A 50,579-nucleotide genomic window follows, 5' to 3' on the forward strand; every position below is an offset into this window, starting at 1 on the left:
TGAGCGACATAATCTGAATCTGAGACAACATCTGGCAAGGCTGGGACGGAAGTCACTGTCGTTCTCAAAATCGGTGGAGCTGCATGACAAGGTCATCGGACATTATCTGAACATAAAACACTATCAGTAAGTTGGAGTCATTACCTGCTATTTTTATAGGGTTCTTTATCGAGATTGAAAAATAAGGTCTCAGCTATTTTAATTTTAGATTGATCGCAGCTAAAATCAATATGATTTATCACGGAGCATGCATACTTTATCTTTTCAGAATCACCAAAATATTGCATTCTTTTATTAAAACACCAATCCAGTATTCTTACATCATTAATATATGGGGATTTTAAAAAAGTCTCCAGAATCGATGACCGGTGTAAGGTTAACTTTTGCATCATCTAAGGAATCAATAAGAATATGAGACAGGTTAACTTTGATGTCATTAATTTCATTGTCAGTAGCTTTCTTATTATTAAGAAGATAATTATTTACTGCGTTAAGGTCATCTATTTCTTTCAGTATCCCTTTTTCACCAAGCAAGTATGATATCGATTCATTACATACATAAGGCATTAATAGCAGATGTTCTTTCCTTATTGCTAATAATGCATTATTCAATGGTTTTTCTAATAAATCCGTAATCGTAGAATCAACTGAATCTTTACAACTCACCTGCGAGTTATTCAAGTCCTGAGAATTATTTAACTCCTGCGAAATATTTAATAGACGAGCTATTTCCTTGTTAGCTTCGCGTTGGTAACATGCCAGAATCTTGTTAGTAATCAGGTGTAATGAACTCTCATCTTTTCTTTCAAAGGACTTTCCTTCATAACGATTAGTCGAACCATCAGGTTGTTGAAATATAATAGCCGTATGTCCTTGACGAGTCCCCATAGTAGTGAAAGTGGAAAGTGTGATTTCTATTTCCACCTTAGATAAATCCGATCGTTCCCCTTCAGGATTATTCATAACAAACTTTATTATCTCACTGCCATCATTATTTTTGATATAAGATGAGGACTCAATATGAGCCATCATATTTCTTCCCGTTTCGTTGGAGCGTTTGCTAAAATCCACATAACCTAGAGTAAATATTTTTACCAAAAATTCCAAAAATGTCTTAGGATCAAGGATATTTCTTGTGTTATCCTGCCCCTCGGCATTACGGGCAAAATTATTCATTCCAACACGCCAGGTATTTAAAACTTCACTTTTTTGTTTAAAATTGTCGGCTAATGTAATGTGTTGAGAATAATTCAAATCTGATATTTTGCTCATGACGAACTCCTTGAGTTAATAAGAACGTCTAAGCATTACAAATTTTACTCACAAAAAAATATCAAAAAACGCTCTTTTCACAAACTCGCCGTAAACCTGGAGTTATTTACGGCGAAAAGTCATCACGCCATCAGCATCTTCACTACTGCTTTGCGAACCCGGGCTGGCGCGCCCACTGCGCACAGCGGTTTATGCACTTCCCCCGGATAAAACACAACAAAATCACCTTCATTAAGGATAACTGTTTTCTCATCAACGCCTTCCGGCAAAAATGCGATGTCTTTATCAGCTAACCAGTCGGTATCCGGGGTGCCTGCAGGTTGCGTGCTGAAGGTCATGCCTTCCTGACCTTTTAACACAATCTGAATGTCGAGATAGCGGGCATGGTACTCCGCACGGCGAGCTTCGTGCGGCTCGGTCATATCTTCCGAGATAAGATAAAACAGACGATTGCCTTCGATATCGTGCTTGCCCTTTGGCGTTTCTGCCGTAACGTGTGCTTTGATATGCTCAATCGCCTGGCGTAACTCCTGGGGTAGCCACGGCTGAAGATTATGAATATTTCCGATGATCATCTTTTCCACTCCTTAATTAAAACAACGTTTCATTTCCATCGTTATACGAAAAGATGATCAATTCCGCTAGCCTTAACGCGTGAATTATTGTCTTATCACAACTTATCGGCAGGCGCGTTCCCGCCTTTCGGGTCAAGGCCCGCATCACTCCTTGAGAATAGTTTTTATCGCTTCCCCCGCCAGTGCAGCTGTTGCACAGAGTTGTTCGATGGAGTGCCCCTCCCGTGCCTTCGCAGAAAGCCCTGACATCACGGTACTCATAAAATCAGTCACACATTGTGCGCTTTGTGGATGCCGCCTGGCGATATAGTCATAAATGGTCGTTTCTGCGGCGTGATAATATTGAACGGCAATATCACGCGCTTGTGGATCATGACTATGAATGCCTTCAAGAACCATACAGCCAGCGCAGCCGCCGTTTTGGCTATATCTGCGCGCCGCTTCTTTTAATACCTCAGCCAGGCACTCCCCTACCGGACGATCATCACGAAGAATATCGGCAAGCGGAATAGCTTCCGTACCGACATATTCATTGAGTACACGGCTAAATAACCCAGCCTTATTGCCAAAAGCCGCGTAGAGGCTCGGGGGGTTAATACCAAGATAATCAGTAACTTCAGCAACACTGACAGCATCGAAACCTTTTTGGTGAAAAAGCACTTTTGCCGCAGAGACTGCCTGCTCAGGAGCGAAACGTCTGGGACGACCTGGAACGCGAGATTGTTTTTTAGTGACCATTACAAAACTTGTTGACAGAAAGTTAAAACAGTTTTGTAATGCATGTTACATAATAAATCAAGGAGTCCTTATGGGCGCTTTTACAGGTAAGACAGTTCTCATCCTCGGTGGTAGCCGTGGAATCGGTGCCGCTATCGTACGTCGTTTCGTCACCGATGGGGCCAATGTACGATTCACCTATGCGGGGTCGAAAGATGCCGCTGAACGCCTGGCACAAGAGACTGGAGCGACAGCAGTATTCACAGATAGTGCTGACAAAGACGCTGTTATTGATGTCGTTCGTAAGAGCGGCGCATTGGATATCCTGGTGGTAAATGCAGGTATTGGCGTCTTTGGCGATGCCCTGGAATTAAATGCCGACGATATTGATCGCCTTTTCAAAATCAATATTCATGCTCCTTACCATGCCTCTGTTGAAGCCGCCCGGCAGATGCCCGAAGGCGGACGCATCTTAATCATCGGCTCCGTGAATGGCGATCGTATGCCTGTTGCAGGCATGGCTGCTTATGCCGCCAGTAAATCTGCCCTGCAAGGCATGGCGCGCGGGCTGGCCCGTGATTTCGGACCGCGTGGGATCACCATCAACGTCGTCCAGCCAGGGCCAATTGATACCGACGCTAATCCCGCCAACGGGCCAATGCGCGATATGTCGCATAGTTTTATGGCCATCAAAAGACATGGGCAACCGGAAGAGGTCGCTGGTATGGTCGCATGGTTAGCAGGGCCAGAAGCCAGTTTTGTTACCGGCGCGATGCATACCATTGATGGCGCGTTTGGCGCATAACAGACTACGCTCAATTAAGCCCAGCCATTTCCCATGATGTCTGGGTTTTGTTTACTCACGTCGTCCGCTAAAAGCGGCTCCTGGTAAATATAAATCTTCTGTTCATGTCGTAAATCTTGAGGATAACCAAATCCGCTGTTTTCCCTGCTGGACGACATTCACTGTATGCTGAGCATCGTTATTCTGCGGCTATTCGTTCCGGCGATTTGCTGTTTGTTTCCGGGCAAGTAGGAAGTCGAGAGGACGGAACACCAGAACCCGATTTTCAGCAACAAGTCAGACTGGCCTTTGATAATTTGCATGCGACCCTGGCAGCTGCGGGATGCACTTTTGACGATATCATTGATGTTACGAGCTTTCATACCGATCCAGAAAAACAATTTGAAGACATCATGACGGTGAAAAATGAAATATTTAGCGCGCCACCTTATCCAACCTGGACGGCGGTGGGCGTTACATGGCTGGCAGGCTTTGATTTTGAAATTAAAGTGATAGAGCGCATCCCTGAGCTCTAAGCAATAGTGCTAGCCGTTCGTTTTCACACTCCGCCCTATAAGTCGGATGAATGGAATAAAATGCATATCTGATTGCGTGAAAGTGAAAAAGAAAAAAGCAGGAAATGTCTGCAATTATTGATACCGAACGACAGTTCCCCCCAGAATCACAGTAAATAAAAATGCATATATCTTAACTTTAAATTCAAATAAACCGTTTGCGCTGACAAAATATTGCATCAATTGCTTGCACCGCTTCTGACGATGAGTATAATGCCGGACAATTTGCCGGGAGGATGTATGGTTCAGTGTGTTCGACATTTTGTCTTACCGCGTCTGAAAAAAGACGCTGGCCTGCCGTTTTTCTTCCCGTTGATCACCCATTCCCAGCCCCTCAATCGAGGGGCTTTTTTTTGCCCAGGCGTCAGGAGATAAAAGATGGCTAATCCGCTATATCAGAAACATATCATTTCCATAAACGACCTTAGTCGCGATGACCTTAATCTGGTGCTGGCAACAGCGGCAAAACTGAAAGCAAACCCGCAACCAGAGCTGTTGAAGCACAAAGTCATTGCCAGCTGCTTCTTCGAAGCCTCTACCCGTACCCGCCTCTCTTTCGAAACTTCCATGCACCGCCTGGGTGCCAGCGTGGTGGGCTTCTCCGACAGCGCCAATACATCACTGGGTAAAAAGGGCGAAACGCTGGCCGATACCATTTCGGTTATCAGCACTTACGTCGATGCGATAGTGATGCGTCATCCGCAGGAAGGTGCGGCGCGCCTGGCCACCGAGTTTTCCGGCAATGTACCGGTACTGAATGCCGGTGATGGCTCCAACCAACATCCGACGCAAACCTTGCTGGACTTATTCACTATTCAGGAAACCCAGGGGCGTCTGGACAATCTCCACGTCGCAATGGTTGGTGACCTGAAATATGGCCGCACCGTTCACTCCCTGACTCAGGCGTTAGCGAAGTTCGACGGCAACCGTTTTTACTTCATCGCGCCGGACGCGCTGGCAATGCCGCAATACATTCTGGATATGCTCGATGAAAAAGGGATCGCATGGAGTCTGCACAGCTCTATTGAAGAAGTGATGGCGGAAGTAGACATCCTGTATATGACCCGCGTGCAAAAAGAGCGCCTGGACCCATCCGAATACGCCAACGTGAAAGCGCAGTTTGTTCTTCGCGCCAGCGATCTCCACAACGCCAAAGCCAATATGAAAGTACTGCATCCGCTGCCGCGTGTTGATGAAATTGCGACGGATGTTGATAAAACGCCACACGCCTGGTACTTCCAGCAGGCAGGCAACGGGATTTTCGCTCGCCAGGCGTTACTGGCACTGGTTCTGAATCGCGATCTGGTACTGTAAGGGGAAATAGAGATGACACACGATAATAAATTGCAGGTTGAAGCTATTAAACGCGGCACGGTAATTGACCATATCCCCGCCCAGATCGGTTTTAAGCTGTTGAGTCTGTTCAAGCTGACCGAAACGGATCAGCGCATCACCATTGGTCTGAACCTGCCTTCTGGCGAGATGGGCCGCAAAGATCTGATCAAAATCGAAAATACCTTTTTGAGTGAAGATCAGGTAGATCAACTGGCATTGTATGCGCCGCAAGCCACGGTTAACCGTATCGACAACTATGAAGTGGTGGGTAAATCGCGCCCCAGTCTGCCAGAGCGCATCGACAATGTGTTGGTCTGCCCGAACAGCAACTGTATCAGCCATGCCGAACCGGTTTCATCCAGCTTTGCCGTGCGAAAACGCGCCAATGACATCGCGCTCAAATGCAAATACTGTGAAAAAGAGTTTTCCCATAATGTGGTGCTGGCCAATTAATTGCGGTTGGTAATAAAAGTCTGGCTCCCTATAATGAGCCAGACTTTTTACCGCTGTAATAAAGGAGAAATCATGAGCAAAACTATCGCGACGGAAAATGCACCAGCAGCTATAGGTCCTTACGTACAGGGCGTTGATCTGGGAAATATGATCATCACCTCCGGTCAGATCCCGGTAAATCCGAAAACGGGCGAAGTACCGGCAGACGTCGCTGCACAGGCACGTCAGTCGCTGGATAACGTAAAAGCGATCGTCGAAGCCGCTGGTCTGAAAGTGGGCGACATCGTTAAAACTACCGTGTTTGTAAAAGATCTGAACGACTTCGCAACCGTAAACGCCACTTACGAAGCCTTCTTCACCGAACACAACGCCACCTTCCCGGCACGTTCTTGCGTTGAAGTTGCCCGTCTGCCGAAAGACGTAAAGATTGAGATCGAAGCGATCGCTATTCGTCGCTAATCTTGATGGAAATCCGGGCTATCATGCCCGGATTAAGTCTGATGACAAACGCAAAATCGCCTGATGCGCTACGCTTATCAGGCCTACGTGATTCCTGCAATTGATTGAATTTGTAGGCCGGATTAGGCGTTTACGCCGCATCCGGCATGAACAAAACTCACTTTGTCTGCAATCTGAATCCGGGCCACCATGCCCAGTTTATTCTTTACTGCCAGCCGTAACGACGGCTATAAAATCCTTTCACCAACTGGGTTAACGTCATATACCCTGCCAGAATCGCAACCAGCCACGGGAAATAGCTTAACGGCAACGCCTGTAATTGCAGATAACTGGCCAGCGGTGAAAACGGCAATGCGATCCCGACAATCATCACGATCACGGTCATGATCATTAACGGCCACGATGCACAGCTCTGAATAAACGGCACACGGCGGGTGCGGATCATATGCACAATCAGCGTTTGCGACAGTAAGCCCACCACAAACCATCCCGACTGGAACAGCGTTTGCGTTTCCGGCGTGTTGGCATGGAATACCCACCACATCAGGCAAAACGTCAGAATATCGAAGATCGAGCTGATCGGTCCGAAGAAGATCATAAAGCGCCCCAGATCCGCCGGATTCCAACGCTGCGGCTTTTGAATTTGCTCGTCGTCGACGTTATCAAACGGGATCGCCACCTGTGACACATCGTACAGCAGGTTCTGAATAAGCAAGTGTAACGGCAACATCGGCAGGAAGGGCAAGAAAGCACTCGCCACCAGCACGCTGAACACATTACCAAAGTTAGAACTCGCCGTCATTTTGATGTATTTCAGCATGTTGGCGAAAGTGCGACGTCCCTCAATAACCCCCTCTTCCAGCACCATCAGGCTTTTTTCCAGCAGGATGATATCAGCCGCTTCACGGGCAATATCTACCGCGCCGTCCACAGAAATGCCGATATCCGCCGCGCGTAAGGCGGGCGCATCATTAATACCATCGCCCATAAAGCCAACCACATGCCCTTCGCGCTTCAGTAAGGTCACAATGCGTTCTTTATGCATCGGCGTCAGGCGGGCAAACAGCGTGGTGCGCTGTGCAAGATTTGCCAGTTCGTCGTCAGATAGCGTTTCAATATCACTACCAATGACCACCTCTCCCGCGTCCAGCCCCACTTCATGGCACACTTTCGCTGCAACTAACTCACTGTCGCCAGTAAGGATTTTTACGGTAATTCCACTCGCTTTTAATGCCTTCAGTGCCGGAGCGGTTGTCTCTTTTGGCGGATCAAGAAAAGCAATATATCCTTCGAGGATCAGGTCGGATTCATCCGCCCGCTGGTAATCTCCTTCACACGCTGGCAGGTATTTCGTCGCCACCGCAACCACGCGCAGCCCCTGACGATTCAGCGTATCAGTAACCCGCTTAATCTTACGCAGCATGATGTCATCGAGCGGCACAATCTCGCCATTGTGACGCACCTGCGAACACACATTGAGGATTTCCTGCAATGCACCTTTGCAAACCAGCTGATGGTGCTCGGTATTTTCTGCCACTACCACCGACATCCGGCGACGCTCGAAATCAAACGGAATCTCATCGATTTTTTGCCAACGACTGGCCAGCGAGCGCGCTGACTCTTCATCCGTACCTTCGAGCACCGCTGTATCGAGCAGGTTTTTAAGTCCGGTCTGATAATGACTGTTCAACCACGCGCTATGCAGCACGCGTTCGCTGGTTTTACCGGAGATATCGGTATGATTCTCCAGCACAATTTTATCCTGCGTCAGGGTGCCGGTTTTATCAGTGCACAGAATATCCATTGCGCCAAAGTTCTGAATAGCATCCAGATGTTTGACGATCACTTTCTGTTTCGACAGCTTTACTGCGCCGCGCGCCAGAGTCGAGGTAACAATCATCGGCAACATTTCCGGCGTTAGGCCTACCGCGACCGAAAGCGCAAACAGCGCCGCTTCCCACCAGTCGCCTTTGGTGTAGCCATTGATTAACAGCACCACCGGTGCCATCACCAGCATAAAGCGAATCAGCAGCATACTGACGCGGCTGATCCCTTGCTGAAAGGCATTCGGCTCGCTTTCCTGCTCACTAACACGCCCCGCCAGTTGACCAAACCAGGTATTGGCACCTGTAGCAATCACCATTGCTTGTGCCGTGCCGCTCACCACGGTGGTGCCCATAAAACACAGCGTGTCGCACTCCAGCGGATTGCTGTGCTCCGGCTGGCGAGTGGTAGCGGCTTTTTCCACGGGCAGAGACTCACCGGTTAACGACGCCTGAGCGACGAACAGATCCCGCGCTTGCAAGATACGTAAATCTGCCGGGATCATATCCCCCGCCGCCAGTTTTATAATATCGCCGGGCACCAGCTGGTCGATCGGGATCTCCAGCCAGCCATTTTCGCCTTTGTCGTTAATTACGCGCAGCACCGTCGCGGTATTGCTGACCATCGCTTTCAGGGCATCTGCCGCTTTAGTGGAACGTGCTTCCTGAATAAAGTTCAGCAACGTAGAAATAGCGACCATTAGCGCGATAACGCCCGCAGCAAATAAATCTTCCGTGGCGTAAGAAATAGCGCCGAGAATGGTGAGTAAAATATTAAAGGGGTTGCGATAGCAGACCCATAAATGTACCCACCACGGCGACAGTTGTTGTGCGGGTAATTTATTTTCACCATGTTGTTCGCGGGCAGATTCCACTTCCGCCTGATTTAACCCTTCCGGATGGGTGTCGAACGTTTTCCACAATTCTTCTTCGGGCATCACCGCCATTTTCAGGCAATGCGCACTTAAGGACGGCGGGACCACCGTATTCACTGTCTGCTGCGCGCCAGGCAATGGATCACGATGAACCAGACGGGAAGGTAAATGGCGAATGAGCCGGGTAAAAATTTCTTTAAACATAAGGAGTCCCTCCGCACTGTCTGAAACAGTACAGAAATGTCTTCAGGCGTGGCGAAGCCTTACCTGAAGGTAATAAAGCTGAGCAGGGACGTTAAAACGTCACGGCCTTACGCATCCGGTAACGCCGTGAAAAGACGGGCTTACCGGAAAAGTTTTAATCTCCGTCGAGGGAGAGGCGTGGGATCAGGTTCCATATAACCTCCGGTAAGTGAAAAAAGCGCCGCAAATAATAAGGAGAATCCAATAATATTCGTAGCATCTATGGCGATATAATACCTGCTGGCAACTAAACCAACGATAAACCAGACTTTACCCATTGCTGAATGCACGGGTAAAGTTAGGCTCAAATAATTAAACAACACGTTACAGGACAACAGGATGCAAAATCGGCTGACCATCAAAGACATCGCGCGCTTAAGCGGCGTGGGGAAATCTACAGTTTCCCGGGTGCTGAATAACGAAAGCGGCGTGAGCCAGCGCACCCGCGAGCGTGTTGAAGCAGTGATGAATCAGCATGGATTTTCCCCTTCCCGCTCTGCGCGCGCTATGCGTGGGCAAAGCGATAAAGTGGTCGCCATCATTGTTACCCGCCTGGATTCGTTGTCAGAAAATCTCGCCGTTCAAACCATGCTGCCAGAGTTCTATGAACAAGGTTACGACCCAATCATGATGGAAAGTCAGTTTTCCCCGCAATTAGTTGCCGAACATTTGGGGGTGCTGAAACGGCGTAATATCGACGGCGTAGTGCTGTTCGGTTTTACCGGCATAACAGAAGAAATGTTAGCCCACTGGCAGTCATCGCTGGTTCTGCTGGCGCGTGACGCAAAAGGCTTTGCTTCGGTCTGTTATGACGACGAAGGGGCAATCAAGATCCTGATGCAACGGCTGTATGACCAGGGGCATCGTAATATCAGTTATCTCGGCGTGCCGCACAGTGACGTGACGACCGGTAAGCGACGTCACGAAGCCTACCTGGCGTTCTGCAAAGCGCATAAACTGCATCCCGTTGCCGCTCTGCCAGGCCTTGCTATGAAGCAAGGCTATGAGAACGTAGCAAAAGTGATTACGCCTGAAACTACCGCCTTACTGTGCGCAACCGACACGCTGGCACTTGGCGCAAGTAAATACCTGCAAGAGCAACGCATCGACACCTTGCAACTGGCGAGCGTCGGTAATACGCCGTTAATGAAATTCCTCCATCCGGAGATCGTCACCGTAGATCCCGGTTACGCCGAAGCTGGACGCCAGGCGGCTTGCCAGTTGATCGCACAGGTAACCGGGCGCAGCGAACCGCAACAAATCATCATCCCCGCCACCCTGTCCAGATCGTTTCCTGAACGATAAATTGTGATCTTCGCTGCGTTTCGGGAACGTTCCCGTTTTTAAATTTTTCCGCGCAATATATTCTGCAGCCAACCAAAAATGTCATCTGCCATGGGGCTTTATGATGAGCAAAATAAACCAAACGGATATCGATCGGTTGATTGAACTGGTCGGCGGGCGCGGCAATATTGCGACGGTGAGCCACTGTATTACTCGCCTACGCTTTGTCCTCAACCAACCGGCCAATGCCAGACCGAAAGAAATTGAGCAACTCCCCATGGTGAAAGGCTGTTTCACCAATGCCGGGCAATTTCAGGTGGTGATTGGCACCAACGTGGGTGACTACTATCAAGCACTGATAGCGTCAACCGGACAGGCGCAGGTTGATAAAGAGCAGGTAAAAAAAGCCGCCCGGCAGAATATGAAATGGCATGAGCAGTTGATCTCTCATTTCGCAGAGACCTTCTTCCCGTTGCTGCCCGCGTTGATTAGCGGCGGTTTGATCCTCGGTTTTCGCAATGTGATCGGCGATTTGCCCATGAGCAACGGTCAAACGCTGGCGCAAATGTACCCTTCCCTGCAAACGATCTACGATTTTCTGTGGTTGATCGGTGAAGCGATCTTCTTCTACCTGCCGGTCGGGATTTGCTGGTCAGCGGTGAAAAAAATGGGCGGCACACCGATCCTTGGTATCGTGCTTGGCGTGACACTGGTTTCCCCCCAACTGATGAACGCTTATCTGCTCGGGCAGCAGCTGCCGGAAGTGTGGGACTTTGGCATGTTCAGCATCGCCAAAGTGGGCTATCAGGCGCAGGTGATCCCGGCACTGTTAGCCGGGCTGGCGCTGGGCGTTATTGAAACTCGCCTTAAACGCATCGTGCCAGATTACCTCTATCTGGTGGTGGTGCCCGTCTGTTCGCTGATCCTCGCGGTGTTCCTCGCCCATGCGCTGATTGGTCCGTTTGGTCGCATGATTGGCGATGGCGTTGCCTTTGCGGTACGTCACCTGATGACCGGCAGCTTTGCTCCGATTGGCGCGGCATTGTTTGGCTTCCTGTACGCCCCGCTGGTGATCACCGGGGTACACCAGACCACGCTTGCTATTGATTTGCAGATGATTCAAAGCATGGGTGGTACGCCAGTGTGGCCACTGATTGCGCTGTCGAATATCGCTCAGGGCTCCGCCGTGATCGGCATTATCATTTCCAGCCGCAAGCACAATGAACGCGAGATCTCCGTGCCTGCGGCGATCTCCGCCTGGCTTGGGGTCACTGAGCCTGCAATGTACTGCATCAACCTGAAATATCGCTTCCCGATGCTGTGCGCGATGATTGGTTCTGGTCTGGCTGGATTGCTATGCGCCTGAACGGCGTTATGGCGAATGGCATCGGCGTAGGCGGCCTGCCGGGAATTCTCTCGATTCAACCGAACTACTGGCAGGTGTTTGCGCTGGCAATGGCTATCGCCATCATCATCCCGATTGTACTCACCTCGTTTATCTATCAGCGGAAATACCGCCTGGGCACGCTGGACATTGTTTAATTTTCTTCGGGGCGCAATTGCGCCCCCTCGCATTTGCAGGAATAACGTAATGACTAATCCTCCCCACTGGTGGCAAAACGGCGTTATCTACCAGATTTATCCAAAGAGTTTTCAGGACACCACGGGTAGCGGTACCGGCGATTTACGTGGCGTTATCCAACGCCTGGACTATCTGCATAAACTGGGCGTTGATGCCATCTGGCTAACCCCCTTTTATGTCTCTCCCCAGGTCGATAACGGTTACGACGTAGCGAACTATACGGCGATTGATCCCACCTACGGCACGCTGGACGATTTTGACGAACTGGTGACGCAGGCAAAATCGCGCGGGATTCGTATCATTCTCGATATGGTGTTTAACCATACCTCTACCCAACATGCCTGGTTTCGCGAGGCGCTGAACAAAGAAAGCCCTTACCGCCAGTTTTATATCTGGCGCGATGGAGAACCAGAAACGCCACCGAACAACTGGCGTTCAAAATTTGGCGGTAGTGCGTGGCGCTGGCATGCGGAAAGCGAACAGTACTATTTGCATCTCTTTGCACCAGAACAGGCGGATCTCAACTGGGAGAATCCAGCGGTACGCGCAGTGCTGAAAAAAGTCTGTGAGTTCTGGGCCGATCGTGGGGTCGACGGGTTGCGCCTGGATGTGGTGAATCTGATCTCCAAAGACCCGCGTTTCCCTGATGACCTGGATGGCGACGGGCGTCGCTTCTACACCGACGGGCCACGAGCACACGAGTTTTTGCACGAGATGAACCGCGATGTGTTTACGCCACGCGGGTTAATGACCGTAGGTGAAATGTCCTCCACCAGCCTTGAGCATTGCCAGCGATACGCGGCACTGACAGGCAGTGAATTGTCGATGACCTTTAATTTTCATCACCTGAAGGTCGATTATCCCGGTGGTGAAAAATGGACGCTGGCTAAACCTGACTTTGTGGCGTTGAAAACATTGTTCCGCCACTGGCAACAAGGAATGCACAACGTAGCATGGAATGCCTTGTTCTGGTGTAACCACGATCAGCCGCGCATTGTTTCTCGCTTTGGTGATGAAGGTGAATACCGCGTGCCTGCGGCAAAAATGCTGGCGATGGTGCTGCATGGCATGCAGGGAACGCCGTATATCTACCAGGGCGAAGAGATTGGCATGACCAACCCGCATTTCACGCGCATTACTGACTATCGCGACGTAGAGAGCCTCAATATGTTTGCCGAGCTGCGCAACGATGGTCGTGATGCCGACGAGTTATTGGCAATCCTCGCCAGTAAATCCCGTGACAACAGCCGCACGCCCATGCAATGGAGCAACGGCGATAATGCCGGATTTACGGCTGGCGAACCGTGGATTGGCCTGGGTGATAACTATCAACAAATCAACGTAGAAGCCGCGCTGGCCGATGATTCCTCGGTGTTTTACACCTACCAAAAGTTAATCGCACTGCGTAAGCAGGAAGCCATCCTGACATGGGGCAATTACCAGGATCTGCTGCCAAACAGCCCTGTATTGTGGTGCTATCGCCGTGAATGGAAGGGGCAAACCTTGCTGGTCATTGCCAACCTTAGCCGTGAGATCCAACCCTGGCAGCCAGGGCAAATGCGCGGCAACTGGCAGCTTGTGATGCATAACTACGAAGAAGCCTCACCACAACCCTGTGCCATGAATTTACGGCCTTTTGAGGCTGTCTGGTGGTTACAGAAGTAAATCTTCCCTAAGCCCCGGTAATGCCGGTCATTCCGGGGTTTTGTCTGTCAGCATGTTGTTTTTGTTTATTTTTCAACCAGCAAATTCATTAAAAAATTTACATAACGCTGTAGCGCCCGTCATCCGTACACTCTGCTTTTTACTTTGAGCTACATCAAAAAAAGTTCAAACATCCTTGATGCAAAGCACTATATATAGACTTTAAAATGCGCCCCAACCCAATATGTTGTATTAATCGACTATAATTGCTACTACAGCTCCCCACGAAAAAGGTGCGGCGTTGTGGAAAAGCGGATGGCGATTGCGGAAAGCACCGGAAAACGAAACGAAAAAACCGGAAAACGCCTTTCCCAATTTCTGTGGATAACCTGTTCTTAAAAATATGGAGCGATCATGACACCGCATGTGATGAAACGAGACGGCTGCAAAGTGCCGTTTAAATCAGAGCGCATCAAAGAAGCGATTCTGCGTGCAGCTAAAGCAGCGGAAGTCGATGATGCCGATTATTGCGCCACTGTTGCTGCAGTTGTCAGCGAGCAGATGCAGGGCCGCAACCAGGTGGATATCAATGAGATCCAGACCGCTGTTGAAAACCAGCTGATGTCAGGTCCATACAAACAACTGGCTCGTGCTTACATCGAGTACCGTCACGATCGCGACATTGAACGTGAAAAACGCGGTCGCCTGAATCAGGAGATCCGTGGTCTGGTCGAGCAGACCAACGCCTCGTTACTCAACGAAAACGCCAACAAAGACAGCAAGGTGATTCCAACCCAGCGCGACCTGCTGGCCGGGATCGTGGCTAAACACTATGCACGTCAGCACCTGCTGCCGCGTGACGTGGTGCAGGCACATGAGCGTGGCGATATTCACTATCACGATCTCGATTACTCGCCGTTCTTCCCGATGTTCAACTGCATGTTGATCGACCTGAAAGGCATGCTGACCCAGGGCTTTAAGATGGGGAACGCCGAGATTGAACCGCCGAAGTCGATCTCTACGGCAACCGCTGTAACTGCGCAGATTATTGCTCAGGTCGCCAGCCATATTTATGGCGGCACCACCATTAACCGTATCGATGAAGTGCTGGCACCGTTTGTCACCGCCAGCTACAACAAACATCGCAAGACCGCAGAAGAGTGGAACATCCCGGACGCCGAAGGCTACGCTAACTCTCGTACCATTAAAGAGTGCTACGATGCCTTCCAGTCGCTGGAGTACGAAGTAAACACCCTGCACACCGCCAACGGTCAGACGCCGTTTGTAACCTTTGGTTTTGGTCTGGGCACCAGCTGGGAGTCGCGCCTGATTCAGGAATCTATCCTGCGTAACCGTATCGCAGGCCTCGGTAAAAACCGTAAAACTGCGGTGTTCCCGAAACTGGTGTTTGCGATTCGCGATGGCCTGAACCATAAAAAAGGCGATCCGAACTACGACATCAAACAGCTGGCGCTGGAGTGCGCAAGCAAGCGCATGTATCCGGATATCCTGAACTACGATCAGGTAGTGAAAGTCACCGGTTCGTTTAAAACTCCGATGGGCTGCCGCAGCTTCCTCGGCGTGTGGGAAAATGAAAACGGCGAGCAGATCCACGATGGTCGTAACAACCTCGGCGTGATCAGCCTGAACCTGCCGCGTATTGCTCTGGAAGCAAAAGGCGATGAAGCCACCTTCTGGAAGCAGCTGGATGAACGTCTGGTGCTGGCACGTAAGGCGCTGATGACCCGTATCGCTCGTCTCGAAGGCGTGAAAGCGCGCGTGGCCCCGATCCTCTATATGGAAGGTGCTTGTGGCGTGCGTCTCAATGCTGACGATGATGTTTCTGAAATCTTCAAAAACGGTCGTGCGTCTATTTCGCTGGGTTACATCGGCATCCACGAAACCATTAACGCGCTGTTCGGCGGCGAGCATGTTTACGACAACGAGCAGCTTCGCGCGAAAGGTATCGCCATTGTTGAACGTCTGCGTCAGGCAGTGGATCAGTGGAAGGAAGAAACGGGTTATGGTTTCAGTCTCTACAGCACGCCGAGTGAAAACCTGTGCGACCGCTTCTGCCGTCTCGATACTGCTGAGTTTGGCGTGGTGCCGGGCGTGACCGATAAAGGTTACTACACCAACAGTTTCCACCTCGATGTGGAGAAGAAGGTGAACCCGTACGACAAGATCGACTTTGAAGCGCCTTACCCGCCGCTGGCGAACGGTGGTTTCATTTGCTACGGCGAGTATCCAAACATTCAGCACAACCTGAAGGCGCTGGAAGATGTCTGGGATTACAGCTATCAGCATGTACCGTATTACGGCACCAATACACCGATTGATGAGTGCTACGAGTGTGGCTTTACCGGTGAGTTCGAGTGCACCAGCAAAGGCTTCACCTGCCCGAAATGTGGTAACCATGACGCCTCCCGTGTGTCGGTAACTCGCCGCGTGTGCGGATATTTAGGTAGCCCGGATGCACGTCCGTTTAACGCCGGCAAGCAGGAAGAAGTTAAGCGCCGCGTTAAACATTTGGGAAATGGGCAGATAGGTTGAGCTGCACTAAGCAAATGCCGGATGTGATGTGAAAGCGTCGCATCCCGCGTTGATTGCCGGATGCAGTCTACACGCGGACTGATAAGCCAGGCGAAATAATGAATTATCATCAGTACTATCCTGTCGACATCGTCAACGGCCCCGGCACTCGTTGCACCCTGTTTGTCTCCGGGTGTGTTCATGAATGCCCCGGTTGCTATAACAAAAGCACATGGCGGGTAAATTCCGGTCAGCCATTTACTAAAGCAATGGAAGACCAGATCATTAACGATCTGAATGACACTCGTATCAAACGCCAGGGTATTTCCCTCTCCGGCGGCGATCCGCTGCATCCGCAAAACGTGCCGGATATTCTGAAACTGGTACAACGCATCCGCGCCGAGTGTCCGGGTAAAGACATCTGGGTGTGGACAGGCTATAAACTCGACGAACTCAACGCAGCGCAAATGCAGGTTGTTGATTTGATTAACGTGCTGGTCGACGGCAAATTTGTGCAGGATTTAAAAGACCCTTCCCTGATCTGGCGCGGCAGCAGCAATCAGGTGGTGCATCATTTGCGATGATAAGTTCCCTGTTACCTGAGTGCAGGCAACAGGGAAATGAGGAATTAACGATACTTCTGGTGATAGGCGTTGCGGGTCGTTTTCAGTTGCTCTGCGGCAGCCTGCGCTTCTTTTACTTTACCTTCATTTGCCAGCTTCAGCGCGTCGTCAATCTGACCGACCAGAATATCGAAACCGTGACGGAAGTCTTTCATCTCCGGGCTGTCCGGTGATTTGCCTTCGAGCTTCGGCGGCGTTGCTTTTTGCGCATCCAGCGCTGCGGCGCGCATCTTCGTTAACGCGTCTTTGACTTGCGCCGCGTTATCGGCTTTTTCGACCACTTTTAAATTGTCGTTGAGAGTTTCCATATTGTCTTCAAGATCAGCGGCAAACGACGCCGAACTGAATACCAACGAGGAGACTGCAAGAATAGCTAACAGGCTTTTTCGCATTGCTCACTTCCTTTTTTATTTACACTTCATCATTCACACTGCCTCATCGACGACTACGCTCATTCGACCGGGTCACGTACTGCGAGTACGCTCCCCGGCCCTCATTCACTTTCCGTCTCGATGCAGTGCGAATGATTTTGTGTAATTTTTTAGTTTATAGCGCGACAGGTCGCGCCAGTTTTTTTTACTGTCCGGCGATTTTCATCTCCGGCAACAGCACAGAACCACACTGTATATTACTGCGTGTTTCAATATCGTTACCGACGGTGACAATATTGCGCCACATATCTTTTAAATTACCTGCGATGGTGATTTCGCTAACCGGATACTGAATTTCGCCGTTTTCTACCCAGAAGCCCGCCGCACCACGGGAATAATCACCGGTAATTGCACTCACGCCCTGGCCCATCAATTCCGTCACCACCAGCCCGGTGCCCATCTCTTTGAGCATCTGCTCGAAGCTTAGACCTTGTCCGGCAATCCGCCAGTTGTGAATACCGCCCGCATGTCCGGTGCTTTTCAGCCCCAGTTTTCGCGCCGAATAGCTGGTCAGCAGCCACTGAGTCAGGATGCCATCTTTAATAATATCGCGACGCTCGGTGCGCACACCTTCGCTGTCGAATGGCGTCGACGCAGCCCTTTCAGCAGATGCGGATGCTCTTCAATGGTCAGCCAGTCCGGCAGAATTTGTTTACCCAGCGAATCCAGCAGGAAGGTAGATTTACGGTAAACCGATCCACCCGCTATCGCCCCCACCAGATGGCCAAAAAGCCCGGTTGCCACTTCATTGGCAAAAATGACCGGCGCTTTCATGGTGGAGAGTTTACGCGGTGACAGGCGCGATAAAGTACGGCGAGCACAGTCGGCCCCAACCCACTCTGGCGTTTGCAGATCGCTCATCGCACGACCAATGGTGTAGGCGTAATCACGCTCCATATCGCCATTTTCTTCGGCAATTACACAGCTGGAGAGCGAATGACGCGTTGAGCAGTAACCCTGCAACATGCCGTGGCTGTTGCCAAAAACTTTGACACCGTAGTGGCTGTTAAAGCTGCCACCTTCGGTATTGGTGATGCGTTTGTCCGCCTGCAATGCCGCCTGTTCTGCGCGGGCCGCCAGTTCAATGGCTTCATCCGGGGAAACTTCCGCAGGGTGGAACAAGTCGAGATCTGGTGCGTCAAAGGCCAGCAGCTCTTTGTCTGCCACGCCGGCACAGGGATCTGGCGAGGTATAACGGGCAATATCCAGCGCCGCCTGTACAGTACGGGCAATGGCCTGCGGGCTTAAATCGGTGGATGATGCGCTACCTTTGCGGTTCTGGTGATAAACAGTGATCCCCAGCGCGCCATCGCTATTGAATTCAACATTCTCCACTTCACCATAACGCGTGCTTACGCTAATGCCGGTGGTCTTGCTGACGGCAACTTCCGCACCGTCCGATTTGCCTGAGGCCAACTCCAGCGCAGTGGAAACTGCTTCTTCCAGAATCTTGCGCTGCGCTTCAACTTGAGAGATTACTTTCATTGCAAGTGCCATAATGTAGAGAGTTTCTCTGAAGTCTAACAGAGAACCGTTTTTCAGTGCGCATCTTAACTGGTAACATTAGCCTCTTTTTTTAAGGAGCCTGAGATGACTAAGCAGCCCGAAGACTGGCTCGACGACGTTCCCGGTGATGACATCGAAGACGAAGACGATGAAATTATCTGGGTCAGTAAAAGTGAAATTAAACGTGATGCCGAGGAGCTAAAACGCCTTGGCGCGGAAATTGTTGATCTGGGGAAAAACGCGCTGGATAAGATCCCGTTAGATGCGGATCTGCGCGCGGCTATTGAGCTCGCCCAGCGTATTAAGATGGAAGGTCGCCGCCGCCAGTTGCAGCTCATCGGTAAGATGCTGCGCCAGCGCGATGTAGAACCGATCCGTCAGGCGCTGGATAAGCTGAAAAACCGTCACAACCAGCAGGTGGTGCTGTTCCATAAACTGGAAAACCTGCGCGATCGTCTGATCGATCAAGGTGATGACGCCATCGCTGAGGTATTAAATCTGTGGCCCGATGCCGATCGTCAGCAACTGCGTACTCTGATCCGCAACGCGAAGAAAGAGAAAGAAGGGAATAAGCCGCCGAAATCCGCACGCCAGATTTTCCAGTATCTGCGCGAACTGGCGGAGAATGAAGAGTAATTTTCGTTGTTGATGTGAGTATGGTTTGCCGGATGCGGCGTAAACGCCTTATCCGGCAATGCTATCTCAGGCTGAGGCCGAATTACTGCGCAGCTTCCGCCTTCTTCGCCAGACCATCCAGCAGTTTCTGATGGATCCCACCAAAACCGCCGTTGCTCATCACCAGAATATGGTCGCCAGGCTGAGAGGTTTTCACCACCATATCTGCCAGCGTATCCACATCGCCACTCCAGTGTGCAGGCTGAACGCAGGCTTCTGCCACTTCTGCCACCTGCCACGGAATATGCGCCGGTTGCAGCAGGAAGACTTCATCGGCACGACCTAATGAAGGTGCCAAATCGTCTTTGCAGATCCCCATTTTCATGGTATTCGAGCGCGGTTCCAGCACAGCAATAATGCGCGCTGTACCACCAACTTTGCCACGCAGCGCCGCCAGCGTTGCCAGAATCGCCGTCGGGTGATGGGCAAAATCGTCATATACCGTGACGCCATTCGCTTCACCACGCAACTCCAGACGGCGACGAGCATTAATAAACGAACCCAGCGCGTTAGCGGTATCTGCCGGCGCTACGCCAACATGGCGGGCCGCCGCAATCGCCATCAGGCCATTATGCATATTATGTTCGCCTACCAGCGACCATTTCACTTCGCCCACTTTTTCGCCATCCAGCAAGACTTCCCATTCGGAAGCATCGGTGGTCAGCTTTTTCGCCTGCCAGTGCCCCTGCTCACCCACCAGCTCCTGCTCGCTCCAGCAGCCCATCGCCATGGTCTGTTTCAGGTTGATGTCATTTTCCGGCCAGATAATACGGCCCTGCCCCGGAACGATACGCACCAGATGGTGGAACTGTTTCTGGATCGCTTTCAGGTCGTCAAAGATATCGGCGTGATCGAACTCAAGGTTGTTGAGGATCAGCGTACGCGGGCAGTAATGGACAAATTTAGAGCGTTTGTCGAAGAAGGCGCAGTCGTACTCATCCGCTTCGATAACAAAGAAGTCGCTTTCGCCCAGACGCGCCGAAACCTCAAAGTTCCCCGGCACGCCGCCGATCACAAATCCCGGTTTGTAACCACACTGTTCCAGAATCCAGGTCGCCATTCCCGCGGTGGTGGTTTTGCCGTGTGTACCGGCAACGGCCAGCACCCAGCGGTCGCGCAGCACAAAATCGTGCAGCCACTGTGGACCTGACATATAAGGGATGTTTTTTTCCAGTACCGCTTCCACACACGGATTTCCACGGGTCATGGCGTTGCCAATAATCACCAGATCCGGCTGCGGATCGAGCTGGCTGGCATCGTAACCCTGAATCAGTTCAATGCCTTGCTTCTCAAGTAAGGTGCTCATCGGCGGATACACATTGGCGTCCGAACCCGTTACTTCATGGCCTAACTGGCGCGCCAGCATCGCCAGACCGCCCATAAACGTGCCACAAATTCCTAAAATATGAATGCGCATACGTCACTATCCTTTTTTAATCTGCCGCTCATTTTACGCATATGTCGGGCAAGTGAGAAACGCATTTCAGGATAATCCGTAATTTGCTGGCGCGATTCACCTGAGCGCAACATTGAGATTATTTGTTAAGATTGTTGCGGTCGCTTTACTCCATAAACATTGCAGGGAAAGTTTTATGAAAACGTTAGGTGAATTTATTGTCGAAAAGCAGCACGAGTTTTCTCATGCTACCGGTGAGCTCACTGCTTTGCTGTCGGCAATAAAACTGGGCGCCAAGATTATCCATCGCGATATCAACAAAGCAGGACTGGTTGATATCCTGGGTGCCAGCGGTGCTGAGAACGTGCAGGGCGAGGTTCAGCAAAAACTCGACTTGTTCGCTAATGAAAAACTGAAAGCCGCACTGAAAGCACGCGATATCGTTGCAGGCATTGCCTCTGAAGAAGAAGATGAGATTGTTGTCTTTGAAGGCTGTGAACATGCAAAATACGTGGTGCTGATGGACCCACTGGATGGCTCGTCCAACATCGATGTTAACGTCTCTGTCGGTACCATTTTCTCCATCTACCGCCGAGTTACGCCCGTCGGCACGCCGGTAACGGAAGAAGATTTCCTCCAGCCTGGTAACAAACAGGTTGCGGCAGGTTACGTGGTATACGGCTCCTCTACCATGCTGGTTTACACCACCGGATGCGGTGTTCACGCCTTTACTTACGATCCTTCGCTGGGCGTTTTCTGCCTGTGCCAGGAACGGATGCGCTTCCCGGAGAAAGGCAAAACCTACTCCATCAACGAAGGAAACTACATTAAGTTTCCGAACGGGGTGAAGAAGTACATTAAATTCTGCCAGGAAGAAGATAAATCCACCAACCGCCCGTATACCTCACGTTATATCGGTTCACTGGTTGCGGATTTCCACCGTAACCTGCTGAAAGGCGGTATTTATCTCTACCCAAGCACCGCCAGCCACCCGGACGGCAAACTGCGTTTGCTTTATGAGTGCAACCCGATGGCATTCCTGGCGGAACAAGCGGGCGGTAAAGCGAGCGATGGCAAAGAGCGTATTCTGGATATCATCCCGGAAACTCTGCACCAGCGCCGTTCGTTCTTTGTCGGCAACGACCATATGGTTGAAGATGTCGAACGCTTTATCCGTGAGTTCCCGGACGCGTAATCTCCTGCGCCTCTCCACACGGAGAGCATTTTTATCGCTGCGCAATGTTGACTCTTGTCACTGGCGAACTCTGACGATTCTCCCACAGCACCGTTAACCCACGCTGTAATGCTATAAAAATAAACAACAAAATACCGATGGCGATTTTCGTCCACCAGGAACTCAGCGTGCCGTCAAAGTTGATGTAAGTCTGGATCAGTCCCTGAATTGCCACGCCAAAAAGCGTCCCAAGCACCGTCCCGACGCCACCACTTAACAACGTACCGCCAATCACCACCGACGCGATGGCGTCCAGTTCCACACCTACGCCCGCCAGTGCATATCCGGCCTGGGTATAAATCGAGAAGACAATCCCCGCCAGTGTTGCCAGTCCGGTGGAGAGCATATAAATGCGAATAGTGGTGCTGCGAGTAGAAATCCCCATCAGGTTCGCCGACGTCGCGTTGCCGCCAATAGCGTACACCTGATTGCCAAAACGGGTACGATGCGCAAGGAAAATACCGATAACCACCACCGCCAGCATCAACAGCCCCATCGCACTAAGGCGACCGCCGCCGGGGATTTTCCACGCAAGGCTTGAGAGCGTGTCATAAATGGGATGGTTTATCGGAATCGACTCTTCCGAAACGAGATAGCTGACGCCGCGCAAAAAGAACATCCCCGCAAGCGTAATGATAAATGCCGGGATCTTCAGGGCGTCGATCAGAAGCCCCATAAATGCGCCGAAGGCACAGCCCATCACCAGCACTAGCGGAAACGCCAGCAGCGGCGAGAGGCCGAAATCGCCAACCACTTTTGCCAGAAACACGCCAGTAAAGGCGATCACCGAACCGACGGAGAGATCGATACCGCCAGAGAGGATCACAAAGGTCATACCAACGGCAATAATCCCCAGAAAAGCGTTATCGGTCAGGATATTGCAGATCACTCTTGTGGAAGCAAAACCGGGAAACTGCGTCAGGCAGTAGAAATAGCCCAGCACAAAGACGCCGATGGTGATCATCAGTGGCAAATTACGTTTTATCACGGCTACGTACTCCTTTAATCAGACTGATAAAGCGTTGCGACTGGACAATCAGCGCGCAAAGCACCACCACCGCTTTCACCACCTGGTTCATCTCCGGTGGAAAGCCCGAAAGCAAAATTCCGGTGTTCATCCCCTGAATAATCAGCGCCCCCACTACCGAGAGCAGCAGGTTAAAGCGCCCGCCCATCAGCGATCCGCCGCCAATCACCACCGCGAGAATGGCGTCCAGCTCCAGCCATAATCCGGCGTTGTTGGCATCGGCACCGCGAATATCCGCCGCCACGATAATGCCCGCAATCGCCGCACACAGCCCGCTCAACACATAAGTGAGCATGACGATGATCCGCGTGTTTACCCCGGCATTTTTTGCCGCCCGAATGTTGATACCAACGGCTTCGATAAACATCCCCAGTGCCGTTTTGCGGGTCAACAGCCAGAACAGGAGAAGCGTCAGTACCGCAATAATGACTGGCGTTGGCAGGAACAACAGCGATCCACTGCCAAACCATGAGAGATCCGGCGAGTTAAACGTGACGATCTGTCCGGAGGTGATCAGTTGCGCCACGCCGCGCCCGGCGACCATCAGGATCAGGGTGGCGACAAATGGCTGAATTTTGAGGATCGCTACCAGTATGCCGTTCCACAATCCCGCCAGGATGCCGGTGCCCAGGGCGCTTAACAAAACAATCGGCAGGCTGACTTCCGCGACCGTCATCACAGCCGTTGTGGCTCCGGCGATAGCCATCACCGCCCCTACGGAGAGATCAATCCCACCGGTGGCGATCACCAGCGTCATACCAATCGCCAGTAACGCAACGGGGGCTGCACGGTTAAGAATGTCTATGGGGCTACCGAACAAACGCCCATCCTGAAGCACTACCTGCCAGAAATGCGGGGCTACCAGGCTGTCGACCAGCAGCACCAGCAATAGTGCTACCAGCTGCGGCATCCCCGTCGGCCAGCGAAAGCGCCTTTTTGGCGTAGTGGTGTCCGGAAGAGATTGAGGCATCACACTGTTCTCCTTACGCCGCAATGGCGTTCATGATAGCCGGAACGGAAAGCTCTGCCAGCCGGATCTCCGCCACCTGTTTGCGATCGAGCATGATGATCACCCGGTCGGCATAGCCCACCAGTTCTTCCAGTTCGGAGGAGATCACCAGCAGCGCCAGACCATCGGCGCATAGCGTTTCAATCAGGCGGATGATCTCGGCGTGGGCACCAACATCAATGCCACGGGTTGGCTCATCGAGGATCAGAAATTGCGGTCGGGTCAGTAGCCAACGTGAAAGCAACACTTTTTGCTGATTGCCGCCGGAGAGAAATTCAATCGGTTGTTCAGTTGAAGGTGTGCGAATGCCAAGCTGGCGGATAAAGCGTTCGGCAATCTCTTGCTGCTCTTTGCGGGAAATGGGTCGTAGCCAGCCGCGCTGGGCCTGGAGAGCGAGGATGATATTTTCCCGCACCGAGGCGGCAGCGATGATGCCATCGGTTTTCCTGTCTTCCGGGCAGAAGCCGATGCCCAGTACCGAAGCCTGATGTGGCGATCGCAGGTTTTGCGGTTTGCCTTTGATCAACGCCGTGCCGCTGTCAGCAGGTTTGATACCGAAGATCACTTCGGCGGTTTCGGTACGTCCGGATCCCAGCAAGCCTGCCAGGCCGACGATCTCGCCGGGGCGCACTTCGAGATCAAACGGTGCTATCGTTCCTTTTTTGCCGTAATTTTTGAACGCGGCAACGGGTTTGTCGCTCAACAATGTTCGCCCGGCACGCTGTAGCGCGTGGGTATCCAGCTCGCGCCCCAGCATCATTTTTACCAGTTCGATCTGCGGTAGCTCGCGCGTTTCCCGACAGCCTACGAAACTGCCGTTGCGTAAAACGGTGATCCGATCGCTGACCTGATAGATCTGATCGAGAAAGTGAGTGACAAAGATCAGGCTGACGCCGCGATCGCGCAACTGACGCATCAGGCCAAATAATAGCTCCACTTCCTAGGTGTCGAGGCTGGCGGTGGGTTCATCGAGGATCAGCACTTTGGCGGAGAGATCGATAGCCCGGCAAATGGCGACGATTTGCTGCATCGCGACTGAAAAGCGGTTGAGCGGTTCGCGCACGTCGAGGGAGAAACCGTAAGATGCCATCAGTTCGGTGGCGCGCTTTTCCATCTCTTTGCGGCGTAGAAGGCCGAAGCGTTTGGGTTCGCGGCCTATAAATAGATTATCAGCGACCGACATATTGGGTAGCAGGTTGACTTCCTGATAGACGGTGCCAATGCCGAGTTGTTGCGCGTGGGCGGTATTTTTCGGTGAGATAACCTGGCCTTCCAGCCAGATGGTGCCGCGATCGGCGTGGTATACACCAGTTAATGCTTTGATTAGCGTTGATTTTCCCGCCCCGTTTTCACCGAGCAGCGCCATGATTTCGCCACGGCGCAGGCTGAAATCAACGTTGTCTAACGCTTTGACGCCGGGGAAAAATTTACTTAATCCTTCGGTGCGGAGGATTTCCTGGTGTTGGTCGGTCGTCATGGTTTCCCCCGGTGTAAAGCGTGCTCCCAGTAGGCATGATAAGACGCGGTAAGCGTCGCATCAGGCTTCAGTGCACCATCGCCGGATGCGGCGCGAGCGCCTTATCCGGCCTACGAATCGGCATCAGGCATAGCAACCCTCAATACCCCATATTTTTCTTCTTCTCTAACTCTTCTTTTGCGGTATCAGGCAGGTAAAGGGTGGATTTGGTTAACGTCAGCTTTTCAGGCATGGTGCCGTCTTTTTTGTATTTCTCCAGCGCGTCAAAAGCGGGTCCCGCCATATTCGGCGTCAGTTCAACACTGGCGTTCGCTTCGCCATCAATCATCGCTTTGTAGATATCCGGTACGCCATCGATAGAACCTGTCAGAATATCTTTGCCCGGTTTCAGGCCCGCTTCTTTAATTGCCTGAATTGCACCAATCACCATGTCGTCGTTATGGGCGTAAACCATGCAGATGTTTTTGCCGTTGTTTTCCGCTTTGATAAAGCTCTCCATGACTTCTTTGCCTTTACTGCGGGTGAAGTCACCTGACTGCGAGCGGATAATTTTGATATTTGGCGCATTCTTAATGGCTTCGGCAAAGCCTTTCTTACGGTCAATGGCGACGCTGGCCCCAACGGTGCCCTGCAGCTCCACCACGTTGCATGGTTTGCCATTCACTTCTTTTACCAGCCAGTCACCGATCAACTTACCTTCGAGGATGTTGTCGGCAGTAACGGTGGTCATATAGAGAGATTTGTCTTTCACATCGATGGAACGGTCGAGCAAGAAGACCGGGATTTCGGCATCTTTCGCCTCTTTTAATACCGGTTCCCAACCCGTCGCAACCACTGGAGCGATAAAGATCGCATCCACCCCTTGTGCAACGAAGGAACGTACCGCTTTAATCTGGTTTTCCTGCTTTTGCTGACCATCGGCAATTTTCAACGTAATTCCGCGTTTTTCGGCCTCACTTTTCGCCACATTGGTTTCTGCGGCGCGCCAGCCGGATTCCGATCCGACCTGCGAAAATCCTACGGTTAATGGAGCGGCCAACGCCATAGACGACATGGCTGCCGAGACTGCAGAGACTACAAGTAAGCGTTTCCACATAGGGTTGTCCTCGTCGGGGTAATTATTATTGGTGAAAAGATGTTCGCGAAAAAACTATAGACAATTCGTTATGTAACGGATTGCGTTACATCACACTTCAAAAAAGTAAATAAAACGTTAATCACAAGTTTGTAATCGCTTTCATCTCACTATGAAAAATGCGGCTACGGTTATGGATTTTCCTGCTCTGTATACCGTCTTAAAACTGGCGAAAAAGGAAAATGAAGACGAAAACAAGCAAAGACATTCGGCGCGAGTTGGCTATAATACTCGGCACTTGTTTGCCACATATTTTTAAAGGAAACAGACATGAGCTTACTCAACGTCCCTGCGGGTAAAGATCTGCCGGAAGACATCTACGTTGTCATTGAGATCCCGGCTAACGCAGATCCGATCAAATACGAAATCGACAAAGAGAGCGGCGCACTGTTCGTTGACCGCTTCATGTCCACCGCGATGTTCTATCCGTGCAACTACGGTTACATCAACCACACCCTGTCTCTGGACGGTGACCCAGTTGACGTACTGGTCCCGACTCCGTACCCGCTGCAGCCTGGTTCTGTGATCCGTTGCCGTCCGGTTGGCGTTCTGAAAATGACCGACGAAGCCGGTGAAGATGCGAAACTGGTTGCGGTTCCGCACAGCAAGCTGAGCAAAGAATACGATCACATTAAAGACGTAAACGATCTGCCAGAACTGCTGAAAGCGCAAATCGCTCACTTCTTCGAGCACTACAAAGACCTCGAAAAAGGCAAGTGGGTGAAAGTTGAAGGTTGGGAAAACGCAGAAGCCGCTAAAGCTGAAATCGTTGCTTCCTTCGAGCGCGCAAAGAATAAATAAGTTCTTCTAGCGCAATAACCCTGAACGCCGGGCTTCGGTTAGTAAGGGTTTTTTTATGCCCGCGATAAATAAACTCTCTATTCCACCATCATTATTCTCAGCGGTTGCAAGGCTTGAACGGTAAGAACAAGCAAACCCGACCACCATTTTGCTGTTCATAGCCACTTGCTGGAAGTTAGCCGACCTCACTCATACTCACCGTTCAAAGCGTGCCCCCGTTTTACCCCTGCACATTTGTGAACGACAGCAGAGTTTTTTATGCGATTGCAGATATGGAAAGCGGCTCGGAGAGAAAAGCAAAAGATGGAAAAGTTACAAAAAAAAATCGCGAGATACATCGCATAAAACAACGCCACCCGAAGGTGGCGTGCTTTTATTATTACTTATCCCTGTCTAACCAGTCGCCGCTTTCAATTAGCTTTAATCCCTCGACGGGTCGTTGATAAACGTACATCCATGCACTCCCGTACGGCGTCTGAATCAACTGGCGCGCGTATTCACCGCCCCTGGTGCGCAAGGCATCAAGTTCGGCCAGCGTGGCGTTGTCAATACGATAAACTTCACCGTGTACCGTTCCGTTCCCCGGAACTGCGCCTGGATAGTGGCCCAGGCTATACAACTGGTAGTTATCGATACTGAAATCGCCCAGTAACTGGGCATTGGTCATCCAGTGACTGTTGCCTTGTTTGTGGCGTAAACTGCCGTAGACAAATATTCGCATTGCTAAAACTCGAACTGATAGAGCAAATCCAGTGCCTGGTCTACACCAGACACGGCTTCCAGATATAGCTTAGGCATCAGGCGATAACGTAACGTGAGTGTTGCTATAGAGTCAAATATACCCACGCCGTATTTCACTTGCAGACCTGGCAATACATAGCCGCTGACCACTACCTGGGAGGAGTCGCCTACTCCCTGGGTGTCGAGCGCTAAATTGCTTACGCCAAACGTCTCGCCGATTTTACCCACAATCTGGCCACTTTGCGCAACCTCCAGACCAATCAGCATCGAGGTCATTGCCGCACTGTCGCTCTGATCGCTCTCCAGCCCTTGTCCACGTAGCAAATAAGACAATGCAGCTTGTTGCGACATCGCCGGGTCAGAGAAGATCTCCGCTTTCGGTTCGTCCGCCAGACCAGTGACGCGAACTCCGGCGATTACGTCGTCTTCTGTAGCATCCGGGTTACGAATAGCTTCAATATTAAGATACGGTTGATCTGGCGGACCAGAGAACAGTAGCTCACCCTTACGCACAATCAGATCCTGACCATAGGCATGGAAGCGCCCTTCAGGGATGTTGATCTGCCCGTTCAGGCCCAGCCCTTGTTTGTCCTGAACGACGTTAAGATCGCCCGTCAGCCGCGCTTTCAGGCCAAAGGCGTCAATGCGCACATTGTTGCCAACGTGGACAATCAGGTTACTGTTAATCGGAATCGACGCCGTTTTCGGCTCTTCCGGTTGCAGGTTATCGTTAAGCATCACCACATCGCTGGAGACGCCTACTGCGCTTTCCGGCAGATCGTGCACCACGATGCGCGCCCACGGGACATCCACGCGACCATCGAGGGTAAACAGGTTTGGTGTAGCCTCGAATACAACATCTGGCGATACATCCATTCGTACCATCGGCGGCACGGTGATCCGCACTTTACTGCCTTTCGCCGTTACTCGTGCCCGCCAGTTTTCAATTTGGCTCCAGTCGGCATCACCGTTCAGGTAGATTTCACCCTGCTGGGTCCGTACTGTACCGGCAAGCGTCGAGCGCATACCGTTAAAGTTGACCGCAAGCTGGCTCGGCTGCATATCAAACGGCATAAAGTTGCCGTCGATATCCACACCCGTAACCTGAAGCTGACCAAACAACTGCGGGCTTTGCACATCACCACCCAGACGCAAGTTGGCACTCACCATCCCCGCTGCTTTTTCCCCACGAGTAAAGATGGGGTTTATCATCGCAAGGTTGAAGTTACGGATATTGACGTTGCCACCAAGATTACGGCGGCCTTGCGGATCGGTCACCAGCACCTGTCCATCAAACTGGCCGTTATTGGTCAGGCGGATGGTCCAGCCCAATTCGGCACGGTTGTTACGCAATTCCGCCGTCAGATTCAGTGTCTGAAACGCCACCGGCAGCGCCGCATCGTTGACGGTTTGCGTTACCTGCACGTTACGCCCCGAAAGGGTGATACTGCCCTGCGGCAGCCCCTCTTTCGTGGTGTCCCAGGCAACATCCGCTTTACCCGTGAAGATACCGCTGGCCTGAGTGGTTTCTGGCATAAACGGTTTCAGCATGGCGAAGTCGAAGCGGTTGAGATTCACCACCGCACGCCCTTCGGCCCCCGCATCGATAGTTTGCGGCACGCACAGTTCCGCATTCGGGTTAAGCCAGCAGTGTGGCCCGATGCTGATTTTTTGCTCCTTATTGCGGTAATCCAGCGCAATATCGCGGGTCAGCGACCACGGGCCGACCAGCGTCTGGAAGCGGGTATTGCTAAGAGTTCCCTTCCAACGTTCTTCTTTGCGATCAAAACTTCCTGCCAGATTAAGCTGCCCGGAGACAGGCTCGCCCTGAATCCGCAACTGTAGCTCGTGCTGCTTTTCGCTGCCTTTGGCATTCAGGGTGACGAGGTTGATATTTACATCCGGCTGCGAAATTTGCTCAACGCGTACGTCGAGTTTCCCGGCGATCTGATCGGTGGATTTAATGTCGCCTTCCACGCGAACCTGCGTCACGGAAAGTTCCTGCCAGCGCAGGCCGCGCGCGGTGATATCTGCCAGTAGTTGTGGCGCTTCCACCGTGCCGCGTACTTTCACCAGCCCTTTCGCTGTACCGCCAAGCCCCGGCAGCGCGTTATCCAGCCCCGGCGCGTTGATGGTGGCATCAAGATTGAGATCTTTTACCCCCAGCTCGCCTTTCACTTCGGCACTGTTTGGCCCCAGTTCCAGATGAAGCCCAGGGATCATCCACTGCATATAACTGTTGCCTTTCAGCGTGCCGTCAACGTTCACTTTGTTCTGTTTGACGTTACCGGTCAGCTTCAGTTCTGGCACCTCCATCTGCCAGGTGCCGCCGTACAGGCTACCGCGGGTTTTAATCAAGCCATTGAGTTTCGACGGCCACTCCGGGAACTCTTTGGCGGTGTTAATGCCATTAAGCGTTAGCTCACCGCGCCAACTAATGGCCTGCTGCCAGTCGAGCAACGCCTTGAGTTCAGTTTTCCCTTCCAGCGCCGCGACGGTGAGTTTGTCGAGATTGACCTGCTGTTCATTACCTTTGGCATCAAGGGTAATGGTGGCTGGCGGGATCTCCTGTCCCTTCACTGCCGTACGCATAGAGAGCGTGTAATCGGTCATTTTGCCGGTAAGTTTCAGTTTCAGATCATCCGCCTGATACTGCTTCTCACCAGTGAACGGCCAGTAAAGCTGTTTGCTGTTCACTTCCACGTTGAGCGGCAATCCGGCTTCCGCCAGTCGCGTCTGGGCGCGTAAATCCATATCCACCGGACCGGAAAGATTAACGCCAATCTCCAGCTGTTCGCGCAGCGCGCCGCCCACTTTTAGCTTCACTTTTTCACCTTTCAACGGCTCCACGTTCAGTGTGCTGTTGAGGGTGATATCCACCGGCCAGTTGTCTGACAGCTGCGCCGTGCCGCTGGCGTTGACGATCCCCTGGTTGGAATCGATATCCAGGGCGTCCAGTTTAGTATTGCCGTCAATGCTGCTCACTTTCAGCAGCATGGTGCGCACGGTGATGTCCGTGTCGCCCGTCACGCGTAACTGCTCGCCTTTAAACTCTTCAATGTTCAGGTTAAGCGGCAAATGCAAGTCGGTCATTTCCGGCAATACCGGGCGAAAAAAGAGATCTTTCAGCGTTTCGCCGAGCGGCTTTTCATCCGGCTGCGGATTTTCAATTTTCGGTTCGACCACTTCTTCCTGCGCCACTTCCGCCACTTTCGGCAGAGCAATCAGCAGGCCTTTCAGCGACGTCGGTTTCAGGGTCAGGGTTTTCTCCTGCCAGTTCAGGCCGGAGGTGAAGTCCATCACCGACACCGTGGTGTCATCAATCTTGATGTTGACGTTGTCCAGCGCCACCCGTGTCAGGGTGATGGGATACGGCGTGGAGAGATCCAGCGGACCGCTATCTTCCTCTTCTTCAACCTGTTCAGAAGGAGGCATTTTTTTACTGTCGATGTTGACCTGAATGTCTTTCAGCGCCAGGTCATTAATACAAACGCTACTGTTCCACAGGCACTCAAGACCGACCGCCAGATGCAGATTACCCGCTTTTACCGCCACGCCTGGCTGCTCATAACGAACGTCAGACAAGGTGAGATCGCGCCAGCCGCCGGTGACCTTGCCAATATCCAGTCCTGGCACCCAGCGATCCGCCGCTTTAAATACAAGATGCAGGCCGCTGGTGGTGCCCACCAGAAACGCCACCGATCCCAGCAACAGTAAGATAACGATAACCACGCCGAGGCTGATTTTTTTCCATAAACTCATAATTCTGGCCCCAGACCGATGTAAAACTGTAACCCGTGTTCGTCTTTATCCGCGACCGGTACGGCAAATCGAGTTTGATTGGCCCGACCGGCGATTCCCAGCGCACGCCGACCCCGGTACCGGTTTTAAAGTCGCTGCGGCGAATATCGCTTACCGCTTCGCCACTATCGACAAACACCGCGCCCCACCATTTTCCGGTCACGTTGTACTGGTATTCCAGCGATCCGGTTATCAACTTCGAGGCCCCTTTCAGGTCACCGTTGGCGTATTTCGGGGCGATAGATTTGTATTTGTAGCCGCGAATACTGCGATCGCCCCCGGCGAAAAAACGCAGATCCGGCGGTACTTTGTCGAAATCACCGGTTTCAATCCAGCCCAGCGTGCCGCGTGTAACGAAACGATGGCGATCGTACAGTGTGCGGATCCAGACGTTCTGCGCCTGGAAAACGGAGAAATCGACATCTGAGCCCCAGGCCGTGTTGGAGTAGTCGATAGAGTAGCGTTGCGAGTCGCCCCAGGTTGGCATCAGGCCACCACGAGAACGCGTGCGGCTAATCATCACCCCAGGATAAAACAGCATCGTGGTGTTGGTAATTTCACCCTGAGTAAAGTGGTCGAGACTCCAGCGCAGGTTAATGGCACGCTGCCAGCCGCTGGAGAGATCCCAGTAGCGAGAAGCCACCAGCGTAGTGGAGTCAGATTCGGTATCGTTCAGGTCAGTGCGCTTAAAACCGCCCTGCACCAAATAATATTGTTCCAGTGGATTCTTCAGCAGCGGCATTTTATAGCTGAAGTCGAGGGTCTGTTCCGGCGCGGAAATACTGGTACTGGTGGTCAAACTGTGACCGTATGAGTTCATCCACGGCTTTTTCCACGTCGCTTTCACGCGCGGTCCCACGTCCGTAGAGTAACCGACCCCGGTTTCGATGGTGTTTTCTGTTCGCGGCGAAACCACGCCCGTCAATGGTAATACTTTCGTTTCGCGCGCTTTATCAAATTGTGGAGCCACCACCACCGAGTTAAACCAGCCGGTAGCAGAAAGTCGGCGGTTCAGTTCCGCCAGATCTTTCGATTCATACTCATCGCCCTCTTTAAACGGCACCAGATTTTGCAGGTATTCATCGCGGATTTGTGATCCTTCAAAGGTCACATGCCCAAAGCGGTAACGTTCGCCACTGTTATAATCAATATCCCAGAAGGCTTTATGCAGGCCGAGCGCAATGCCCAGCTGCGCTTTGGTAAATTCGCTATCGAAATAACCTTTACGCAACGCAATACTGGTTAAGGACTTTTTGAAATTTTCATAATCGCCCTGGTTCAGTACCGTACCAATAGCCGGGCGAGTATCGAGCAATTTCAAATAGTCTTTATCGGTCCGCGCGCCGCCGCGCAATACCACATCGGTGCCGCCAATTAACACCGGCACACCTGGCGTGACTTTGGCGATCAATACCTGCCGCCCTTTCTTTGGCGGTGGACGGAGATCAAATTCAATGGTCGGCTGGTAATAACCCAGCGCTTTCAGACCTTCACGGATGGCATCATCGACGCGTGCGCGAAAGCGGCGGTCTGGCGTCACTTCATCACTTTCAATCGTAGAAAGCTGCGCACGAACGTTCTTTTCCAGCTGTCCCGATAACCCCTCGACCTGTAGACGGACGTTCGCGGCGACGGCAGATCCGCTTAAGCAGAGTAAGCTTACACAGCATAACTGTCGGATATAGCGCACATTTTCTCCTGAATATCCTTTTTTCCTGCCCCTGGAACGCCGTTAAACGGCTTAACAAAAATCCAGTAATATGGATTAAAAAGCAGACTAAACCCCAAATATTTCTTATGTTTTACTTTAGACCTATTCACGGTGGTTATTGTGTGCAAATACGCCTCTTGTTACAACCTTAACCCCAATGACCGATTTTCGGGAGAGCGACACCATGAGTTTATTTGATAAAAAGCATCTGGTTTCCCCCGCCGATGCCCTGCCTGGACGTAACACCCCGATGCCCGTAGCCACGCTGCATGCGGTCAACGGTCACTTAATGACCAATGTACCTGACGGAATGGAGATTGCCATTTTTGCGATGGGTTGTTTCTGGGGTGTGGAGCGTCTGTTCTGGCAGTTACCCGGCGTTTACAGCACCGCCGCAGGCTATACCGGCGGCTATACGCCAAATCCGACTTATCGGGAAGTGTGCTCCGGTGATACGGGTCATGCCGAAGCGGTACGCATTGTTTACGATCCTTCCGTCATCAGCTATGAGCAGTTGCTACAGGTATTTTGGGAGAATCACGATCCCGCCCAGGGAATGCGTCAGGGCAATGACCACGGCACGCAGTATCGTTCAGCGATTTATCCGCTGACCCCAGAACAGGATGCCGCAGCTCGCGCCAGTCTGGAACGTTTTCAGGCGGCGATGCTTGCCGCCGATGACGATCGTCACATCACCACGGAAATCGCTAACGCCACACCGTTTTATTATGCCGAAGATGACCACCAGCAATATCTGCATAAAAACCCATATGGTTACTGTGGAATTGGCGGAATTGGCGTCTGTCTGCCGCCGGAAGCATAGCGTTACGGGTACAAATGTAGTTTGTTGATAAAGTGCTCTTTGTCTATGTCTGATGCGGCTTAAACGACTTACCAGGCCTACAAAATCGTCCAAATTCAATATATTGCAAGGACTGCGTAGGCCTGATCGGCATAGCGCATCAGGCAGTATTGCATTTATCAGCAGTCTGAATTTTAACCCTCTGGCGACTTTACAGTACCTTACGCTATACTAGCCACTGAAAATGCCGGTTCACTTTCTTCGAATCGGCTTTCAATGTGTATTTCACACAAATTAATCAACTTTCCCTTCCGAGGATCTGGCCTGAAAGGTCGGATAAGATATGTTAAACAGTATTTTAGTCATACTCTGCTTGATCGCTGTAAGTGCGTTCTTCTCGATGTCCGAGATCTCGCTTGCCGCCTCACGCAAAATCAAACTTAAACTGCTGGCTGATGAAGGCAATATAAATGCCCAACGCGTTCTGAATATGCAGGAAAATCCCGGCATGTTCTTTACCGTGGTCCAAATCGGTCTGAACGCAGTGGCGATTCTCGGCGGTATCGTCGGTGATGCGGCATTTTCTCCAGCTTTTCACAGCCTGTTCTCCCGCTATATGTCGGCAGAGCTCTCTGAGCAACTGAGCTTTATTCTCTCTTTCTCGTTAGTGACTGGCATGTTTATCCTGTTTGCGGATTTAACCCCGAAACGCATCGGTATGATTGCGCCAGAAGCGGTGGCTTTGCGTATCATCAACCCGATGCGCTTCTGCCTGTACGTTTGCACCCCGCTGGTGTGGTTCTTCAACGGCCTGGCGAACATGATCTTCCGTATTTTCAAACTGCCAATGGTACGTAAAGATGACATCACTTCTGATGACATCTACGCGGTAGTGGAAGCCGGTGCGCTGGCGGGCGTGTTACGTAAACAGGAACACGAGCTGATTGAAAACGTCTTTGAGCTGGAATCCCGTACCGTTCCGTCTTCAATGACACCGCGTGAAAACGTGATTTGGTTTGATCTCCACGAAGATGAGCAAAGCCTGAAGAATAAGGTGGCGGAACATCCGCACTCTAAATTCCTCGTCTGTAATGAAGATATTGACCACATCATCGGTTATGTCGATTCTAAAGACCTGCTGAACCGCGTGCTGGCTAACCAAAGCCTGGCACTGAACAGCGGCGTACAAATTCGCAACACGCTGATTGTGCCGGATACGTTAACCCTTTCAGAGGCGTTGGAAAGTTTTAAAACCGCAGGTGAAGACTTCGCGGTGATCATGAACGAGTACGCGCTGGTGGTGGGGATCATCACCCTCAACGACGTGATGACCACGCTGATGGGCGATCTGGTCGGTCAGGGGCTGGAAGAGCAGATTGTCGCCCGTGATGAGAACTCATGGCTGATTGACGGCGGCACCCCAATTGACGACGTCATGCGCGTGCTGGATATTGACGAGTTCCCGCAGTCGGGCAACTACGAAACCATCGGCGGCTTTATGATGTTTATGCTGCGTAAGATCCCGAAACGCACCGATTCGGTGAAATTCGCCGGCTACAAATTTGAAGTGGTGGATATCGATAACTACCGCATCGACCAGCTGCTGGTGACCCGGATCGACAGCAAGGCCACCGCCCTTTCGCCAAAACTGCCTGACGCTAAAGATAAAGAAGAAAGCGTCGCGTAACCCCCAGAAACATCAACGGCTCCTGAATCAGGAGCGTCTTATTACTGCATAGCACTTTGGTTAAGCCATCTCTGTTTGCAGACGCATAACCTGACGGTTAACTTCGGACATCACTGACAAATGCAGCTTATCCTTCACTTTTGGGATAAGAATCTTACCCTTATCAAATTCAAAAGCGCCAACGTCCTTGATGTATAACCGTCCACGGAACAGGATCTTTACGTACTTCGCCACCTGAAGTGGATTGTACCGTTGGAAAATTTTCATTGTTATCTCCTGCTGAGTATTACGCCTGTGCGGTTCCACAATCGGCCCAACTATTATGAGACGCAAATTTTAATGCTTAGTGACTATAGACTATCCGGGCAATGTTTCCACCGCGTATAACTTTTTTTACCTAAAGGTTACAATTATTCAGAATTATCTTTTTACCGAAGCGCGGTCTTCAGTATAAGCATTCATTTTTCATATGATTTGTGCGCTTGACCGCAAACTGGCATCACACTTGCGGGAAATTCGATAAATAGCACATATGATTAAAACTCAGATCCAAGTGGTCGGATCACCTGCATATCATAAGAAGGAAACACCATGACCCTACGCAAGATTCTGGCACTCACCTGCCTGCTGTTGCCGATGATGGCTTCCGCACATCAGTTCGAAACCGGTCAGCGAGTGCCGCCGATTGGCATTACCGATCGGGGCGAGTTGGTGCTTGATAAAGATCAGTTTAGCTACAAAACCTGGAACAGCGCGCAGTTAGTGGGAAAAGTGCGAGTACTGCAACATATTGCTGGTCGCACCTCTGCAAAAGAGAAAAACGCGACGCTGATTGAAGCGATTAAATCAGCAAAGTTACCGCACGATCGTTACCAGACCACCACCATTGTTAACACCGACGACGCAATTCCGGGTTCCGGCATGTTTGTGCGCAGCAGTCTGGAGAGTAATAAAAAGCTTTATCCCTGGTCGCAGTTTATTGTCGATAGCAATGGCGTCGCGCGCGTGCCTGGCAGCTGGATGAAGAAAGTTCCGCTGTAGTGGTGCTGGATAAGGATGGTCGCGTGCAATGGGCCAAAGACGGGGCGCTCACACAGGAAGAGGTGCAGCAAGTGATGGACCTGCTGCAAAAGTTGCTCAAATAATTTTCCCCTATCGTTATCTATGGGATAGGGGAATTAGGTCTCTGAGCTCTTACACCGAACTCATACTGGTAACGCTAGTTGCTCTTTTTTAAACGCCTCAATGGTTGATTTATATTTCTCGCAAATCTCCTCTTCGGTAATATCACTATCTACGGCCAGATTCGCACTTACTATCGCATCCACTTGTTCGGCTAATTCGACTTGTTGGCAACCTGCATTAACCAGAAAATTATAAATAAGAGAGTAATCTTCATCCTCCAAAACAACAGAGGAACCATTACGAAAACGTTCATCCCCTCCATAGATTTTAAGCGCAAAGCCCAAAGATTCTATGAATATGGCAAATTTATCATCAATTATTTTTTCGTAAATATACCATCCATCGCATTCTTTAATTCCACCTCCTGGTATTTGGAGTTCAAATTTACCCCGTTTTAATTTGCTTACTATATCCTCCAATAAGGCATAACCTAAAGACACGTCACCAATCGCCTGGTGAATATAACCTTTAATCCTTTTCGGTATGTCAGACTGTTTTTTCTGCAGAATATCCCAGGCATACAATCTTCTGTTTTGTTCTAACGGAAATTCACGGTTTTTGAAATCCATGAATGAGTTATACTCATTTATTGTTATGGGGATTTCTTCGTATTCAAATCCACTGCCTCGCAATGTCATTGTATATTCGGCACCGTTATCTTTAAGGCTGAAACTGATAAGAAACTTATCCATGGCTTTAACAGTTTCATTTTTTGATGAAAGCACTTGATAACTATCTTTATCAATCTGAGTTGCGCAACGAAAAAACTCCCACAAAGTTAACAGGCTATCATAATTCGAAACCCAATCTTTTTTCTTAAATGCATGCTGAATATTATTAAAAAAATTGTTTGAATGTGTTTTTGTATGCGATGATTTTACGAATAACTCCACCGCACCAATAAAATTATTGTGTCTGATCCTGGGTAACATATGGCTACCTTATTTTATTTGGTTATTTTATGTCGCCATTAAATATCTCATTATAGAAGTAAACTATCAAAAAACGCTCATTATTAAAATGTAACTTATTAGCAATTGAATTTTTGCACTTTAAATACAATCTCTTTTTATTTATAACTTTTTAGGTTGGGAGAAATCAGGATGGCAGAATCAGGAAATACACTGTTTCTGCCATCTGAATTTAGTAAATAGACACTCTGAACCTAGGATTCAGGAACGACTCGCGCGGAGTGTAATCCAGCGGTTTACCCTGCCAGTCGTGAACGTGCGCTCCGGCAGCTGCGGCCACAGCATGTCCAGCGGCGGTGTCCCAAATATTCGTTGGTCCGAAGCGCGGGTACAGCTGCGCCTGTCCTTCCGCCACCAGGCAGAATTTCAGCGAAGAGCCGATGGACGTGGTCTGATGTTCGCCAAGCTGTTGCAGATACTCTTTCAGCTCCGCATCTGCATGGGAACGGCTGATAACCACCAGCGGCGGGCGCGCATCTCGGACCTGAATCTGCTTGCGCACACCGCACTCTTCTTTCCAGGCCTTGCCTTCTGCCGCGCTGTACATTACGTTCATTACCGGCGCATACACCACACCTAAAATCGGTTTGCCATGGTCAATGAGCGCAATGTTAACGGTGAATTCGCCATTGCGTTTAATAAACTCTTTAGTACCATCCAGCGGGTCTACCAGCCAGTAACGCTGCCAGTGCTGACGGACTTCCCAACCGGGAGGATCTTCTTCAGAAAGGACCGGAATATCCGGTGTCAGCGTACGTAAACCGTCCATGATAACGGTGTGTGCGGCAATATCCGCTGCCGTTACCGGAGAATTGTCCGCTTTGCTGACGACGTCCATCGGTTTCGTCCCGTCGTAGACCTGCATAATGGCATCGCCTGCATTCCGTGCAAGCTGGCATACTTGATCTAACATTTCTCCACCTCGTCTCTGTGAGCGGTGTTAACTTATTGTTTTACTTATACCCTATCGTTAATGAATGCGCCAACTGTGATAGTGTCATCATTTTCAAAGCGTAAAATTGTGGCATTCTTCACTGTTCTATAAGTAAGACGTTTATTCTCCCTTTTCTTTCGTATTCCCGATGATAAAAGGATGTCCCTGATGATTAAGTTTAGCGCAACGCTCCTGGCTACGCTGATTGCCGCCAGTGTGAATGCAGCGACGGTCGATCTGCGTATCATGGAAACCACTGATCTGCATAGCAACATGATGGATTTCGATTATTACAAAGACACCGCCACGGAAAAATTCGGACTGGTACGTACGGCAAGCCTGATTAACGATGCCCGCAATGAAGTGAAAAACAGCGTACTGGTCGATAACGGCGATTTGATTCAGGGGAGTCCGCTGGCCGATTACATGTCGGCGAAAGGATTAAAAGCAGGTGATGTTCATCCGGTTTATAAGGCGCTGAATACGCTGGATTATACGGTCGGTACACTCGGCAATCATGAATTTAACTACGGTCTGGATTACCTGAAAAATGCGCTGGCGGGAGCGAAATTCCCTTATGTAAATGCCAACGTCATTGACGCCAGAACCAAACAGCCAATGTTTACACCGTATTTAATTAAAGATACCGAAGTGGTCGATAAAGACGGAAAAAAACAGACGCTGAAGATTGGCTATATTGGCGTCGTGCCGCCGCAAATCATGGGCTGGGATAAAGCTAATTTATCCGGAAAAGTGACGGTGAATGATATTACCGAAACCGTGCGCAAATACGTGCCTGAAATGCGCGAGAAAGGTGCCGATGTCGTTGTCGTTCTGGCGCATTCCGGGCTGTCTGCCGATCCGTATAAAGTAATGGCGGAAAACTCAGTTTATTACCTCAGTGAAATTCCGGGCGTTAACGCCATTATGTTTGGCCATGCTCACGCCGTTTTCCCGGGTAAAGATTTTGCTGATATCGAAGAGGCTGATATCACCAAAGGCACGCTGAATGGTGTTCCGGCGGTAATGCCGGGCATGTGGGGCGATCATCTTGGGGTGGTCGACTTACAACTCAGTAATGACAGCGGTAAATGGCAGGTGACGCAGGCGAAAGCGGAAGCACGGCCGATTTACGACATCGCCAATAAAAAATCCCTCGCGGCGGAAGACAGCAAGCTGGTAGAAACACTCAAAGCCGATCACGATGCCACACGCCAGTTCGTCAGCAAGCCAATCGGTAAATCTGCCGACAATATGTATAGCTATCTGGCGCTGGTGCAGGACGATCCGACCGTGCAAGTCGTGAACAACGCGCAAAAAGCGTATGTCGAACATTACATTCAGGGCGATCCGGATCTGGCAAAACTGCCGGTGCTTTCAGCTGCCGCACCGTTTAAAGTTGGTGGTCGCAAAAATGACCCGGCAAGCTATGTGGAGGTGGAAAAAGGCCAGTTGACCTTCCGTAATGCCGCCGATCTTTATCTCTACCCCAATACGCTGATTGTAGTGAAAGCCAGCGGTAAAGAGGTGAAAGAGTGGCTGGAGTGCTCCGCCGGACAGTTTAACCAGATTGATCCTAACAGCACGAAACCACAGTCACTCATCAACTGGGATGGTTTCCGCACTTATAACTTTGATGTTATTGATGGTGTGAATTATCAGATTGATGTTACCCAACCCGCCCGCTATGACGGCGAGTGCCAGATGATTAATGCCAATGCAGAGCGGATTAAGAACCTGACCTTTAATGGCAAGCCGATTGATCCGAACGCTATGTTCCTCGTTGCCACCAATAACTATCGCGCTTACGGCGGCAAATTTGCCGGTACGGGCGACAGCCATATCGCTTTTGCTTCACCGGATGAGAACCGCTCGGTGCTGGCAGCGTGGATTGCTGATGAGTCGAAACGTGCGGGAGAAATTCACCCGGCGGCAGATAACAACTGGCGTTTAGCACCGATAGCTGGCGATAAGAAACTGGATATCCGTTTCGAAACTTCCCCGTCAGATAAAGCCGCAGCTTTTATTAAAGAGAAAGGGCAATATCCGATGAATAAAGTCGCGACCGATGATATCGGGTTTGCGATTTATCAGGTGGATTTGAGTAAGTAAAACACTTCTTTTTCGGTCTATAAATTATCAACCGCATCCGGCATTTATTGGCGGATGCGATGCTGGCGCATCTTATCCGCCCTACAAGCCATGCACCGTAGACCAGATAAGCTCAGCGCATCCGGCAGTTATGCCGCACGTTCATCCCGCACCGCCAACACCTCGGGCAAATTCAACTCAATCCAGTCCGCCAGTGCAGCAACCTTTTCGCTCACCTGCTCGCCCAGCGGCGTGAGGCTATATTCCACATGCGGTGGCACCACCGGATACGCGATACGGTTAAGAAAACCATCCTGTTCTAACGCCTGTAACGACTGCGCAAGCATCTTTTCGCTCACCCCGCCGATTTTGCGCCGCAGGTCGCTAAAGCGATGAGTACCTTCGCGTAGCGCCACCAGAATCAACACCCCCCAACGGCTGGTGACGTGTTTCAACACCTCGCGCGACGGGCACTGTTCCGCAAAGAGATTACCCTCTTTCAGTTGTTGCGACAGGCTAACCTGACTCATTTCATACTTACCTTTTTGTACGTACTTACTAAAAGTAAGTTTAGGTGTTAGCGTATTTAAACACAAGACAAAACGATGGAGACTTCCCATGATCGCTATTACTGGTGCCACTGGCCAACTTGGTCACTATATTATTGAATCCTTGATGAAAACGGTTCCTGCCAGCCAAATAGTGGCTATCGTTCGTAATCCGGCAAAAGCCCAGGCTCTGGCAGCACAAGGCATTACCGTGCGTCAGGCTGACTACGGCGATGAAGCCGCACTGACATCTGCACTTCAGGGAGTGGAAAAACTACTGCTGATCTCTTCCAGCGAAGTGGGTCAACGTGCCCCGCAGCATCGTAATGTTATTAATGCCGCAAAGGCGGCTGGCGTGAGATTTATCGCTTATACCAGCCTGCTACATGCAGATACCTCCCCGCTCGGCCTCGCCGATGAGCACATTGAGACGGAGAAAATGTTGGCTGATTCTGGCATCGTTTACACCCTGCTGCGCAACGGCTGGTACAGCGAAAACTACCTCGCCAGCGCCCCGGCAGCACTGGAACACGGCGTATTTATCGGTGCGGCGGGCGATGGCAAAATCGCCTCAGCAACGCGGGCAGATTATGCGGCAGCTGCGGCACGCGTGATTAGCGAAGCCGGTCACGAAGGCAAGGTTTACGAACTGGCGGGCGATAGTGCCTGGACGTTGACACAGTTAGCGGCAGAGCTGACCAAACAGAGCGGCAAACAGGTTACCTATCAAAATCTGAGCGAAGCCGATTTCGCCGCGGCACTGAAAAGCGTCGGACTGCCCGACGGACTGGCGGATATGCTGGCGGATTCTGACGTTGGCGCATCGAAAGGTGGTCTGTTTGATAACAGCAAAACGCTTAGCAAATTGATTGGCCGCCCAACGACAACGTTAGCCGAAAGCGTAAGCCATCTTTTTAATGTTAATAACTAGTTAATTAAAGTGGCATCCTCCCGCATCCTCTCTAATAATGACGGGATGCCGGGAGCAATCATGTCTGCTTCCTGAACTTTCTTCTGACAGACCAATGGATGCCAGTAATGATTAGCGGCGTGCTGTACGCCCTGTTAGCAGGGTTGATGTGGGGGCTTATTTTTGTCGGGCCGTTGATCGTACCGGAATACCCGGCGATGTTGCAGTCGATGGGGCGTTATCTGGCGTTAGGGTTAATTGCGCTGCCCATTGCCTGGCTGGGACGCGTGCGTCTGCGTCAGTTGGCGCGTCGCGACTGGCTTACCGCCTTGATGCTCACTATGATGGGCAACCTCATCTATTACTTCTGCCTTGCCAGTGCCATTCAACGTACTGGTGCGCCTGTTTCCACGATGATTATCGGCACCCTGCCGGTGGTGATTCCCGTTTTTGCCAATCTGCTTTATAGCCAGCGCGACGGCAAACTCGCGTGGGGAAAACTCGCCCCGGCACTGGTTTGTATTGGCATCGGCCTGGCGTGTGTGAATATTGCTGAGTTAAACCACGGACTCCCCGATTTTGACTGGGCACGTTATACCTCAGGCATCGTGCTAGCGTTAGTTTCCGTGGTCTGCTGGGCATGGTATGCCCTGCGCAACGCCCGCTGGCTGCGGGAGAATCCCGACAAACATCCGATGATGTGGGCGACGGCGCAGGCGCTGGTCACACTGCCGGTTTCTCTCATCGGCTATCTCGTCGCCTGTTACTGGCTGAATACGCAAACGCCGGACTTCTCCCTACCTTTTGGCCCCCGTCCGCTGGTGTTTATTAGTCTGATGGTTGCGATAGCCGTGCTTTGCTCATGGGTTGGCGCACTCTGCTGGAACGTCGCCAGCCAGCGATTACCGACAGTGATTCTCGGGCCGCTGATCGTTTTCGAAACACTGGCAGGTTTGCTGTACACCTTTTTGATACGCCAGCAAATGCCGCCGCTGATGACGCTGAGCGGTATCGCGCTGTTAGTGGTTGGCGTGGTCATTGCAGTCAGAGCAAAACCGGAAAAGCCTTTAACTGAATCTGTCTCAGAAAGTTGACATACTGGCTGTGAGTTAAATAAGCCTCTGCTACGTAAGGGTTATAGCTTTTGCCTTAAAGATGTATTTAAAATGCATCTTATCTTATTAAGAATGAGGTATCAGCTATGGCTTATCGCGACCAACCTTTAGGTGAACTGGCGCTCTCTATTCCTCGCGCTTCAGCTCTGTTTCGTAAATATGATATGGATTACTGCTGTGGCGGTAAGCAGACGCTGGCGCGCGCGGCGGCACGTAAAGAACTGGATGTTGAGGTCATTGAAGCTGAACTGGCAAAGCTTGCTGAACAACCGATTGAGAAAGACTGGCGTAGCGCCCCGCTGGCAGAAATCATTGACCATATCATCGTGCGCTACCACGATCGTCACCGCGAGCAACTGCCGGAGCTGATCCTGCAAGCGACTAAAGTCGAGCGCGTTCACGCCGACAAACCGAGCGTGCCAAAAGGGCTGACAAAATACCTGACCATGCTGCATGAAGAGCTTTCCAGCCACATGATGAAAGAAGAGCAGATCCTCTTCCCGATGATCAAACAAGGCATGGGCAGCCAGGCAATGGGGCCAATCAGCGTAATGGAAAGCGAGCACGATGAAGCGGGCGAACTGCTGGAAGTGATCAAACACACTACCAATAACGTCACACCGCCGCCAGAAGCCTGCACCACCTGGAAAGCGATGTATAACGGCATTAATGAACTGATTGATGACCTGATGGATCACATCAGTCTGGAAAACAATGTACTGTTCCCACGCGCGCTGGCGGGTGAGTGATCTAAAAGCTGGATGGCATTGCGCCATCCAGCATGATAATGCGGTTATTTCCGCAGTTCAGCAGCCCGCTTCTTACCAATAAACAACCAGCCCAGCCCCAGTGCGATAAACCACAGCGGGGTAACCAGCAGCGCCTGGCGAGTGTCATCTTCCAGTGTCAGCAACACGACCACGAACACAAAGAACGCCATACATACCCAGCACATCAGCTTGCCGAGCGGCATCTTGTAGATCGACTTCTCATGCAGATGAGGACGCTGTTTGCGGTACACCAGGTACGAGCAAAGGATAATCGTCCAGACGAACATAAACAGAATCGCGGAAACGGTTGTAATCATCGTGAACGCACCAATCACGCTAGGATTCACATACAGCATCACCACGCCACCGAGCAGGCAGATGCAGGAGAAGGTCAGCCCTTTCGCTGGTACTGCGCGCTTAGAAAGTTTAGCGAACGCTTTCGGTGCCACACCTTCCTGCGCCAGACCAAACAGCATACGGCTGGTAGAGAAGACGCCGCTGTTAGCGGAAGACGCCGCAGAGGTCAGCACCACAAAGTTGATCACGCTGGCAGCCGCAGGCAAACCTACCAACACAAACAGCTCAACGAACGGGCTTTTCTCCGGGACTACCGAACTCCACGGTGTCACGGACATAATCACAATCAGCGCGAAGACGTAGAACATAATGATACGGATCGGAATGGAGTTAATCGCGCGTGGCAGTGATTTCTCCGGATCTTTGGTTTCCGCAGCTGTTGTACCTACCAGCTCAATCCCCACGAAAGCGAAAACCGCTATCTGGAATCCGGCAAAGAAGCCACTTAAACCTTTCGGGAACCAGCCGCCGTCATTCCACAAATGCGCGAATGACGCTTCCACACCAGTCGGTGACTGAAAGTGCATCGCCACCATGACCAGGCCGACGACAATCAGCGACACGATGGCGACGATTTTGATCATCGCAAACCAGAACTCCATCTCACCGAACATTTTCACGGTGGCAAGGTTGAGCGTCAGCAGCAGCACTATCACCGCCAGCGAGGCGACCCAGTCGGAGAGATCGGGGAACCAGAACTGAGCATAAGCCGTGATCGCCACCACGTCTGCCATACCGGTTACAACCCAGCAGAACCAGTAAGTCCAGCCAGTGAAATATCCTGCCCACGGCCCGAGTAAATCGGAAGCGAAGTCACTAAAAGATTTGTATTCCAGATTCGAAAGCAGCAATTCCCCCATTGCCCGCATCACGAAAAAGAGCATAAAACCAATGATCATATAAACGAAAATGATCGACGGCCCGGCAAGGCTAATCGTTTTGCCAGACCCCATAAACAACCCCGTACCAATGGCACCGCCAATGGCAATAAGCTGAATATGTCGGTTTGTGAGATTGCGCCGTAGCGACTGTTCAGCCGGAGCCTGATCATCGGCAACGACTTTTACCTGATCTACCATGTTTTTTTCTTCCTGTACCTGTCTGTGTTGTTCAGGCTCTACGGCCTTTAGTCAGTCTATGATACGACGAATCTGTATCGGGACTCATCGATATTAGGTAACAATACGCGGGATGAATACTAAGATTTAGAACTAATGTTAATTTTATGTTTAAAGTGAGTGTCATATCACGGTGATAACGCGAAACAGCTCACAAAAATACACGCTTACGGGGTCTTTGCAACACAAAATAGCGCCGTTTGGCAAACTGAAGGGTTTATTGCTGAATGCCTGCTCCCCTCTGGTTCGAGGGGAACAGAATGCGCTGCTTAGAGGATTTCCAGCAGTTCGACTTCAAACACCAGGGTGCTGAACGGAGGGATGGATGCACCTGCGCCGCGCTCGCCATATGCCAGTTCCTGCGGGATAGTCAGTTCCCATTTAGAACCTACCGGCATCAGAGTCAGTGCTTCAATCCAGCCAGGGATCACGCCGTTAACCGGGAATTCAGCGGGTTCACCACGAGCAACGGAGCTGTCAAACACGGTGCCGTCGATCAGTTTACCGGTGTAATGAACACGAACGCGGTCGGTACGTGCCGGAATTGCGCCTTCACCCTGGTTGATCACGCGGAATTGCAGGCCAGATTCGGTGCTATTCACACCTTCTTTTTTGGCGTTTTCTTCCAGGTATTTCACACCTTCAGCAGCCATCGCCTGGAAACGCTGACGACGAACGGCATCGGCGCGTTCGTGGATTTCACGCAGCGCGCGATGCACCACATCAACCGGAACAGCCGGATGTTTGCCTTCCAGCGCATCGGCAATACCTGCAACCAGTGCTTCTGGCAGCAGCCCTTCCAGGCCAGATTCACTCAGTTGTTGCCCTACCTGCAAACCAATGCCGTAGCTTGCTTGCGCTTCGATGGTGTCAAAAGTTGGGGTGGTCATCGTATTTCCTTTCTTAGGGTATAAAAGTAGCGGGCAGCATATCAGCCACACTTCTTTGGGTAAAACTTTGTCGCAGGAATGATGACAAATCCCGGGGAAAAAGAAACAATAGCAATATCCCGTATGAATACAATAAAGGCGGGTTTACCACGGACATCATAGCGTTAGCTTATTCATAGGCTATGATTGAGGAACAAGACGCGGAGCAGGAGGAAACCATGCCCGGGCGCTTTGAACTAAAACCAACCCTGGAGAAAGTCTGGCACGCGCCGGACAATTTTCGCTTCATGGACCCGCTGCCGCCGATGCATCGTCGGGGGATCATTATTGCCGCCATTGTATTGGTGGTCGGATTTCTGCTTCCATCTGATGATACGCCCAACGCGCCGGTGGTGACGCGTGAAGCGCAGTTAGATATTCAGTCGCAATCACAACCGCCGACAGAAGAACAGCTGCGGGCGCAATTAGTCACACCACAAAATGATCCTGATCAGGTGGCTCCGGTCGCTCCAGAACCTATACAGGAAGGCCAGCCAGAAGAGCAGCCGCAAACTACCCAAACGCAACCATTCCAGCCAGATAGCGGAATTGATAATCAATGGCGCTCTTACCGTGTCGAACCCGGTAAAACGATGGCGCAGCTGTTCCACGACCACGGACTGCCCGCTACCGATGTCTATGCAATGGCGCAGGTATAAGGCGCGGGTAAGCCGCTGAGTAATTTGCAAAACGGGCAGATGGTGAAAATCCGCCAGAACGCCAGCGGCGTGGTGACGGGCTTAACCATTGATACGGGGAATAATCAACAGGTCCTGTTCACCCGCCAGCCGGATGGCAGTTTTATTCGTGCGCGGTAGATGAAGGGTCAACCAAAAGCCAGCTAAGGATTGTCTCTTTGATGACCTTACGTCTGGCTTCCAGTGCCTGGGGGGAAACCATACTGATATGATAAACCAGGCCAAGCGTATGCTGGTTGATCAAATAATATCCGCCAAGCGCAGCAATATTAATATTCACCTGCAATGGGTCGATATCTGGCTTAAAAATATTGTGTTTCTTCCCTTCATCCAATAAGGATTCCATTAACTGCAAGTGCGCATGGTTAATTTCTAAGAGACGCTGTGATTTTGCATAATGCACACCTTTACTTTGATTTTCACTATGCACAATTTTTAAAAACCAGGGGTTAGCAATATAATAATCCCATGTAAAATCAATAATTTTCTCAATAGCTTTTTGTGGCGGAAGATCTGAGAAATCAAGGGCCTTTTCTTTTTGTCGAATATCGTTCCAGGTATATTCCAGTACTTCAATAAATAAATTTTCTTTATTACCAAAGTGATGATAAACCGTCTGTTTACTACACCCCGCAGCCTTAACAATATTATCGACCCTGGCCCCTTCATAACCATATTCGGCAAATTCATTAACCGCGCATAACAGCAGCTTTTCCTTCAGGCTCTGTACGTTGCTGGTATCAAGATACATAACGCTTCCCCACGACCTCTTCGTGGTGACTATCATAACCTGATTTGATTTCAGCTTCAGAAAAAAGGGAAAAAACTTGTACTTTCATCAGGTTATCAAATGTCCTGTGATCGTCATCGCATATCAACCAACTAGATGGTTGATCTTTTTATCCTCCAGTCGCAAGCTAATCATCACCAAGGAAACAAAATTCAAAAAAGAGAGCTATTGTATGAAATCCACTCGTCCTGTTGCCGTTATTACCGGAGCCGCTCGCGGTATTGGAAAGGGCTGTGCGCAGGAGCTTGCTCGTGGCGGGTTTAACCTGCTGATTAACGATCGTCCCGATGCCGACAGCGTAGAAAAACTGCATATCACACAACAAGAATGTTTGGCGGAAGGCGTGGAAGTGATTTGCTTCCCTGCTGATGTCGGTGATCTATCTCTGCATGAGGAGATGCTCGACGCGGCGCAAAACCAGTGGGGGCGGCTGGAGTGTCTGCTCAATAACGCGGGGATTTCAGTGAAAAAACGCGGTGACCTCCTCGACCTCGAACCAGACAGCTTCGATCAAAACATTGCCATTAACACCCGCGCGCCGTTCTTCCTTGCTCAGGCATTCAGTAAGCGCTTACTGGCACAGCCGAAACCGGAAGCGGAGCTGCCGCACCGCTCGATTATTTTCGTCAGTTCCATCAACGCCATCATGCTGGCGATGAATCGCGGCGAATACACCATTGCCAAAACCGCCGTTTCTGCCGCTGCTCGTCTGTTTGCTGCTCGCCTTTGTAATGAACAAATTGGCGTTTATGAAGTGCGCCCTGGTCTCATCAAAACTGATATGACTATTCCGGCAACGGCTTATTACGACGAACTGATTGCCAAAGGTCTGGTGCCGTGGGGACGTTGGGGTTATCCGGCTGATATTGCTTCCACCGTCCGCGCGATGGCGGAAGGTAAACTGATTTACACCTGTGGTCAGGCGGTCGCCATCGACGGCGGCTTAAGTATGCCGCGCTTCTGAGGCTGAATCATGAGAGATCTGTTACAACGCCCGGATTTATTCAGTATCAATACCGCGACACTGGGCTATAAAACGCCGCTACCCGCCATTATTGATGCCTGCGCCGCACGCGGTATTGGCGCAATTGCCCCCTGGCGCAGGGAGTTGCAGGGTGAAGATCTCCAGCAAATCACCCGCCAGCTTGCCGCCAGTAACATGAGCGTTTCCGGTTTGTGCCGTAGCACTTACTACACCGCGCCGACACTGGCGGAACGCAAACTGGCGATTGATGATAACCGCCGGGCGCTGGACGACGCAGCGGTGCTTAACGCCGCCTGTTATATGCAGGTGGTTGGCGGTCTGCCAACGGGCACTAAAGATCTATATGAAGCGCGAGAACAAGTGAAACAAGGGATTCGCCAGTCGCTGCCACATTCGAAAGATGTCGGCGTGCCAATTGCGCTGGAGCCACTGCACCCGATGACAGCTGCCGATCGCTCTTGCCTGTGCACGTTACGTCAGGCGCTGGACTGGTGTGATGAACTCGATCCCGATGGTGAGTTTGGCCTCGGCGTGGCGGTGGATGTTTATCACGTCTGGTGGGATCCGGATCTCGCCAGTCAGATCCTGCGTGCCGGAAAACGCATCCTCGCGTTTCATGTTTCCGACTGGTTAGTGCCGACCACTGATCTGGTCAATGACCGTGGTATGCCGGGAGATGGCGTCATCAATATTCCGTCAATTCGTCGGCTGGTTGAAAACGCCGGATTTAATGGTGCTATTGAACTGGAAATATTCTCGCCTTACTGGTGGCAGAAAGATATTAACAGCACGCTGGATATTAGCGTCGATCGCATCGCGCATTAGGTAATGACTCCAACTTACTGATAGTGTTTTATGTTCAGATAATGCCCGATGACCTTGTCATGCAGCTCCACCGATTTTGAGAACGACAGTGACTTCCGTCCCAGCCTTGCCAGATGTTGTCTCAGATTCAGATTATGTCGCTCA

General features: G+C 51.0%; 41 protein-coding genes and 7 pseudogenes. 25 read left to right on the forward strand and 23 right to left on the reverse strand.

Going from position 1 to position 50,579, the window contains the following annotated elements; all coding sequences use genetic code 11:
- Nucleotides 1-130, forward strand: a 130-nt coding sequence (locus BGK49_RS22300; RefSeq protein WP_001554957.1) for an IS1 family transposase, incomplete at its 5' end; no start/stop codon positions are given.
- Between the two features lie 13 nt (nt 131-143).
- Here BGK49_RS22300 and BGK49_RS22305 read toward each other — a convergent pair.
- From BGK49_RS22305 to BGK49_RS22315, 3 genes and pseudogenes are all read right to left on the reverse strand, one after another.
- Nucleotides 144-1,272, reverse strand: a pseudogene (locus BGK49_RS22305) (DNA-binding protein); the annotation flags it as partial.
- A 122-nt stretch (nt 1,273-1,394) separates the two neighbouring features.
- A complete protein-coding gene (tabA, locus tag BGK49_RS22310) occupies nt 1,395-1,847 on the reverse strand; it encodes a toxin-antitoxin biofilm protein TabA (RefSeq protein ID WP_000583467.1) in 453 nt (150 codons plus the stop codon).
- 144 nt (nt 1,848-1,991) lie between these two features.
- On the reverse strand, nt 1,992-2,585 hold the full coding sequence (locus BGK49_RS22315; RefSeq protein WP_001319729.1) for a TetR/AcrR family transcriptional regulator: 594 nt from the start codon (nt 2,583-2,585) through the stop codon (nt 1,992-1,994).
- 70 nt (nt 2,586-2,655) lie between these two features.
- Between BGK49_RS22315 and bdcA the strand changes: the two genes are divergently transcribed.
- The 6 genes from bdcA (at nt 2,656) to ridA (ending at nt 6,170) form a co-directional block, all read left to right on the forward strand.
- Nucleotides 2,656-3,369, forward strand: coding sequence for an SDR family oxidoreductase (gene bdcA, locus BGK49_RS22320; RefSeq protein ID WP_000500702.1), 714 nt, complete (start codon nt 2,656-2,658; stop codon nt 3,367-3,369).
- 122 nt (nt 3,370-3,491) lie between these two features.
- Nucleotides 3,492-3,884 carry a RidA family protein gene (locus BGK49_RS22325; RefSeq protein WP_024259691.1) on the forward strand — a complete coding sequence of 131 codons (393 nt, stop codon included), beginning with the start codon at nt 3,492-3,494 and terminating at the stop codon, nt 3,882-3,884.
- Nucleotides 3,885-4,163: 279 nt separating this feature from the next.
- Complete coding sequence (pyrL, locus tag BGK49_RS22335; protein ID WP_001296693.1) at nt 4,164-4,298, forward strand: pyr operon leader peptide; 135 nt, start codon at nt 4,164-4,166, stop codon at nt 4,296-4,298.
- Nucleotides 4,299-4,301: 3 nt separating this feature from the next.
- On the forward strand, nt 4,302-5,237 hold the full coding sequence (pyrB, locus tag BGK49_RS22340) for an aspartate carbamoyltransferase (protein ID WP_000013046.1): 936 nt from the start codon (nt 4,302-4,304) through the stop codon (nt 5,235-5,237).
- Nucleotides 5,238-5,249: 12 nt separating this feature from the next.
- Nucleotides 5,250-5,711: an aspartate carbamoyltransferase regulatory subunit gene (gene pyrI, locus BGK49_RS22345; protein WP_000148581.1), complete on the forward strand. Its 462-nt coding sequence runs from the start codon at nt 5,250-5,252 to the stop codon at nt 5,709-5,711.
- 72 nt (nt 5,712-5,783) lie between these two features.
- The gene (ridA, locus tag BGK49_RS22350; RefSeq protein ID WP_004988646.1) at nt 5,784-6,170 is read left to right on the forward strand and encodes a 2-iminobutanoate/2-iminopropanoate deaminase; all 387 of its coding nucleotides are present in this window, start codon (nt 5,784-5,786) and stop codon (nt 6,168-6,170) included.
- A 205-nt stretch (nt 6,171-6,375) separates the two neighbouring features.
- Here ridA and mgtA read toward each other — a convergent pair whose 3' ends face one another.
- On the reverse strand, nt 6,376-9,072 hold the full coding sequence (mgtA, locus tag BGK49_RS22355) for a magnesium-translocating P-type ATPase (RefSeq protein ID WP_000471881.1): 2,697 nt from the start codon (nt 9,070-9,072) through the stop codon (nt 6,376-6,378).
- Nucleotides 9,073-9,212: 140 nt separating this feature from the next.
- Entirely contained in the window at nt 9,213-9,266 is a 54-nt protein-coding gene (mgtL, locus tag BGK49_RS29950) for a mgtA regulatory leader peptide MgtL (protein ID WP_001387276.1), read from the reverse strand.
- Between the two features lie 184 nt (nt 9,267-9,450).
- Here mgtL and treR point away from each other — a divergent pair, with 184 nt between their 5' ends.
- The 5 genes and pseudogenes from treR to nrdG all read left to right on the forward strand — a co-directional run bounded on the left by treR (nt 9,451) and on the right by nrdG (nt 16,737).
- Nucleotides 9,451-10,416 carry a trehalose operon repressor TreR gene (gene treR / locus BGK49_RS22360; RefSeq protein ID WP_001181346.1) on the forward strand — a complete coding sequence of 322 codons (966 nt, stop codon included), beginning with the start codon at nt 9,451-9,453 and terminating at the stop codon, nt 10,414-10,416.
- A gap of 100 nt (nt 10,417-10,516) precedes the next feature.
- A pseudogene (treB, locus tag BGK49_RS22365) lies at nt 10,517-11,937 on the forward strand (PTS trehalose transporter subunit IIBC).
- A gap of 49 nt (nt 11,938-11,986) precedes the next feature.
- Entirely contained in the window at nt 11,987-13,642 is a 1,656-nt protein-coding gene (gene treC / locus BGK49_RS22370) for an alpha,alpha-phosphotrehalase (RefSeq protein ID WP_004988397.1), read from the forward strand.
- A 393-nt stretch (nt 13,643-14,035) separates the two neighbouring features.
- The gene (gene nrdD, locus BGK49_RS22375; RefSeq protein WP_000187785.1) at nt 14,036-16,174 is read left to right on the forward strand and encodes an anaerobic ribonucleoside-triphosphate reductase; all 2,139 of its coding nucleotides are present in this window, start codon (nt 14,036-14,038) and stop codon (nt 16,172-16,174) included.
- A 98-nt stretch (nt 16,175-16,272) separates the two neighbouring features.
- Nucleotides 16,273-16,737, forward strand: a complete 465-nt coding sequence (gene nrdG / locus BGK49_RS22380; protein ID WP_001106233.1) for an anaerobic ribonucleoside-triphosphate reductase-activating protein — start codon at nt 16,273-16,275, stop codon at nt 16,735-16,737.
- 44 nt (nt 16,738-16,781) lie between these two features.
- Here nrdG and cybC read toward each other — a convergent pair whose 3' ends face one another.
- Both cybC and pmbA read right to left on the reverse strand, forming a co-directional pair.
- Nucleotides 16,782-17,168, reverse strand: coding sequence for a cytochrome b562 (gene cybC / locus BGK49_RS22385; protein WP_001232246.1), 387 nt, complete (start codon nt 17,166-17,168; stop codon nt 16,782-16,784).
- Nucleotides 17,169-17,352: 184 nt separating this feature from the next.
- A pseudogene (pmbA, locus tag BGK49_RS22390) lies at nt 17,353-18,704 on the reverse strand (metalloprotease PmbA).
- Between the two features lie 93 nt (nt 18,705-18,797).
- On the opposite strand from pmbA, the gene yjgA reads away from it, so the two are divergent.
- The gene (gene yjgA, locus BGK49_RS22395; RefSeq protein WP_000166269.1) at nt 18,798-19,349 is read left to right on the forward strand and encodes a ribosome biogenesis factor YjgA; all 552 of its coding nucleotides are present in this window, start codon (nt 18,798-18,800) and stop codon (nt 19,347-19,349) included.
- 82 nt (nt 19,350-19,431) lie between these two features.
- Here the strand turns inward: yjgA and mpl are convergent, their stop codons facing one another.
- Nucleotides 19,432-20,805: a UDP-N-acetylmuramate:L-alanyl-gamma-D-glutamyl-meso-diaminopimelate ligase gene (mpl, locus tag BGK49_RS22400; RefSeq protein ID WP_001219800.1), complete on the reverse strand. Its 1,374-nt coding sequence runs from the start codon at nt 20,803-20,805 to the stop codon at nt 19,432-19,434.
- A 175-nt stretch (nt 20,806-20,980) separates the two neighbouring features.
- Between mpl and fbp the strand changes: the two genes are divergently transcribed.
- Entirely contained in the window at nt 20,981-21,979 is a 999-nt protein-coding gene (gene fbp, locus BGK49_RS22405; protein WP_000853753.1) for a class 1 fructose-bisphosphatase, read from the forward strand.
- Between the two features lie 31 nt (nt 21,980-22,010).
- On the opposite strand, the gene yjfF is transcribed toward fbp, so the two are convergent.
- From yjfF to ytfQ, 4 genes and pseudogenes are all read right to left on the reverse strand, one after another.
- Nucleotides 22,011-23,006, reverse strand: a complete 996-nt coding sequence (gene yjfF / locus BGK49_RS22410; RefSeq protein ID WP_000595986.1) for a galactofuranose ABC transporter, permease protein YjfF — start codon at nt 23,004-23,006, stop codon at nt 22,011-22,013.
- Nucleotides 22,993-24,015 (reverse strand): galactofuranose ABC transporter, ATP-binding protein YtfT, encoded by a 1,023-nt coding sequence (gene ytfT / locus BGK49_RS22415; protein WP_024259690.1) that lies wholly within the window; start codon nt 24,013-24,015, stop codon nt 22,993-22,995. Before ytfT ends, yjfF begins: the two co-directional genes overlap by 14 nt.
- A 13-nt stretch (nt 24,016-24,028) precedes the next feature.
- Nucleotides 24,029-25,531: pseudogene (ytfR, locus tag BGK49_RS28515) on the reverse strand (galactofuranose ABC transporter, ATP-binding protein YtfR).
- A 139-nt stretch (nt 25,532-25,670) separates the two neighbouring features.
- Nucleotides 25,671-26,627, reverse strand: a complete 957-nt coding sequence (ytfQ, locus tag BGK49_RS22430; RefSeq protein ID WP_000265933.1) for a galactofuranose ABC transporter substrate-binding protein YtfQ — start codon at nt 26,625-26,627, stop codon at nt 25,671-25,673.
- Between the two features lie 309 nt (nt 26,628-26,936).
- On the opposite strand from ytfQ, the gene ppa reads away from it, so the two are divergent.
- Nucleotides 26,937-27,467 (forward strand): inorganic diphosphatase, encoded by a 531-nt coding sequence (gene ppa, locus BGK49_RS22435; RefSeq protein ID WP_000055075.1) that lies wholly within the window; start codon nt 26,937-26,939, stop codon nt 27,465-27,467.
- A gap of 379 nt (nt 27,468-27,846) precedes the next feature.
- Here the strand turns inward: ppa and BGK49_RS22440 are convergent, their stop codons facing one another.
- The 3 genes and pseudogenes from BGK49_RS22440 to tamA all read right to left on the reverse strand — a co-directional run bounded on the left by BGK49_RS22440 (nt 27,847) and on the right by tamA (nt 33,699).
- Entirely contained in the window at nt 27,847-28,188 is a 342-nt protein-coding gene (locus BGK49_RS22440) for a gamma-glutamylcyclotransferase family protein (protein WP_001219164.1), read from the reverse strand.
- A 2-nt stretch (nt 28,189-28,190) separates the two neighbouring features.
- Entirely contained in the window at nt 28,191-31,970 is a 3,780-nt protein-coding gene (gene tamB, locus BGK49_RS22445) for an autotransporter assembly complex protein TamB (RefSeq protein WP_000060888.1), read from the reverse strand.
- A pseudogene (gene tamA / locus BGK49_RS22450) lies at nt 31,967-33,699 on the reverse strand (autotransporter assembly complex protein TamA). The gene tamB and the pseudogene tamA overlap by 4 nt, the downstream one beginning before the upstream one ends.
- 205 nt (nt 33,700-33,904) lie before the next feature.
- Here tamA and msrA point away from each other — a divergent pair.
- Together msrA and paeA are read left to right on the forward strand one after the other, a co-directional pair.
- A complete protein-coding gene (gene msrA, locus BGK49_RS22460; RefSeq protein ID WP_005045390.1) occupies nt 33,905-34,543 on the forward strand; it encodes a peptide-methionine (S)-S-oxide reductase MsrA in 639 nt (212 codons plus the stop codon).
- 322 nt (nt 34,544-34,865) lie between these two features.
- Entirely contained in the window at nt 34,866-36,209 is a 1,344-nt protein-coding gene (paeA, locus tag BGK49_RS22465; protein WP_000935042.1) for a polyamine export protein PaeA, read from the forward strand.
- 60 nt (nt 36,210-36,269) lie between these two features.
- Here the strand turns inward: paeA and BGK49_RS22470 are convergent, their stop codons facing one another.
- A complete protein-coding gene (locus BGK49_RS22470) occupies nt 36,270-36,476 on the reverse strand; it encodes a DUF1107 domain-containing protein (protein ID WP_000689228.1) in 207 nt (68 codons plus the stop codon).
- Nucleotides 36,477-36,800: 324 nt separating this feature from the next.
- Here BGK49_RS22470 and BGK49_RS22475 point away from each other — a divergent pair.
- Nucleotides 36,801-37,354: pseudogene (locus BGK49_RS22475) on the forward strand (YtfJ family protein).
- 60 nt (nt 37,355-37,414) lie between these two features.
- On the opposite strand, the gene ytfI reads toward BGK49_RS22475, so the two are convergent.
- Both ytfI and cysQ read right to left on the reverse strand, forming a co-directional pair.
- Nucleotides 37,415-38,326, reverse strand: coding sequence for a protein YtfI (gene ytfI, locus BGK49_RS22480; protein WP_000937644.1), 912 nt, complete (start codon nt 38,324-38,326; stop codon nt 37,415-37,417).
- 211 nt (nt 38,327-38,537) lie between these two features.
- The gene (gene cysQ / locus BGK49_RS22485; RefSeq protein WP_000886910.1) at nt 38,538-39,278 is read right to left on the reverse strand and encodes a 3'(2'),5'-bisphosphate nucleotidase CysQ; all 741 of its coding nucleotides are present in this window, start codon (nt 39,276-39,278) and stop codon (nt 38,538-38,540) included.
- Between the two features lie 189 nt (nt 39,279-39,467).
- Between cysQ and cpdB the strand changes: the two genes are divergently transcribed.
- The gene (gene cpdB, locus BGK49_RS22490; protein ID WP_000589454.1) at nt 39,468-41,411 is read left to right on the forward strand and encodes a 2',3'-cyclic-nucleotide 2'-phosphodiesterase; all 1,944 of its coding nucleotides are present in this window, start codon (nt 39,468-39,470) and stop codon (nt 41,409-41,411) included.
- 128 nt (nt 41,412-41,539) lie between these two features.
- Here the strand turns inward: cpdB and BGK49_RS22495 are convergent, their stop codons facing one another.
- A complete protein-coding gene (locus BGK49_RS22495) occupies nt 41,540-41,920 on the reverse strand; it encodes a winged helix-turn-helix transcriptional regulator (protein WP_000084622.1) in 381 nt (126 codons plus the stop codon).
- Nucleotides 41,921-42,008: 88 nt separating this feature from the next.
- On the opposite strand from BGK49_RS22495, the gene qorB reads away from it, so the two are divergent.
- The 3 genes from qorB to ytfE all read left to right on the forward strand — a co-directional run bounded on the left by qorB (nt 42,009) and on the right by ytfE (nt 44,712).
- A complete protein-coding gene (gene qorB / locus BGK49_RS22500; protein WP_000560546.1) occupies nt 42,009-42,869 on the forward strand; it encodes an NAD(P)H:quinone oxidoreductase in 861 nt (286 codons plus the stop codon).
- A gap of 107 nt (nt 42,870-42,976) precedes the next feature.
- Nucleotides 42,977-43,942 (forward strand): DMT family transporter, encoded by a 966-nt coding sequence (locus BGK49_RS22505; protein ID WP_001315978.1) that lies wholly within the window; start codon nt 42,977-42,979, stop codon nt 43,940-43,942.
- A gap of 107 nt (nt 43,943-44,049) precedes the next feature.
- The gene (gene ytfE, locus BGK49_RS22510; protein WP_000331456.1) at nt 44,050-44,712 is read left to right on the forward strand and encodes an iron-sulfur cluster repair protein YtfE; all 663 of its coding nucleotides are present in this window, start codon (nt 44,050-44,052) and stop codon (nt 44,710-44,712) included.
- A 44-nt stretch (nt 44,713-44,756) separates the two neighbouring features.
- On the opposite strand, the gene cycA is transcribed toward ytfE, so the two are convergent.
- Together cycA and fklB are read right to left on the reverse strand one after the other, a co-directional pair.
- Entirely contained in the window at nt 44,757-46,169 is a 1,413-nt protein-coding gene (gene cycA, locus BGK49_RS22515) for a D-serine/D-alanine/glycine transporter (RefSeq protein ID WP_000228346.1), read from the reverse strand.
- 308 nt (nt 46,170-46,477) lie between these two features.
- On the reverse strand, nt 46,478-47,098 hold the full coding sequence (fklB, locus tag BGK49_RS22520; protein ID WP_000211225.1) for an FKBP-type peptidyl-prolyl cis-trans isomerase: 621 nt from the start codon (nt 47,096-47,098) through the stop codon (nt 46,478-46,480).
- Between the two features lie 218 nt (nt 47,099-47,316).
- Here fklB and ytfB point away from each other — a divergent pair.
- A pseudogene (gene ytfB / locus BGK49_RS22525) lies at nt 47,317-47,955 on the forward strand (cell division protein YtfB).
- Here ytfB and BGK49_RS22530 read toward each other — a convergent pair.
- A complete protein-coding gene (locus BGK49_RS22530) occupies nt 47,939-48,586 on the reverse strand; it encodes a TetR/AcrR family transcriptional regulator (protein WP_001299246.1) in 648 nt (215 codons plus the stop codon). The pseudogene ytfB and the gene BGK49_RS22530 overlap by 17 nt on opposite strands.
- Before the next feature lie 211 nt (nt 48,587-48,797).
- On the opposite strand from BGK49_RS22530, the gene BGK49_RS22535 reads away from it, so the two are divergent.
- Nucleotides 48,798-49,589 carry a 3-ketoacyl-ACP reductase gene (locus BGK49_RS22535; RefSeq protein ID WP_004988495.1) on the forward strand — a complete coding sequence of 264 codons (792 nt, stop codon included), beginning with the start codon at nt 48,798-48,800 and terminating at the stop codon, nt 49,587-49,589.
- A gap of 9 nt (nt 49,590-49,598) precedes the next feature.
- Nucleotides 49,599-50,435, forward strand: a complete 837-nt coding sequence (locus BGK49_RS22540) for a sugar phosphate isomerase/epimerase family protein (RefSeq protein WP_046891670.1) — start codon at nt 49,599-49,601, stop codon at nt 50,433-50,435.
- A gap of 14 nt (nt 50,436-50,449) precedes the next feature.
- On the opposite strand, the gene BGK49_RS28540 is transcribed toward BGK49_RS22540, so the two are convergent.
- A partial coding sequence (locus BGK49_RS28540) for an IS1 family transposase (protein WP_001554957.1) occupies nt 50,450-50,579 on the reverse strand: 130 nt, incomplete at its 5' end.

Origin of the sequence: Shigella sp. FC1544 (genome assembly GCF_001722145.1) — a bacterium.
Taxonomy (GTDB): domain Bacteria; phylum Pseudomonadota; class Gammaproteobacteria; order Enterobacterales; family Enterobacteriaceae; genus Escherichia; species Escherichia coli.

Coding starts and splice junctions, on each gene's coding strand:
- ridA (WP_004988646.1), top strand. CDS start 5,784: ATGAGCAAAACTATCGCGACGGAAAATGCACCAGCAGCTATAGGTCCT.
- BGK49_RS22530 (WP_001299246.1), bottom strand. CDS start 48,586: ATGTATCTTGATACCAGCAACGTACAGAGCCTGAAGGAAAAGCTGCTG.
- cpdB (WP_000589454.1), top strand. CDS start 39,468: ATGATTAAGTTTAGCGCAACGCTCCTGGCTACGCTGATTGCCGCCAGT.
- mgtA (WP_000471881.1), bottom strand. CDS start 9,072: ATGTTTAAAGAAATTTTTACCCGGCTCATTCGCCATTTACCTTCCCGT.
- cybC (WP_001232246.1), bottom strand. CDS start 17,168: ATGCGAAAAAGCCTGTTAGCTATTCTTGCAGTCTCCTCGTTGGTATTC.
- ytfT (WP_024259690.1), bottom strand. CDS start 24,015: ATGCCTCAATCTCTTCCGGACACCACTACGCCAAAAAGGCGCTTTCGC.
- bdcA (WP_000500702.1), top strand. CDS start 2,656: ATGGGCGCTTTTACAGGTAAGACAGTTCTCATCCTCGGTGGTAGCCGT.
- qorB (WP_000560546.1), top strand. CDS start 42,009: ATGATCGCTATTACTGGTGCCACTGGCCAACTTGGTCACTATATTATT.
- nrdG (WP_001106233.1), top strand. CDS start 16,273: ATGAATTATCATCAGTACTATCCTGTCGACATCGTCAACGGCCCCGGC.
- tabA (WP_000583467.1), bottom strand. CDS start 1,847: ATGATCATCGGAAATATTCATAATCTTCAGCCGTGGCTACCCCAGGAG.
- yjgA (WP_000166269.1), top strand. CDS start 18,798: ATGACTAAGCAGCCCGAAGACTGGCTCGACGACGTTCCCGGTGATGAC.
- BGK49_RS22495 (WP_000084622.1), bottom strand. CDS start 41,920: ATGAGTCAGGTTAGCCTGTCGCAACAACTGAAAGAGGGTAATCTCTTT.
- msrA (WP_005045390.1), top strand. CDS start 33,905: ATGAGTTTATTTGATAAAAAGCATCTGGTTTCCCCCGCCGATGCCCTG.
- cycA (WP_000228346.1), bottom strand. CDS start 46,169: ATGGTAGATCAGGTAAAAGTCGTTGCCGATGATCAGGCTCCGGCTGAA.
- BGK49_RS22505 (WP_001315978.1), top strand. CDS start 42,977: ATGATTAGCGGCGTGCTGTACGCCCTGTTAGCAGGGTTGATGTGGGGG.
- fbp (WP_000853753.1), top strand. CDS start 20,981: ATGAAAACGTTAGGTGAATTTATTGTCGAAAAGCAGCACGAGTTTTCT.
- fklB (WP_000211225.1), bottom strand. CDS start 47,098: ATGACCACCCCAACTTTTGACACCATCGAAGCGCAAGCAAGCTACGGC.
- treR (WP_001181346.1), top strand. CDS start 9,451: ATGCAAAATCGGCTGACCATCAAAGACATCGCGCGCTTAAGCGGCGTG.
- cysQ (WP_000886910.1), bottom strand. CDS start 39,278: ATGTTAGATCAAGTATGCCAGCTTGCACGGAATGCAGGCGATGCCATT.
- BGK49_RS22470 (WP_000689228.1), bottom strand. CDS start 36,476: ATGAAAATTTTCCAACGGTACAATCCACTTCAGGTGGCGAAGTACGTA.
- ytfI (WP_000937644.1), bottom strand. CDS start 38,326: ATGTTACCCAGGATCAGACACAATAATTTTATTGGTGCGGTGGAGTTA.
- mpl (WP_001219800.1), bottom strand. CDS start 20,805: ATGCGCATTCATATTTTAGGAATTTGTGGCACGTTTATGGGCGGTCTG.
- BGK49_RS22315 (WP_001319729.1), bottom strand. CDS start 2,585: ATGGTCACTAAAAAACAATCTCGCGTTCCAGGTCGTCCCAGACGTTTC.
- pyrL (WP_001296693.1), top strand. CDS start 4,164: ATGGTTCAGTGTGTTCGACATTTTGTCTTACCGCGTCTGAAAAAAGAC.
- ytfQ (WP_000265933.1), bottom strand. CDS start 26,627: ATGTGGAAACGCTTACTTGTAGTCTCTGCAGTCTCGGCAGCCATGTCG.
- treC (WP_004988397.1), top strand. CDS start 11,987: ATGACTAATCCTCCCCACTGGTGGCAAAACGGCGTTATCTACCAGATT.
- BGK49_RS22540 (WP_046891670.1), top strand. CDS start 49,599: ATGAGAGATCTGTTACAACGCCCGGATTTATTCAGTATCAATACCGCG.
- nrdD (WP_000187785.1), top strand. CDS start 14,036: ATGACACCGCATGTGATGAAACGAGACGGCTGCAAAGTGCCGTTTAAA.
- BGK49_RS22535 (WP_004988495.1), top strand. CDS start 48,798: ATGAAATCCACTCGTCCTGTTGCCGTTATTACCGGAGCCGCTCGCGGT.
- tamB (WP_000060888.1), bottom strand. CDS start 31,970: ATGAGTTTATGGAAAAAAATCAGCCTCGGCGTGGTTATCGTTATCTTA.
- BGK49_RS22440 (WP_001219164.1), bottom strand. CDS start 28,188: ATGCGAATATTTGTCTACGGCAGTTTACGCCACAAACAAGGCAACAGT.
- paeA (WP_000935042.1), top strand. CDS start 34,866: ATGTTAAACAGTATTTTAGTCATACTCTGCTTGATCGCTGTAAGTGCG.
- ppa (WP_000055075.1), top strand. CDS start 26,937: ATGAGCTTACTCAACGTCCCTGCGGGTAAAGATCTGCCGGAAGACATC.
- pyrI (WP_000148581.1), top strand. CDS start 5,250: ATGACACACGATAATAAATTGCAGGTTGAAGCTATTAAACGCGGCACG.
- ytfE (WP_000331456.1), top strand. CDS start 44,050: ATGGCTTATCGCGACCAACCTTTAGGTGAACTGGCGCTCTCTATTCCT.
- pyrB (WP_000013046.1), top strand. CDS start 4,302: ATGGCTAATCCGCTATATCAGAAACATATCATTTCCATAAACGACCTT.